The sequence below is a fragment of the Streptomyces sp. VRA16 Mangrove soil genome (assembly GCF_017377775.1).
Classification (GTDB): Bacteria; Actinomycetota; Actinomycetes; order Streptomycetales; family Streptomycetaceae; genus Streptomyces.
The window spans coordinates 1-55,731 of the sequence record NZ_JAFVLN010000011.1 but is presented as its reverse complement, the minus strand read 5'-3'; the positions used below and the strand labels follow the sequence as shown (position 1 = coordinate 55,731).

Annotated in this window: 53 protein-coding genes (1 of these 53 only partly in view); 16 read left to right on the top strand and 37 right to left on the bottom strand. The window is 70.7% G+C overall.

The window, feature by feature from the left end; all coding sequences use genetic code 11:
- Positions 1-347, top strand: the end of a protein-coding gene (rarD, locus tag J3486_RS27265) for an EamA family transporter RarD (RefSeq protein WP_229378707.1). It extends 568 nt beyond the left edge of the window; the window shows 347 of its 915 coding nt (coding positions 569-915); the start codon falls outside the window, past its left edge; the stop codon is at positions 345-347.
- Here the strand turns inward: rarD and J3486_RS27260 are convergent.
- Positions 326-1,399, bottom strand: a complete 1,074-nt coding sequence (locus tag J3486_RS27260) for a hypothetical protein (RefSeq protein ID WP_207824833.1) — start codon at positions 1,397-1,399, stop codon at positions 326-328. The genes rarD and J3486_RS27260 overlap by 22 nt on opposite strands.
- Before the next feature lie 160 nt (positions 1,400-1,559).
- Here J3486_RS27260 and J3486_RS27255 point away from each other — a divergent pair, with 160 nt between their 5' ends.
- Positions 1,560-2,009 (top strand): VOC family protein, encoded by a 450-nt coding sequence (locus tag J3486_RS27255; RefSeq protein WP_207824831.1) that lies wholly within the window; start codon positions 1,560-1,562, stop codon positions 2,007-2,009.
- Positions 2,010-2,033: 24 nt separating this feature from the next.
- Here J3486_RS27255 and J3486_RS27250 read toward each other — a convergent pair whose 3' ends face one another.
- Entirely contained in the window at positions 2,034-2,885 is an 852-nt protein-coding gene (locus tag J3486_RS27250; protein WP_207824829.1) for an oxidoreductase, read from the bottom strand.
- A gap of 132 nt (positions 2,886-3,017) precedes the next feature.
- Between J3486_RS27250 and J3486_RS27245 the strand changes: the two genes are divergently transcribed.
- Together J3486_RS27245 and J3486_RS27240 are read left to right on the top strand one after the other, a co-directional pair.
- The gene (locus J3486_RS27245; RefSeq protein WP_207824827.1) at positions 3,018-3,917 is read left to right on the top strand and encodes a LysR substrate-binding domain-containing protein; all 900 of its coding nucleotides are present in this window, start codon (positions 3,018-3,020) and stop codon (positions 3,915-3,917) included.
- Between the two features lie 109 nt (positions 3,918-4,026).
- The gene (locus J3486_RS27240; protein ID WP_207824825.1) at positions 4,027-4,614 is read left to right on the top strand and encodes a flavodoxin family protein; all 588 of its coding nucleotides are present in this window, start codon (positions 4,027-4,029) and stop codon (positions 4,612-4,614) included.
- A 60-nt stretch (positions 4,615-4,674) separates the two neighbouring features.
- Here J3486_RS27240 and J3486_RS27235 read toward each other — a convergent pair whose 3' ends face one another.
- From J3486_RS27235 to J3486_RS27225, 3 genes are all read right to left on the bottom strand, one after another.
- On the bottom strand, positions 4,675-5,556 hold the full coding sequence (locus tag J3486_RS27235; protein ID WP_207824823.1) for an ABC transporter permease: 882 nt from the start codon (positions 5,554-5,556) through the stop codon (positions 4,675-4,677).
- Entirely contained in the window at positions 5,543-6,505 is a 963-nt protein-coding gene (locus J3486_RS27230) for an ABC transporter ATP-binding protein (protein WP_207824821.1), read from the bottom strand. The genes J3486_RS27235 and J3486_RS27230 overlap by 14 nt, the downstream gene beginning before the upstream one ends.
- Positions 6,506-6,588: 83 nt before the next feature.
- Complete coding sequence (locus J3486_RS27225; protein WP_207824818.1) at positions 6,589-7,788, bottom strand: DUF2092 domain-containing protein; 1,200 nt, start codon at positions 7,786-7,788, stop codon at positions 6,589-6,591.
- Positions 7,789-8,041: 253 nt separating this feature from the next.
- Here J3486_RS27225 and J3486_RS27220 point away from each other — a divergent pair, with 253 nt between their 5' ends.
- The gene (locus J3486_RS27220; RefSeq protein WP_207824816.1) at positions 8,042-8,623 is read left to right on the top strand and encodes a hypothetical protein; all 582 of its coding nucleotides are present in this window, start codon (positions 8,042-8,044) and stop codon (positions 8,621-8,623) included.
- Positions 8,624-8,678: 55 nt separating this feature from the next.
- Here J3486_RS27220 and J3486_RS27215 read toward each other — a convergent pair whose 3' ends face one another.
- Entirely contained in the window at positions 8,679-9,689 is a 1,011-nt protein-coding gene (locus J3486_RS27215; RefSeq protein ID WP_207824814.1) for a polyprenyl synthetase family protein, read from the bottom strand.
- A 305-nt stretch (positions 9,690-9,994) separates the two neighbouring features.
- On the opposite strand from J3486_RS27215, the gene J3486_RS27210 reads away from it, so the two are divergent.
- Together J3486_RS27210 and J3486_RS27205 are read left to right on the top strand one after the other, a co-directional pair.
- The gene (locus tag J3486_RS27210) at positions 9,995-11,500 is read left to right on the top strand and encodes a peptide MFS transporter (protein WP_207824812.1); all 1,506 of its coding nucleotides are present in this window, start codon (positions 9,995-9,997) and stop codon (positions 11,498-11,500) included.
- A 9-nt stretch (positions 11,501-11,509) separates the two neighbouring features.
- Complete coding sequence (locus J3486_RS27205; RefSeq protein ID WP_207824810.1) at positions 11,510-13,519, top strand: CocE/NonD family hydrolase; 2,010 nt, start codon at positions 11,510-11,512, stop codon at positions 13,517-13,519.
- Positions 13,520-13,611: 92 nt separating this feature from the next.
- On the opposite strand, the gene J3486_RS27200 is transcribed toward J3486_RS27205, so the two are convergent.
- The 3 genes from J3486_RS27200 to J3486_RS27190 all read right to left on the bottom strand — a co-directional run bounded on the left by J3486_RS27200 (position 13,612) and on the right by J3486_RS27190 (position 17,172).
- Complete coding sequence (locus tag J3486_RS27200) at positions 13,612-14,415, bottom strand: HAD family hydrolase (RefSeq protein WP_207824808.1); 804 nt, start codon at positions 14,413-14,415, stop codon at positions 13,612-13,614.
- Between the two features lie 216 nt (positions 14,416-14,631).
- Positions 14,632-15,843: an FAD-dependent oxidoreductase gene (locus tag J3486_RS27195; RefSeq protein WP_207824806.1), complete on the bottom strand. Its 1,212-nt coding sequence runs from the start codon at positions 15,841-15,843 to the stop codon at positions 14,632-14,634.
- A gap of 75 nt (positions 15,844-15,918) precedes the next feature.
- Positions 15,919-17,172 (bottom strand): ATP-grasp domain-containing protein, encoded by a 1,254-nt coding sequence (locus J3486_RS27190; protein ID WP_207824804.1) that lies wholly within the window; start codon positions 17,170-17,172, stop codon positions 15,919-15,921.
- Between the two features lie 248 nt (positions 17,173-17,420).
- Here J3486_RS27190 and fahA point away from each other — a divergent pair, with 248 nt between their 5' ends.
- The gene (gene fahA, locus J3486_RS27185; protein ID WP_207824802.1) at positions 17,421-18,680 is read left to right on the top strand and encodes a fumarylacetoacetase; all 1,260 of its coding nucleotides are present in this window, start codon (positions 17,421-17,423) and stop codon (positions 18,678-18,680) included.
- Positions 18,681-18,737: 57 nt separating this feature from the next.
- Here fahA and J3486_RS27180 read toward each other — a convergent pair whose 3' ends face one another.
- The 16 genes from J3486_RS27180 to J3486_RS27105 all read right to left on the bottom strand — a co-directional run bounded on the left by J3486_RS27180 (position 18,738) and on the right by J3486_RS27105 (position 37,998).
- Positions 18,738-19,319: a TIGR03086 family metal-binding protein gene (locus J3486_RS27180; protein ID WP_207824800.1), complete on the bottom strand. Its 582-nt coding sequence runs from the start codon at positions 19,317-19,319 to the stop codon at positions 18,738-18,740.
- 420 nt (positions 19,320-19,739) lie between these two features.
- Entirely contained in the window at positions 19,740-21,689 is a 1,950-nt protein-coding gene (gene recQ, locus J3486_RS27175) for a DNA helicase RecQ (protein WP_207824799.1), read from the bottom strand.
- A gap of 207 nt (positions 21,690-21,896) precedes the next feature.
- Positions 21,897-23,546, bottom strand: coding sequence for an NADH-quinone oxidoreductase subunit NuoN (gene nuoN, locus J3486_RS27170; protein ID WP_207825242.1), 1,650 nt, complete (start codon positions 23,544-23,546; stop codon positions 21,897-21,899).
- 20 nt (positions 23,547-23,566) lie between these two features.
- A complete protein-coding gene (locus J3486_RS27165; RefSeq protein WP_207824798.1) occupies positions 23,567-25,141 on the bottom strand; it encodes an NADH-quinone oxidoreductase subunit M in 1,575 nt (524 codons plus the stop codon).
- Between the two features lie 5 nt (positions 25,142-25,146).
- Positions 25,147-27,042 (bottom strand): NADH-quinone oxidoreductase subunit L, encoded by a 1,896-nt coding sequence (nuoL, locus tag J3486_RS27160; protein WP_207824797.1) that lies wholly within the window; start codon positions 27,040-27,042, stop codon positions 25,147-25,149.
- A 15-nt stretch (positions 27,043-27,057) separates the two neighbouring features.
- Positions 27,058-27,357 carry an NADH-quinone oxidoreductase subunit NuoK gene (gene nuoK, locus J3486_RS27155; RefSeq protein WP_207824796.1) on the bottom strand — a complete coding sequence of 100 codons (300 nt, stop codon included), beginning with the start codon at positions 27,355-27,357 and terminating at the stop codon, positions 27,058-27,060.
- Entirely contained in the window at positions 27,354-28,205 is an 852-nt protein-coding gene (locus J3486_RS27150) for an NADH-quinone oxidoreductase subunit J (RefSeq protein WP_207824795.1), read from the bottom strand. Before J3486_RS27150 ends, nuoK begins: the two co-directional genes overlap by 4 nt.
- Positions 28,202-28,855 (bottom strand): NADH-quinone oxidoreductase subunit NuoI, encoded by a 654-nt coding sequence (gene nuoI / locus J3486_RS27145; protein WP_207824793.1) that lies wholly within the window; start codon positions 28,853-28,855, stop codon positions 28,202-28,204. The genes J3486_RS27150 and nuoI overlap by 4 nt, the downstream gene beginning before the upstream one ends.
- Positions 28,848-30,221, bottom strand: a complete 1,374-nt coding sequence (gene nuoH, locus J3486_RS27140) for an NADH-quinone oxidoreductase subunit NuoH (protein ID WP_207825241.1) — start codon at positions 30,219-30,221, stop codon at positions 28,848-28,850. The genes nuoI and nuoH overlap by 8 nt, the downstream gene beginning before the upstream one ends.
- Before the next feature lie 11 nt (positions 30,222-30,232).
- Positions 30,233-32,731 carry an NADH-quinone oxidoreductase subunit G gene (locus tag J3486_RS27135; RefSeq protein ID WP_207824791.1) on the bottom strand — a complete coding sequence of 833 codons (2,499 nt, stop codon included), beginning with the start codon at positions 32,729-32,731 and terminating at the stop codon, positions 30,233-30,235.
- Positions 32,728-34,095: an NADH-quinone oxidoreductase subunit NuoF gene (nuoF, locus tag J3486_RS27130; protein ID WP_207824789.1), complete on the bottom strand. Its 1,368-nt coding sequence runs from the start codon at positions 34,093-34,095 to the stop codon at positions 32,728-32,730. The genes J3486_RS27135 and nuoF overlap by 4 nt, the downstream gene beginning before the upstream one ends.
- The gene (gene nuoE, locus J3486_RS27125) at positions 34,095-34,916 is read right to left on the bottom strand and encodes an NADH-quinone oxidoreductase subunit NuoE (RefSeq protein ID WP_207824787.1); all 822 of its coding nucleotides are present in this window, start codon (positions 34,914-34,916) and stop codon (positions 34,095-34,097) included. Before nuoE ends, nuoF begins: the two co-directional genes overlap by 1 nt.
- 62 nt (positions 34,917-34,978) lie before the next feature.
- A complete protein-coding gene (locus J3486_RS27120) occupies positions 34,979-36,313 on the bottom strand; it encodes an NADH-quinone oxidoreductase subunit D (protein ID WP_207824785.1) in 1,335 nt (444 codons plus the stop codon).
- Positions 36,313-37,053 (bottom strand): NADH-quinone oxidoreductase subunit C, encoded by a 741-nt coding sequence (locus J3486_RS27115; protein ID WP_207824783.1) that lies wholly within the window; start codon positions 37,051-37,053, stop codon positions 36,313-36,315. Before J3486_RS27115 ends, J3486_RS27120 begins: the two co-directional genes overlap by 1 nt.
- The gene (locus tag J3486_RS27110; RefSeq protein WP_018528252.1) at positions 37,050-37,604 is read right to left on the bottom strand and encodes an NADH-quinone oxidoreductase subunit B family protein; all 555 of its coding nucleotides are present in this window, start codon (positions 37,602-37,604) and stop codon (positions 37,050-37,052) included. Before J3486_RS27110 ends, J3486_RS27115 begins: the two co-directional genes overlap by 4 nt.
- Positions 37,605-37,638: 34 nt before the next feature.
- The gene (locus J3486_RS27105; RefSeq protein WP_007383963.1) at positions 37,639-37,998 is read right to left on the bottom strand and encodes an NADH-quinone oxidoreductase subunit A; all 360 of its coding nucleotides are present in this window, start codon (positions 37,996-37,998) and stop codon (positions 37,639-37,641) included.
- Between the two features lie 684 nt (positions 37,999-38,682).
- On the opposite strand from J3486_RS27105, the gene J3486_RS27100 reads away from it, so the two are divergent.
- A complete protein-coding gene (locus J3486_RS27100) occupies positions 38,683-39,492 on the top strand; it encodes a C40 family peptidase (RefSeq protein ID WP_207824782.1) in 810 nt (269 codons plus the stop codon).
- 95 nt (positions 39,493-39,587) lie between these two features.
- Here J3486_RS27100 and J3486_RS27095 read toward each other — a convergent pair whose 3' ends face one another.
- Together J3486_RS27095 and J3486_RS27090 are read right to left on the bottom strand one after the other, a co-directional pair.
- A complete protein-coding gene (locus J3486_RS27095; protein ID WP_207824780.1) occupies positions 39,588-39,914 on the bottom strand; it encodes a putative quinol monooxygenase in 327 nt (108 codons plus the stop codon).
- A gap of 37 nt (positions 39,915-39,951) precedes the next feature.
- Positions 39,952-41,307, bottom strand: coding sequence for a geranylgeranyl reductase family protein (locus J3486_RS27090; protein ID WP_374194776.1), 1,356 nt, complete (start codon positions 41,305-41,307; stop codon positions 39,952-39,954).
- Positions 41,308-41,450: 143 nt separating this feature from the next.
- Between J3486_RS27090 and J3486_RS27085 the strand changes: the two genes are divergently transcribed.
- Both J3486_RS27085 and J3486_RS27080 read left to right on the top strand, forming a co-directional pair.
- A complete protein-coding gene (locus tag J3486_RS27085; RefSeq protein ID WP_207824779.1) occupies positions 41,451-41,960 on the top strand; it encodes a GNAT family N-acetyltransferase in 510 nt (169 codons plus the stop codon).
- A gap of 174 nt (positions 41,961-42,134) precedes the next feature.
- Positions 42,135-42,428 (top strand): serine/threonine kinase, encoded by a 294-nt coding sequence (locus J3486_RS27080; RefSeq protein WP_229378702.1) that lies wholly within the window; start codon positions 42,135-42,137, stop codon positions 42,426-42,428.
- Here J3486_RS27080 and J3486_RS44395 read toward each other — a convergent pair.
- Both J3486_RS44395 and J3486_RS27070 read right to left on the bottom strand, forming a co-directional pair.
- Positions 42,412-44,976: a zinc-ribbon domain-containing protein gene (locus J3486_RS44395; protein WP_267878240.1), complete on the bottom strand. Its 2,565-nt coding sequence runs from the start codon at positions 44,974-44,976 to the stop codon at positions 42,412-42,414. The genes J3486_RS27080 and J3486_RS44395 overlap by 17 nt on opposite strands.
- Before the next feature lie 204 nt (positions 44,977-45,180).
- Positions 45,181-45,870, bottom strand: coding sequence for a demethylmenaquinone methyltransferase (locus J3486_RS27070; protein ID WP_207824777.1), 690 nt, complete (start codon positions 45,868-45,870; stop codon positions 45,181-45,183).
- Positions 45,871-45,961: 91 nt separating this feature from the next.
- On the opposite strand from J3486_RS27070, the gene J3486_RS27065 reads away from it, so the two are divergent.
- Positions 45,962-46,402 (top strand): hypothetical protein, encoded by a 441-nt coding sequence (locus J3486_RS27065; RefSeq protein WP_207824774.1) that lies wholly within the window; start codon positions 45,962-45,964, stop codon positions 46,400-46,402.
- A 32-nt stretch (positions 46,403-46,434) separates the two neighbouring features.
- Here the strand turns inward: J3486_RS27065 and J3486_RS27060 are convergent, their stop codons facing one another.
- The 6 genes from J3486_RS27060 to J3486_RS27035 all read right to left on the bottom strand — a co-directional run bounded on the left by J3486_RS27060 (position 46,435) and on the right by J3486_RS27035 (position 51,928).
- Positions 46,435-47,031 carry a hypothetical protein gene (locus J3486_RS27060; RefSeq protein WP_207824772.1) on the bottom strand — a complete coding sequence of 199 codons (597 nt, stop codon included), beginning with the start codon at positions 47,029-47,031 and terminating at the stop codon, positions 46,435-46,437.
- A gap of 14 nt (positions 47,032-47,045) precedes the next feature.
- The gene (mqnC, locus tag J3486_RS27055) at positions 47,046-48,245 is read right to left on the bottom strand and encodes a cyclic dehypoxanthinyl futalosine synthase (RefSeq protein WP_207824770.1); all 1,200 of its coding nucleotides are present in this window, start codon (positions 48,243-48,245) and stop codon (positions 47,046-47,048) included.
- Between the two features lie 69 nt (positions 48,246-48,314).
- A complete protein-coding gene (locus J3486_RS27050) occupies positions 48,315-49,022 on the bottom strand; it encodes an A24 family peptidase (protein ID WP_207824768.1) in 708 nt (235 codons plus the stop codon).
- Between the two features lie 4 nt (positions 49,023-49,026).
- Positions 49,027-49,191, bottom strand: coding sequence for a hypothetical protein (locus tag J3486_RS27045; RefSeq protein ID WP_207824766.1), 165 nt, complete (start codon positions 49,189-49,191; stop codon positions 49,027-49,029).
- 65 nt (positions 49,192-49,256) lie between these two features.
- On the bottom strand, positions 49,257-50,930 hold the full coding sequence (locus J3486_RS27040; RefSeq protein ID WP_207824764.1) for a serine/threonine-protein kinase: 1,674 nt from the start codon (positions 50,928-50,930) through the stop codon (positions 49,257-49,259).
- A 203-nt stretch (positions 50,931-51,133) separates the two neighbouring features.
- Complete coding sequence (locus J3486_RS27035) at positions 51,134-51,928, bottom strand: menaquinone biosynthesis protein (RefSeq protein ID WP_229378698.1); 795 nt, start codon at positions 51,926-51,928, stop codon at positions 51,134-51,136.
- Between the two features lie 376 nt (positions 51,929-52,304).
- On the opposite strand from J3486_RS27035, the gene J3486_RS27030 reads away from it, so the two are divergent.
- Positions 52,305-52,508: a cold-shock protein gene (locus J3486_RS27030; RefSeq protein ID WP_006138897.1), complete on the top strand. Its 204-nt coding sequence runs from the start codon at positions 52,305-52,307 to the stop codon at positions 52,506-52,508.
- A 111-nt stretch (positions 52,509-52,619) separates the two neighbouring features.
- Here the strand turns inward: J3486_RS27030 and J3486_RS27025 are convergent, their stop codons facing one another.
- Positions 52,620-53,198, bottom strand: coding sequence for a helix-turn-helix domain-containing protein (locus J3486_RS27025; RefSeq protein WP_207824762.1), 579 nt, complete (start codon positions 53,196-53,198; stop codon positions 52,620-52,622).
- Positions 53,199-53,327: 129 nt separating this feature from the next.
- Between J3486_RS27025 and J3486_RS27020 the strand changes: the two genes are divergently transcribed.
- Positions 53,328-54,053 (top strand): AzlC family ABC transporter permease, encoded by a 726-nt coding sequence (locus J3486_RS27020; RefSeq protein WP_207824760.1) that lies wholly within the window; start codon positions 53,328-53,330, stop codon positions 54,051-54,053.
- Positions 54,050-54,364, top strand: a complete 315-nt coding sequence (locus J3486_RS27015; RefSeq protein WP_207824759.1) for an AzlD domain-containing protein — start codon at positions 54,050-54,052, stop codon at positions 54,362-54,364. Before J3486_RS27020 ends, J3486_RS27015 begins: the two co-directional genes overlap by 4 nt.
- 7 nt (positions 54,365-54,371) lie before the next feature.
- On the opposite strand, the gene J3486_RS27010 is transcribed toward J3486_RS27015, so the two are convergent.
- Entirely contained in the window at positions 54,372-54,815 is a 444-nt protein-coding gene (locus tag J3486_RS27010; protein WP_229378679.1) for a DUF2000 domain-containing protein, read from the bottom strand.
- A 49-nt stretch (positions 54,816-54,864) separates the two neighbouring features.
- On the opposite strand from J3486_RS27010, the gene J3486_RS27005 reads away from it, so the two are divergent.
- Complete coding sequence (locus J3486_RS27005; protein WP_229378678.1) at positions 54,865-55,713, top strand: AraC family transcriptional regulator; 849 nt, start codon at positions 54,865-54,867, stop codon at positions 55,711-55,713.
- The last annotated feature ends 18 nt before the right edge of the window (positions 55,714-55,731 follow it).

Here is a 55,731-nt window from a genome sequence, read left to right as displayed (position 1 = left end):
AAGGGTTCGGGCACGCGGCGCTGCTCGCCTCCACCGGGCTCGTCACCGCGATTCCGCTGGTGTGCTTCGGCGCCGCCGCGATCCGGGTGCCGCTGTCCACGCTCGGGCTGCTGCAGTATCTGGCGCCGGTGTTCCAGTTCATGCTCGGGATCTTCTACTTCCACGAGGAGATGCCCGGCGAGCGCTGGGCCGGGTTCGGGCTCGTGTGGCTGGCGCTGGTCGTGCTGACGTGGGACGCGCTGCGCACCGCACGGTCCGGGCGGATCCGGCTGGCCCGGGCCACCGCCGCCGCGGCCGCCGCCCCCGACCCGGCGGGCGCCGAGGTTCAGCGGGAGTCCGCCGTCTGAACCGCCGCCCGGGGCGTCGGCACCCGTAGCTCGGTGCGCTGCACGGCGACCGTGACGACGCCCAGCAGCACCAGGTTCAGGGCGAGCTCGGTGACCGCAGCGAACTGGTTCACCGTGAACTTGAAGACCTGGCCGCACAGCAGATCGGTCAGGAGTGCCCGGCGCAGCAGCCGGTAGGGCGTCGCCGGGTCCGCGCGCGGGCGCAGCAGCCTGACCGCCGCCGCGGCCCCGAACCCGCCCGCGACGACCGCGCTGGCCATCACCCCGACGCAGGCACCCCACTGCGGATCGCCGTCCAGGCGGCCGCCCAGCAGGGCCACGCTCATCCACACGGCGAACACGACGGCCTCGATCACCACCCACAGCACGGCGACGGTGACGGCGGGGCGGGTGCGGGCGATGCCGCGCAGGGTGCGTTCCAGGCGGTCCCGGGTCCTGCGCAGGCGCTCGGCGGGGCCCGGGGCCCGCTCGGGCAGAGCCGTCAGGAGCTGGACGAGCGCCCGGTCGGCCGGGTCCGGCGAGTCCACGACCAGGCTCAGCGCGTCCTGGCGCTCCGTCTCGGTCAGGCCCGACGCGATGCCGGACAGAGCGAGGTCGGCGGCGTTGGCCGTGCGCTGCGCGGCGGTGAGCGGGGCGCGGCGCGCGCGGCGGCGCAGCAGCCGGGCCAGGAGGACGAGCAGGACGAAGCTGAGGTAGATGATCCCGGCGGCCGGCCGGTAGAAGTAGCCGGGCTCGTCGGTGATCTGCTTGCCGACCTCGTCGATGAACAGGCCGAAGCCGACGCCGCCGACGAGACACGCGCCGAGCCGGGCCGTGCGCCCCAGGAAGACCACCGCGAGCAGCAGCGCGGCCGCCATCAGCAGCCCGCCCCACAGCATGTGCGCGATGTGCAGATGGCTGCCGCTCCCGCCGCCCAGCTTCGGGTATCCGGCCTGCGCGAGGGAGAAGCGCGTGACGAGGACGGTGCCGATGCCGGTGAGGGCGAAGGTGGTCAGACAGGTGACGGCGCCGACGCCGCGGACCAGTCCCGCTCCTGGACGACCGTGTCGCATGCTGTCCGCCTCCCTGCCGTTCCGCGTGCCCTCGTGCGCCGTGTGGACCTGCCGTGCCTGTCCAGCCTGCGGGAGCCGGGGCGGGCCGCGGATCCGGGACATCCCCGATGCGGCCCGCAACTCCCCCTGAGTTGTCAGTGGTTGGTTCTATAAAGGGGACATGACTCTGCACTGGAAACTCGTGGTGGACGCCGCCGACCCGCACGCCCAGGCCGCCTTCTGGGCCGAGACGCTCGGCTATGAGGTGGAGGACAACGCCGCGCTGATCGAGCGCCTGCTCGGCTTCGGCGCGCTGACGAAGGAGGACACGGTGGAGTTCCGGGGGCGCCTCGCCTTCCGGGACCTGATCGCCGTACGGCACCCGGACGACCCGGTGGACGAGGAGCGCGGGTCCGGGCTCGGGCGACGGATCCTGTTCCAGCGGGTGCCGGAGGCGAAGACGGTCAAGAACCGGCTGCACATCGACGTCCACGCGGCCCCCGGGCAGCGCGACGCCGAGACCGAGCGGCTCGTCGGTCTCGGCGCACGGGTCCTGGAGCAGGTGAAGGAGCAGGGCGGGCAGTGGACGCTGATGGCGGATCCGGAGGGGAACGAGTTCTGTGTGCAGTGAGCCCCGTCCCGGCCGCCGGGGCGGTCAGCTGTCGGCGTCCGTGCCGCGCGACACCTTCTCCCACGCGGCGAGGTCGGCCCGCTGTGCGTCGATGTGGGCGGTGATCCCGTCCACCGCGTCGCCGCCGAGCGGGAGGCGCAGCGGGGTCCGCTCGGCCTCCAGGGCGAGACGGATCGCCGCCGCGGCCTTGGCCGGGTCGCCGGGCTGAAGGCCGTCGGAGCCCTCGACCATCCGGCGGGTGGCCCCGGCGGTCTCGTCGTACGCGGGCAGGGGCTCGGAGAAGTAGGCGGCGCCCTTGCCGAAGAGGTTGGTGCGGAAGGCGCCGGGCTCCACGACGAGGACCTTGACGCCGTACGGCGCGACCTCGGCGGCCAGGCCCTCGGAGAGCTGCTCCAGGGCCGCCTTCGTCGCGCTGTACGCGGAGAACCCGCCGAAGGAGAGCTGACCGCCGACGCTGCTCATGTTGACGATCGCGCCGCCGCGCCGCTCGCGCATCTGCGGCAGCAGGGCCCGCGTGAGCCGGGCCGGGCCGAAGACGTGCAGCTCGAACAGGTCGCGCAGCTCGGTGTCGGTGGTCTCCTCGAAGGCGCCGACCTGGGTGCGGCCCGCGTTGTTGACCAGGACGTCGACGCGGCCGTACCGGGCCAGGACGTCGGCGGCCACGGCGTCCACGCGCGCCCCGTCCGTGATGTCGAGGGAGATCGCCTCGACCTGGTCGGGGTGGGCGGCGACCAGGTCGGCGAGGCCCTCGGCGCGCCGGGCGGTGCCGATCACCGTGTCTCCGGCGGCGACGGCGGCCTCGGCGATGGCCCGCCCGAAACCGCTGGTCGCGCCGGTGACGAGCCAGACCTTGGCGTTGCTGCTGGTGTCCGTCATCTCGGATCCCTCCCGGTGATCATCATCAAGCGTCGTGGTCAACTCGCTTTCGGGTGGCTCCCGTTGGCGATGTGACCATCCTCGGCCGCCGCACCCGGGGGCGTCCAAGACCCGCTGTGATAGCCATGGGGCATGGATGTCCACGGTCGTGATCTCCGGTACTTCGCCGCCGTCGCCGACGAGTTGAACTTCACGCGGGCCGCCGGGCGGCTGTACGTCTCCCAGCCCGCCCTGAGCAAGCAGATCCGGATGCTGGAGCGGCAGCTCGGGGCGGATCTCTTCGTGCGGGACCGCCGGACGGTGCGGCTCACCGCCGTGGGCGAGGCCCTGCTGCCGCACGCCCGCGCCGTGCTCGCGGCCTGGGAGACGGCCGAGGCCGCGGTGCGGGAGGCGCGGACCGCCGAGCGGCACTCCCTGGTCGTCGGGATGTCCACCAGTCCGGGGCGCGGACTGCTGCCCGCCCTGCGCTCCCGCCTCCTCGCCGGGCATCCGGCGGCGCGGCCCGCCCTGCGCCAGGTCAACTGGGCCGATCCGAGCGCCGGGCTCGCGGACGGGTCGAGCGACGTGGCCTTCGTCTGGCTGCCGCTGCCGGACGCGGAGCGGTACCGGTCGGTGGTCGTCGCCGAGGAGCCGCGGCTCGTGGCGCTGCCCTCCGGCCATCCGCTGGCGGCCCGTACCGAGGTGGACTTCGCCGAACTGCTCGACGAGCCGTTCCTCGCACTGCCGGCCGAGGCGGGCGCCCTGCGCGACTACTGGCTGGCCCTCGACGCGCGGGGCGGTCGCCCGCCGCGGATCGGGGCCGTCGTGGGCAGCGCCGAGGAGACCCACGAGGCGGTGGCCAACGGGCAGGGTGTGGTCCTGCTGGCCGTCGGCAACACGCCGCTGATCGTGCGCGACGAGGTGACGGCGGTGCCGGTCCGCGGCATCACCCCGTCCCAACTGGCCGTCGCCGCGCGGGCGGACGACGACCGGGTACTGGTACGGGCCTATCTGGAGGCGGCCGCGTCCGTCGCCCGCGCGGCGGGGGGCTGAGCACCGGGCCGGGCGGAACGCGGTCGTCGCGTCACCCCTGGCGCCGATTAAATGCGTATGCATATACTGCACGCGCATTCAATCGGCGTACGCATTCTCAGGGGGACCCATGCCCACCCGGAACTTCCTCTTCCTCCTCGGCAGCAGCCGCCCCGGCGGCAACACCGAGATCCTGGCCCGCAGGGCCGCCGAGCAACTGCCGTCGGACGTCGACCGGCGCTGGATCGACCTGGCCGCGCACCCGCTCCCCGACTTCGAGGACCTGCGCCACGACAGCGACCACGTCCGGCCCGAGGGCGACGACACCGCGCTGCTCCTGGACGCGACGCTCGCCGCGACCGACATCGTGATCGCCTCGCCGCTGTACTGGTACTCGGTCTCCTCGTCCACCAAGCGCTACCTGGACCACTGGTCGGGCTGGCTGCGCACCCCGGGCGTCGACTTCAAGGAGACCCTCGCCGGACGCACCCTGTGGGGCGTGACCGCGCTCGCCCACGAGGAGACCGAGGTCGCCGACCCGCTGGTCGGCACCCTCACCAACTCGGCCGCGTACATGGGCATGCGCTTCGGCGGCGTCCTGTTCGGCAACGGCAGCAGGCCCGGCGACGTACTCAAGGACGAGGAGGCGCTGAGGAACGCCAAGACGTTCTTCGCACGGGAGGCGCCGCTCGCGCGGTTCCCTTACGAGAAGCAGTAGTCCCTTACGAGAAGCAGTAGTCCCGTACGAGAAGCCGTAGTCCCGTACGAGAAGCCGTCGTCAGGCGGTGATGTCCTTCGCCGTGAACCGCGCCCACGCCGCCGAGCCGAACACCGCCGCGTACAGCGCCTGGATCTCCAGGTTCTTGATCAGGTCGTCCCAGTAGACCGGTTCGCGCATCAGGTCGGCGAAGGAGAGCCAGTGGTGCGAGAAGAAATACGGCTGGATGGCGTGCAGCTGGGGGATCTGGTCGAGGATCTGCACGGTGATCAGCAGTCCCACGGTCGTCGCCATCGCCGCGATGCCGCTGCTGGTGAGCGTCGAGACGAACAGACCGAGAGCGGCGATGCCGAGCAGTGAGGCGGCGACGACCAGGGCGATCAGGAACGCCCGCCACAGCCCTTCCGCGAAGCTGATCTGCGTGCCCGAGATGGTGACGAGATCGCCGAGCGGGAACAGGATCGCGCCGGTGATCAGCGCGGAGACCGCCACGATCAACGTCGCGACCAGGCAGAACGCCATCGTCGTCGCGTACTTGGTGAGCAGCAGACGGGTGCGGCCCGCCGGGGCGACCAGGAGATAACGCAGCGTCCCGGCGTTCGCCTCGCCCGCGATCGCGTCGCCCGCGACGACCCCGACCGCCATCGGCAGGAAGAACGGCAGCGTCGCGGCGAGCGCCGTGAAGACCAGGAACAGTCCGTTGTTCGTGATCTGCGCGATGAACGCCGGGCCGCCCCCGCCACCCGCCCCGCCCCCGCCGATCCCCGAACCGTCGCTCGTCTCGATCTTGACCGCCACGCCGATGAGGACCGGCACCCCGGCCAGGACCGCGAAGAGCGCGCGGGTGCGCCAGCGCCGGAAGGTCACGCCGAGTTCGCTGCGCAGCAGCCCGAGCGTCCACACGAGCCGTACCGGCGACGCCGTCGCCTCAGCCTGCGACATCGAAGCCCTCCCCCGTCAGGGCGACGAACGCGTCCTCCAGGGAGGCCCGTTCGACGCCGAAGCCGCGGACGCGGACGTCCGCCGCCACCAGTGCCGCGTTGAGATCCGCCAGGTCCGTTTCCGGGGGCGGCGGTTCGGCCGTCACCTCGTCGCCCGTGACGTCCAGGACCGTGATGCCGTGGTCCTTCAGGACGCGTACGGCGTCCGACGCGTCCGGCGTGGTGACGGTGAGCCTTCCCCGTACGCCCGCCGCCAGTTCGGCGACCGGGCCCTGCGTGATGAGCCGGCCCTGCGCCATCACGGCGGCGTGCGTGCAGACCTGTTCGATCTCGTCGAGGAGGTGCGAGGAGAGGAAGACGGTGGTGCCGTCCGAGGCCAGCTCCCGCACCAGGGTTCTGATCTCGCGCATGCCCTGCGGGTCGAGGCCGTTCGTCGGCTCGTCGAGGACGAGCAGGCGGCGCGGCTGCAGCAGCGCGGCGGCCAGACCGAGGCGCTGCTTCATGCCGAGCGAGTACGCCTTCGCCTTCTTGGCCGCGGCGGCCGTCAGGCCCACCCGGTCCAGGGCGGCGGTGACCCGCTGCTTACGGGTACGGGGATCGGCCGTCGGGTCCGCCGCGTCGTAACGGAGCAGATTGTCACGGCCGGACAGGAACCCGTACAGGGCCGGCCCCTCGATCAACGCGCCCACCTGTGGCAGGACGGCGCGCGTGGCGCGGGGCATGGGGCTGCCGAGCACCCGGGCGGTGCCGGAGGTCGGCTCGATCAGGCCCATCAGCATGCGGATGGTGGTGGTCTTGCCCGAGCCGTTCGGCCCGAGGAAGCCGAAGACGGCGCCCTCGGGGACGGTGAGGCTCAGCCGGTCGACCGCGAGCTGGCCGCCCCGGTACCGCTTCGTGAGCTCCCTGGTCTCGATGACCGCCGACGGATCCGGCTGTGCCGGCTGCTCCATGCCCCTCCCCGGTACGACGGTGAGGGGCGGTGCCCGCCGTCAGCGGCGCGCACCGGCCCCTCACCCCTTCAACTGCCGTGCGTTCAGCTCGCGTCGGCCGCCTTCACCAGCGCGTCCTTGGTGACCGCACCGGCGTAGACCGTGCCGTCCTGCGTGATGAGCACGTTCACCAGACGCGTCGAGTAGACCGTGCCCGAACCGAACTTCCCTGTCACCCGGTCGCCCAGGGAGTTCAGGAACTTCTGCGCGTCGGCCGGCATGTTGCCGCTCGTGGCGCCGGAGGCCAGGCCACCGGCCTCCTTGGGCATCTTCAGCTGGGCGATCGAGGTCCAGCCCTTGCCGATCGTGTTCAGACCACTCAGGCCGTCGAGGCCCTCGGCGCCCTTGAGGTCCTCGCGCGCCGCTCCGTGGTCCTGCGCCTTCAGGTCGCCGGCCTCGGTGACCTTCGTGCCCTTCGACGGCTTGAAGTCGAAGGTGGAGGCGGCCGGCTTGCCGAAGTCGACGCTGGTGAAGCCCGCGTCGACGACCGCGGCACCGCCACTGGCCGGGGTCAGCGTGAACTTCAGCGGCGTACCGGTCTTCGCGTCCACGGAGACCGTGATCGCGCCGACCGTCGAACCGGACTGCTTCGGCTTGATCTGCAGCCGGTACGCGTCCCGTCCCGCGATCTGCGCCGTGCCGTCGACGGAGAACGACGTGCTGTCGCCGGACGCCTTGAGGATCTGGTCCGTCAGCTCCTTGGGCGTGGCGGGCACCCCCTCGGGCGCCGCCTTCTTCCCGGCCTTCTGGTCCTTGCCCGTCGCGTGGTACGCCTCGTTCGACCTGCTGTCGTAGGCCCACACGTCGCTGCCGTTGTGGATCACGCTGTACTCGGCGGCGCTGTCCAGGATCGACAGCTTCTGCCGGTCCGCGCCGTCGGCGGCGACCCGCAGCGTGTGCGTGCCGCTGGCCAGCTCGGTCAGCTTCTCCTTCGGGTCGGCCGACGAGCCGCCCTTGCCCTGCCCGCCCACGCCTCCCAGCGAGGACGCGGCGCCGCCCAGCGAGGGCAGCCCCAGATCGGTGTGGATCTTGATGGTGCCGGACAGCTGTTCGGTGTCCGACTTGGCGATCTTCTCGATGAGTTCCTGGGCGGTGACCTTCGGCAGGCTCGGATCGCCCGAGTCGGCGAGCGCCGGGACGAGTCCGATCGTCGCCGCGGCCACCCCCACCACGGCCACCGGGACCGCGTACCGGACGGCCTTTCCGCGGCGTCCGGTGCTCTCTTCGGTTGCGTACGGTGCCATGTCTGTTGCCCTACCTCCGTGATCGGCGGCGGCGTCCACCCCAAGCCGCCATTCTCACCCGAATTGGTCAGGAGTGGTGTACTCAATCTGACCAAACCGGCCATGGGCAGGCGTCAGCCCGCGGGATCAACTCCGCGTACACCTACGGGATGACACGGAGGGGCCGAGCCCCTCCGTGTGACCTGTGTCACACTTGACCTGGGAGGGGCGATTCAAGCTCCCGGATCCGTATCCGAGGGTGGCAGCAGCAGGCATGAGCAAGGGGGTTGCCATGCTCTCCATCAGGTATCTCACCGGATTCACGGTCACCGGCGCCGCGGTCGCCGCACTCACGCTCGCCGGATGCAGCAGCGGCGGCGGTTCGTCCTCCGGCGCCGGCAGTCCGAGCAGCAGTCCGAGCGGCGGCAGCAGCACGAGCAGTCCGAGCGGCACGGGCGGCGGGGGCACGACCCTCACCGCGTCCAAGGCGGAGAAGGTCTCCGGGACCGTCGTCACCGATCAGCAGGGTTACGTCCTGTACCGGTTCGACGCGGACTCGGCCAAGCCGACCAAGGTGACCTGCTACGGCACGTGCGCCAAGCTCTGGCCGGCCGCCACCGCGAACGGCTCCATCACCGTCAAGGGGATCGACCGGAATCTGGTGTCGACCGTGAAGCGCTCGGACGGCACCACCCAGCTGACTCTCAACGGCTGGCCGCTGTACCGGTACTCCAAGGACGACGCTCCCCGCGAGGCGTACGGGCAGGGCGTCGACGGCACCTGGTTCGCCGCGACCCCGACCGGCGCCAAGGCCGCCGGCGAGGGCTCCGGCAGCACCGGGGGCTCGGGCTACTAGGGCGTGTTCGAAACACGCCCTAGGACCCGGCCCCCCGCGCCACGCTCCGGGCGGATCAGCCCGCCCGGTGCACCACCGCGTCGCAGAGCTCCAGCAGCGCCGCCTTCGCCTCGCACTCCGGGAGCGGGGCGAGGGCCGAGCGCGCGTCCTGCGCGTAGCGCACCGTGTCCCGGCGGGCGTGCTCCAGGGCCGGGTGGACGCGCAGCCGGGCGACGGCCTCGGCGAGCCGGTCGTCGTCCGTGAGGTCGGAGGCGAGCAGTTCCACGAGCGCCTGGTCCTCGGGCAGGCCGAGCCGCTCGGCCCGCTCGCGCAGCCTGAGCACCGGCAGCGTGGGGATGCCCTCGCGCAGGTCGGTGCCGGGCGTCTTGCCGGACTCGTGCGTGTCGGAGGCGATGTCGAGCACGTCGTCGGCCAGCTGGAAAGCGACGCCGAGCCGCTCCCCGTACTGGGTCAGAACGTCCACGACCGTCTCGTCCGCGCCCGACATCATGGCGCCGAAGCGGCAGGCCACGGCGATCAGCGAGCCGGTCTTGCCGCCGAGCACGTCGAGGTAGTGGTCGACCGGGTCGCGGCCGTCGGCCGGGCCCGCGGTCTCCAGGATCTGGCCGGTGACCAGGCGCTCGAACGCTTCCGCCTGGATGCGCACCGCGTCCGGGCCGAGGTCGGCGAGGATGTGCGAGGCGCGGGCGAAGAGGAAGTCACCGGTGAGCACGGCCACCGAGTTGCCCCAGCGGGTGTTGGCGCTGGGCACCCCGCGGCGCACGTCCGCCTCGTCCATCACGTCATCGTGGTAGAGCGTCGCGAGGTGCGTGAGCTCGACGACGACGGCGGAGGGCACGATGCCCGGCGCGTACGGGTCGCCAAACTGGGCGGCGAGCGTCACGAGCAGCGGCCGGAACCGCTTGCCCCCGGCCCGGACGAGGTGCTGGGCGGCCTCCGTGATGAAGGGAACCTCGCTCTTGGTGGCTTCGAGCAGTCCCTCCTCGACAGCCGCCAATCCGGCCTGGACATCGGCTTCGAGAGCCTGGTCCCGCACGCTAAGACCGAAAGTCCCGACGACGGTCACGAGTGGGTCTCCTGTCTGCTGACGATCACGACGATCACATGGCGAAACTCGGTCGATCTCGGCCGGCCCTGACGGTGCTGCCCACGTGGCTGTTGACCTCGCTCGCAACGTCGCTCCCGGCTTCGATCTCGATCGATCATTCGGTCGATGACACGGTTTGTCGATGTGTCGCTGCCATCACCCAAGTCAGCGTATCCGGTCGCGTTTCGATCACAGGGGGCACCTGCCCGTGCAACCCAGATCGGGCGGGCCCCAGACACCCCCGGTATGTTCTTGATCAGCCGATACGACCGGGAGTGTGCACTTTGTCCCGCACTGCCACCGACACCGACAGCGCCTCGGACCAGCCGCCTCCGGGTGACGACACCGCCTTCTTCGGGCAGCCGCGCGGGCTGCTCACCCTGTCGGGCCTGGAGGTCTGGGAACGCTTCTCGTTCCTCGGTATGCAGGCCATTCTCGTCCTGTACTTCGTGGACACCGTCGCACACGGCGGCATGGGGATGGACCCCGGCACGGCCGCGTCGGTCTCGGCCGCGTACGGAACCCTCGTCTACCTCGTCTCCGTCGCGGGCGGCTGGCTCGCCGACCGGATGCTGGGCTCGTACCGCGCGGTGCTGTGGGGCGGCATCCTCATCGCCTGCGGACACTACGCGATGGCGGTGCCGACGGCGACGATGACCTGGGTGGGCCTCGGCCTGATCAGCGCCGGCACCGGCCTGCTCAAGCCGAACGTGGCCACCATGGTCGGCAAGCTGTACCGCACCGAGGACCAGCGGCGCGACGCCGGCTTCGCGCTCTACTACATGGGCATCAACATCGGCGCGTTCCTCGGCCCGCTGATCACCGGCTGGCTCGGTGACCACAAGGGCTGGCACTGGGGCTTCTCGGCCGCCGCGATCGGCATGACCTTCGGCCTGATCCAGTACGTCCTCGGCCGGCGCCACCTGGCCGGGCGCAAGGCCACCGCCGAGTACAAGCTGCCGGACGACGCGATGCGCCGGGCGATCCGCTCCCTGGTGATCGGCGCGGTCGTCGTGGTGGTGCTCGCCGTGCTCCTGGCGGTGGCCGGCTGGCTGACCATGGACCGCTTCGTCGACCTGCTGACGATCATCTCGGTGATCGCGCCGATCGCGTACTTCGCCGTCATGTTCAAGAGCCCGCGCGTCACCTCGCAGGAGCGCGGCCGCCTCAAGCCCTATCTGGTGCTGTTCCTGGCGTCGGTGGCCTTCAACTTCATCCTGTTCCAGGCCTACTCGACGATGATGCTGCTGGCCTCGACGAACGCGAAGACCGAGATCCTCGGCTACCACTTCCCCGCCAGCTGGTACGCCTCCGCGCTCGGCGCCTTCGAGGTCGCCCTCGCGCCCGTCGTCGCCGCCGTGTGGGCCCGGATGGGCCCGCGCCAGCCGCACGCCTCCAACAAGATCGCCATCGGGGTGATCCTCGGCGGTCTCTCCTTCATCCTGATGGTGCTGCCCACGTCCGGGCACAGCAGCGACACCTACCTGATGTCCGCGTGGTGGATCGTGGGCTCGTACCTGCTGCTCGGCCTCGGCGACATCCTCCTGGAGACGTCGGGCATGTCGGCGACGACCAAGCTCGCCCCGAAGGCCTTCGCGAACCAGACGATGTCGCTCTGGTTCCTCTCCCTCGCCCTCGCCAACGGCATCCAGGCCCAGACCGTGAAGCTGTACGGCGAGGTCTCCAATCCCGCGTACTTCGGCGTCAACGGCGCCATCGCCGTCGCGGTCGGCATCGCCGTGATCGCCCTGGCGCCCTGGCTGCGCCGCACCATGCACCCCGTTCACTGAGGTACTCCCATGAGCCCTGCTTCCCCCCGCATCCGGACCGAGTTCCCGTACGGAACGACCCGCGAGGACATCCGCGTACCCCTCTCCGACGGGACGACGCTCTTCGCCCGCGTATGGCGCCCGGTGACGGACGAACCGGTCCCGGTGCTCCTGGAGTACCTCCCCTACCGCCTCTCCGACTGGACGGCGCCACGCGACTGGCAGCGCCACCCCTGGTACGCGGGCCACGGCTACGCCTCCGTACGCGTCGACGTGCGCGGCCACGGCAACAGCGAGGGCATGCCGGGCGACGAGTACTCCGCGACCGAGCTCGCCGACGGCGTCGAGGTGGTGAACTGGCTGGCCGAGCAGCCCTGGTCGTCCGGGAAGGTCGGCATGTTCGGCATCTCCTGGGGCGGCTTCAACTCCCTCCAGATCGCGGCCCTGGCGCCCGAGCCGCTGAAGGCGATCGTCACGGTCTGCTCCACCGACGACCGCTATGACAACGACGTGCACTACATGGGTGGTTCCGTCCTGGCCGTGGACATGCACGCGTGGGCGGCGACCATGCTGGCCTTCGTCTCCCGCCCGCCGGACCCGCAGTTCGTCGGCGACCGCTGGAAGGACATGTGGGTGCGGCGTCTGGAGGCCGTCGACCCGTTCATCCACACCTGGCTGCGCCACCAGACCCGCGACGACTACTGGCGGCACGGCAGCGTCTGCGAGGACTACTCCACGATCACGGCGGCCGTCCTCGCGGTGGGCGGCTGGCACGACCCGTACCGCGACACGGTGCTCCGGCTGGTGGAGAACCTTCCCGACGACCGGGTGCGGGGGATCATCGGCCCCTGGTCCCACCAGTACCCGGACCGCGGCCTACCGCCCGGCCCGGCGATCGGGTTCCTCCAGGAGACGCTGCGCTGGTGGGACCACTGGCTGAAGGACGCGGACACGAGGGTCATGGACGAGCCGAAGCTGCGCTCCTACATCAGCGACTCCCACCCGCCCGCGACGGTCTACGACGAGCTCCCGGGCCAGTGGGTCGGCGACCCGTCCTGGCCGTCCCCGAACGTCTCGACCGTCTCGTACGCCCTTCAGGGCTCCCCCGTCGTGGTCCGCTCCCCGCAGCACACGGGCCTGGGCGCGGGCCGCTTCTTCCCGTTCGGCAACGACGCGGATCTGCCGCCGGACCAGCGGGACGAGGACGCGAAGAGCGCCTGCTTCGAGTTCGAGGTGCCGCAGGCGGTACGGGTGCTGGGGCGCCCGCGCGTGACGCTCCGGCTCACCTCGCAGACGGCCCGCGGCCAGGTCGTGGCACGGCTGTGCGACATCGCGCCCGACGGCTCGTCGACCCTGGTGACCCGCGGCGTCCTCAACCTCTCCTCCCGGCACGGCCGTTCGGCGGCCGTGCCCTGGCTGCCGGGCTCCACCGAGGACGTCACCTTCGAACTCAACGGCATCGGCCACGCCTTCCCGCCCGGCCACCGCATCCGGCTCGCGATCTCGTCGGCGTACTGGCCGTGGATCTGGCCGCAGGCCAGCTCGGAGGCGGGCTTCACCCTGAACCCGGTGGGCAGCGCCCTCGAACTCCCGGTCAGGTCCGGCGACTTCGGCCCCGAGATCCGCTTCGAGGCCCCCGAGCAGTCGGCGCCGCTCGGCGTCGTCTTCCCGGCCTCCCTCGACGAGCAGCGCCCCGAACGGCTGGTGGTCCGGGACGTCGCCAAGGGCGAGTGGAAACTGGAGGTCGACCCGCGCTACGGCGGCACCCGCGTCTACCCCGACGGCCTCGAATTCACCGAGGACGCCCTGGAGACGTACGTGATCCAGGAGGACGACCCGCTGTCGGCCCGCACCCGCTCCGACTGGTCGATCCGCCTGCACCGCCCCGACATGGCGTGGGACGCGAAAGTGGAGACCCGCTCCGAAATCACCTGCACGGCAACGGAGTTCATCACGTCGAGCGAAGTGGTGTGCCGGGACGGCGGCGAGGTGGTGTTCCACCGGACGTGGGAGGAACGGATCCCGCGGACGGCGGGGTAGGAGCCCCCGCGGGGGGGGCGCGGGGAACGGCGCGACAAGCCGGGGGCGACTCGCACTCGCACAACCCCGGCCCCGACCCCGGCCCCGCCCCCTCACCCGCTGAACAACCGCTCGACCACCACGGCCACCCCGTCCTCCTCGTTGGACGCGGTCACCTCGTCGGCCACGGCCTTCAGCTCGGGGTGCGCATTGGCCATGGCCACCCCGAGCCCGGCCCACCCGAACATCGGCACGTCATTGGGCATGTCGCCGAACGCGACGGTGGCCCCGGCCGCGATCCCCAGCCGCTCGGCGGCGAGCCCGAGCCCGGTCGCCTTGGTGACTCCGCGCGGCTGAAGTTCGACAGTGCCGGGCCCCGACATGGTGACGGTGGCCAGTGGCCCGACCGCGGCGCGGGCCACCGCCGCCAACTCGTCGTCGGACAGCGCCGAATGGCGCAACAACACCTTGCTGATGGGCTCCGCCCACAACTCCGCCCGGTCGTGCACCCGCACCGCGGGCAGCGTCGGATGCGGCATCAGATACCCGGGCTCGATCAGCGTGAGCCCTTCCACCCCGTCCTGGTCCACGGCCGCGTACACCTGTCCGACCTCGGCCTCGATCTTCCCGAGCGCCTGCTCGGCCAGCTCCCGGTCCAGGGTGAGCGACCAGAGCAGCCGGTCACCGTCGGCGTCGTACAGCTGTGCACCCTGCGCACATACGGCGAGACCGCCCCCGAGATCGGCGAGCAGCGGCTGCACCCGGGGCGCGGGCCTGCCGGTGACGACGATGTGCCGGGCCCCCGCCGCGGCGGCCCCCACGAGGGCCTCCCGGGTGCGGTCCGAGACGGTGTCGTCGCCGCGCAGCAGCGTTCCGTCCAGGTCAGTGGCGATGAGTGCATATGCGGGTGCGGCCATGATCCGAAGAATACGGACCAACCACACCAGGGGCCCGACGTGTACCGGCCGTGTGGTGGGGGTGTGGTAGTAGCACTTCCGCGGAGCGCCGCACGCCCCCGGAGCAGGCGCGTGCCCCCCGAAGAAGGACACGCACCACGTTCACCCACGGGAGTGACGGCTCAACTTCCGGGCATCCGCTCCGAGTTCGGACCTCCCCTGGGCGGGAGGTGTCCGCTACCCGTGCGCCGCCGCGAGATGCCGGGCGAGCCGCGGCGACGCGAACTCCGTACCGCAGACGAACCGCATCACCGGGCCGTACGACGAGCCGCCGAGCATGCCCGTGAAGTACAGGCCGGGTATCGACGACACGTATCCGGGGCCGAGGCGCGGCGTGCCCCGGCTCACCGCGAGACGGGTCCGCAGGCCGTCGCCGAGGAACGGCATCGCGGCCAGGTCGACGCGGTACCCCGTCGCCGCGATCACATGGTCCGCGGTGAGCTCCTCACGGCGTCCGCCGTGGGTGCGCACCTGGACGGCCGGCGTCCCGTCCGTCACCGTCACCTGCTGCACCGAGGCGACGTCACGCACGGCCACCTTGCCCTCGAACCGCTCCTTGAGCCACCAGGCGCCGAGCGGGCCGAGCACCCGCTTCACCAGGTAGTGCCGGGCCGCGGGCGGCAGTTGGCGGTACTGGTGCGGGTAGTACGTCAACGCGTACAGCGACCACGCGTTACCGAACGGCGTCGCCGGGCGGAACTTCGGCTGGTCCCAGGGCGGCGCCCCGAACCGCACCCGGCTCTGTCCCGCGGCGCTCCGCGCGACCACCTTGACGCTCGCCCCCGCCTCGGCCGCCAGCGCCGCCGTCTCCAGGGCGGACTGGCCCGCGCCGACGACGATCAGCTCCTTGCCGGAGAACCGGGACAGGTCGTGGTGCTGGGCGCTGTGCGAGAGCGGGCCCGTGGGGGAGGGTCCTTCCGGCACCGCCATGGAGAACTCGCGCGGCAGATGCTCCAGACCGGACAGACCCGTGGCGACGACCACGGCGCGCGCGGTGAACTGCTCGCCCGAGTCCAGCTTCAGCTCGAAGCCCGCGGGTCCGCGCCGGTCGACGGAGACGACCCGCACCCGCTCCAGGTCGGGCACCAGCTTCTGCTGGAACCAGTCGCCGTACGCGACGAACGTCTCGGCCGTGATCAGGTCCTCGTCCGTCACCAGCCGGTCGATGCCGGCGGCGTCGCAGTAGTCCACGAGGTCGTGGCCGCGCTGCGGCGCGTCGATGTTCGACGCGGACGGGACCGACTTGAGGATCATGCCTTCGGGCATGTGGGAGCGCCAGCTCACCATGGGCTCCCCGAAGACCCTGACAGGAATGCCGCGCGCCCGCAGATGCGCGGCGGTCGACAGGCCGTACGGGCCCGCGCCGATGACAGCTACCGGTTGAATCACGAAGTCCCCTCCCCGGGACGGCAGTTGCAATGCCACTGCGTCGCTCACTCCGTGGCGCAGCGCACCGGCTGTGCCCTAACGGGTACCGGAGCCGGTCGCGCTGCCGCGGCGGTTGGTCCGCCACAGTTGGTAGAGATGCTTGGCGCCCGGTGTCACGAACCGGGCGAGCATCGTGAAGAACGGCCGCGGGTCGTCGGCCGCCCACCACGCCAGCTCCGTGCCGCTCGCGCGGGACGGGGCGTGCGGGGTCGTGTAGCCGCTGCGCCGGTAGGCGAGCAGGGCCGGCAGGTCGATGTTCTCGACGACGTACCGGTGGCCCGCCCGCTGTTCCCCCTCCGGGACGTCGCGGCCGGTGAGTTGAAGGTGCATGGCGCGGACGACGTCGATGCCCGCCTCGTTCTCGAAGAGGCGGAACTGGGCGCCCATCCGCGGGTTGAAGTCGAGGAGCTTGTACTGTCCGTCGCGCCGGTCGAAGCGCAGGTCGAGGTCGATGATGCCGGTGAAGCCGATCTGCTTGATGAAACGTGCGGCGATGTCCGCGAGTTCCGGGTTGTCCACCACGTACGCGTTCGCCGTCATGCCCGCGTGCGGGGGCCAGGAACGGACCTTGACCCCGGTGAACAGGGCGCGCGGCGTGGAGTCCTGGTCGAAGTACGCGTGCACGATCCAGTCCTCGGCGTCCTCCCTGGGCAGGTACTCCTGGAGGATCACGCCGGGCTTCTCGCCCCAGTCACGGGCGAGCTCCCGCAGGCCGTCGGGGGTCGCGATCCGCGTCGTCCCGTTCACCGCCGGCTGCGAGCGGCGGGTGAACGCCTCCCGGTTCTTCGCCACCACCGGGAACCGGGCCTTCGCCGCGAACTCCTCGATGTCGGCCCAGCTCTCGGGGAACGCCGCCGTCGGCGACGGGATCCCGTGCTCCACGCACAACTCGTGCAGCCCCTGCTTGCTGGCCAGCCGCCGCGGCAGCGCCGCCTCGACCGGCGGAAAGAGATAGCCCGCGTCCGCGAGCGGCCCCTGGTGCTCGGCGATGAGCACGGCCGCTTCCTCGTCGGTCGGGATCATCACCGTCGGCCGCCCGATGCGCTTGGCCACCCGCAGCAACCCGTCGACCAGGCGCTCCGGCTCCTCCGCCCCGGTGGTCCGCCAGGGAAAGGCCCGGTGCAGATAGCGCGAGGCCGCTGCCGGTGTGTATGGATCCTCGGTGATCGCGTACATCGGGACGCCGAGCCGCCCCAGACTGCGGATGGCGCCCACGCCTCCGTGGTGCAGCGGATAGTCGCCGAACTTCACGATGAGGCCCGGCACGTCCCGGTCCACGGCGAAAGGCACACTTCCCGCACCGCTCCGTGCGTTACCGGTACTTCTGGCCACGGGTCCCCCCACGTGTCCCGATCCCCCTTCGAACCCGGATCCACCCCGTCCGCGTCCGCCGGACATAGACGCTAAGCCGGAACCGACCAATCCATCAACGGGTCATTCGGACATTGCGAACTCTTTAGGCACTGCCCGAACGCCCGACTCCCACGTACCGTGTGGCCCACCCGTGTGGTCCACCTTGGAAAGTGAGGCACGTAGGCATGGCACCCGCAGCCGCGTCCGAGCACACCCCGCTCGACTCGCCCGACCCGCTCGACCTCCCCGAAGGCCACCCCTTCGGCCCGCACAACCTCCCTTACGGAGTCTTCTCCCGCCCCGGCGAGGACCCGCGCGTCGGCGTCCGCCTCGGCGACCACGTCCTGGACGCGGGCGCGGCCGCCACGGCGCTCGGCTCGCCCTACGCCGAGCTGCTGTCCCGCCCCACCCTCAACTCCTTCCTCGCCGCGGGCCGTACGACATGGTCGGACGTACGCCGCGCGCTGACCGGTTGGGTGACGGTGCCGGCCCACCGCGAGGCCGTGCGCCTGCATCTGCACCCGCTCTCCTCGGTCACTCTGCACCTCCCCTTCGACGTCGCGGACTACGTCGACTTCTACGCGTCCGAGAACCACGCCTCGAACCTGGGCCGTCTCTTCCGCCCGGACGAAGAGCCCCTGAAGCCCAACTGGAAGCATCTGCCGGTGGGTTACCACGGCCGCTCCGGAACGGTCGTGGTCTCCGGCACCGACGTCGTACGCCCGTCGGGCCAGCGCAAGGCGCCCACCGATCCGGCACCGGTCTTCGGCCCCTCCGTCCGCCTCGACATCGAGACGGAGGTCGGCTACGTCGTCGGCGTCCCCTCACCGCAGGGCACGGCGGTACCGCTGTCGGCCTACCGCGACCACGTCTTCGGCGTCTGCCTCCTCAACGACTGGTCGGCGCGCGACATCCAGAACTGGGAGACGGTGCCGCTCGGCCCGCACCTCGGCAAGTCCTTCGCGACGTCGATCTCCGCGTGGATCACGCCACTTGAGGCCCTGGACGCGGCCCGAGTGCCCTCCCCCGCCCGCACGGTCCCCCTCCTCCCCTATCTGGACGACTCCGACCCGGCCCTCGACCCGGCCGGCTACGACCTGCACATCACGGTCTCCCTCAACGGCCACCCCGTCTCCGAACCCCCCTTCTCCGGCATGTACTGGACGGGCGCCCAGATGCTGGCCCACATGACGGTCAACGGCGCCTCCCTGCGTACCGGCGACCTGTACGGCTCGGGCACCATCAGCGGCACCGAGGAGAACGAGCGCGGCTCGCTGATCGAGATGACCTGGAACGGTCAGCGGCCCCTCGAACTCCCCGACGGCAAGCGGGGTTTCCTGGAGGACGGCGACGTGGTGACGATGACGGCCTGGGCCCCGGGGCCCGACGGCGTGCGGGTCGGGCTCGGAGAGGTCACCGGCCGGATCGTCGCGGCCACCGGCTGACACACCCCGGCCTCCCCCGCCGGATCCCGGCCTCGGCCCGCGGCCGGGACTCGGCCGTCAGGCAGCGGCCGCGAGATCGCGGCCCAGGAAGGCCAGGAGCCCGCGGTGCGCAGGAGCGCCCGCGGGCGCCGGTATCTCCGGGCCGAACATGCCCGGCCGCCGGAACGTCCCGAAGTCCATGGCCCGCATCTCGGCCAGCAGCCGCGCGCAGGCCACCTCGTCGATCAGCCGCTCCGCGCCGACCGCCACCGCAAGGTCGACTCCGTGCACCATCAGCTCGGTGAGGTGGATCTGCGCGGCCATCGGTGCGGGCACCGTGCCGAACCCCAGGCGCACCTCCCCGTCCAGCGCGTCGGGGCGCCGCCAGGCGGCCCGGTCGAGCTCGGCGGCCCGGGCGAAGGCTCCCCGCGGGTCGTCGCCGAGCCAGTCCGCCTCGTGGGCGGCGCCGGCCTCACCGCCGGTCAGCTCGGCGGCGTAGATCCGGATACCGCCCACCACATGGTTCAGCTCCGCGCGCACGTCCCATCCGGGGCACGGGGTGGGACGGTGCCACTGGGTGTCCCCGATGGCCCCGACCACGGCCTCCGTGCCGTCGACGGCCTGCTGGATGCGGCTCACCATGTCCGATGTGCGCGTCATACGAGCTCCCCCTTCTCGTGCGACTTCTCGTGCGGCTTCTCGTGCCGCTCTCTCGTACGGCTTCTCGTGCGACTTCCCGTGCGGCTTCTCGTGCCGCTCTCTCGTACGGCTTCTCGTGCGACTTCTCGTACGGCTTCTCGTACGACTTCCCGTGCGGCTTCTCGTGCCGCTCTCTCGTACGGCTTCTCGTGCGACTTCCCGTGCGGCTTCTCGTGCCGCTCTCTCGTACGGCTTCCCGTACGGCTTCTCGTGCGACTTCCCGTACCGCTCTCACGTACGGCTTCTCGTGCGACTTCTCGTGCGAGGCCACCACGGTCCGCGTGATGGGAGCCGGCAGCCCACCGGCTCCTCACCAGTGAGCCACGACCCGCTTACCGTCCGCTGACCACTCGCTGACCGTCACTGACGCCCCGGCGTCTCTCACCAGTCGACGTCGTCGAACTCCGGATCCGGCTCGGGCTCCGGCCCCGCGTCGAACAGGTCCTCGTCCTGACCGGCCGCCGCCCCGGGCCCCGATCCGGTACCCGCCCCGTCGAGCCCCGTCAGAACCGCCAGCACCCCTTCCCCGTACGTGGCCAGCTTCTTCTCGCCGACGCCCCCGATCGTCCCCAACTGCGCGACGGACGTGGGCCGTTGCATCGCGATCTCCCGCAGCGTCGCGTCGTGGAAGATCACATACGCCGGCACCCCGTTCTCCTTCGCCTGCGCCCCCCGCCAGGCCCGCAGCGCCTCGAAGACCGGCTGCAGCTCCTCGGGCAGATCGGCGGCGACGGTCTTGGCCTTGCGCTCCCGTGACCCCGAACGGGACGCGGAGGCAGGCTTCGGCGCCTCCTTGCGCAGCCGCACCTCCCGCTGCCGCCCGAGCACGGCCCCGCTCTCCTCGGTGAGCACGAGCGTCCCATACTCACCCTCGACCGCGATGAGCGACTGCGCCAGCAACTGCCGCACCACGCCCCGCCATTCGGCCTCGCTCAGCTCCTCGCCGATGCCGAAGACGGAGAGCTGGTCGTGGTCGAACTGAATGACCTTGGCGGTGCGCTTGCCGAGCAGGATGTCGATGATCTGGCCCGCGCCGAACTTCTGCCGCCGCTCGCGGTCGAGCCGCACCACGGTCGACAGGATCTTCTGCGCGGCGACGGTCCCGTCCCAGGTCTCCGGCGGCGTGAGGCACGTGTCGCAGTTGCCGCACGACTCGGCCGCCTCCTGCCCGAAGTAGGTGAGCAGCTGGGCCCGCCGGCACTGCGCGGTCTCGCACAGCGCGAGCATCGAGTCGAGGTGGGAGGAGGCCCGGCGCCGGAACGCCTCGTCGCCCTCCCCCATGTTGATCAGCTTCCGCTGCTGGACGACGTCCTGCAGCCCGTACGCCATCCACGCCGTGGACGCGAGCCCGTCACGCCCGGCGCGCCCGGTCTCCTGGTAGTAGCCCTCGACGGACTTCGGCAGATCGAGGTGGGCCACGAACCGCACGTCCGGCTTGTCGATGCCCATGCCGAACGCGATGGTCGCGCAGACCACCAGCCCGTCCTCGCGCAGGAACCGCGCCTGGTGCCTCGCCCGCGTCCCCGCGTCGAGTCCCGCGTGGTACGGCACCGCCTCGATCCCGTTCTTGCACAGGAACTCGGCGGTCGCCTCCACGGACTTCCTGGACAGGCAGTAGACGATGCCCGCGTCGCCCTCGTGCTCCTGCCGCAGGAACGTCAGCAGTTGCTTCTTCGGGTCGGCCTTGGGCACGATCCGGTACTGGATGTTGGGCCGGTCGAAGCTGGCCACGAAGTGCCGGGCCTGCGGCATGCCGAGCCGCTGGGTGATCTCCTGGTGCGTGGCGTGCGTCGCCGTCGCCGTGAGCGCGATCCGCGGGACGTCCGGCCAGCGCTGCCCCAGCACCGACAGGGACAGGTAGTCGGGCCGGAAGTCGTGCCCCCACTGCGCGACACAGTGCGCCTCGTCGATGGCGAAGACGGAGATCTTGCCGCGGGAGAGCAGGTCGAGCGTGGAGTCCAGACGCAGCCGCTCCGGCGCCAGATAGATGACGTCCAGCTCGCCCGCGAGGAACTCGGCCTCGACGGTCCTGCGCTCGTCGAAGTCCTGCGTCGAGTTCATGAACCCGGCGCGCACGCCGAGCGCCCGCAGCGCGTCCACCTGGTCCTGCATCAGCGCGATCAGCGGCGAGACGACAACGCCCGTACCCGGTCTGACCAGGGCCGGAATCTGGTAGCACAGCGATTTGCCGCCACCGGTCGGCATCAGGACGACGGCGTCACCGCCCGCGACCACGTGCTCGATGATCGCTTCCTGATCACCGCGGAAGGCGTCGTACCCGAAGACGCGATGGAGCGTGGCAAGCGCCTCGCTCTCGGTCACCTCGCTCATAAACCCCAGTCCCGTCCTGCCGTACCCGACCGCTCTCGACTTCCCTCGCAACGATAGGGGTCCGGACCGACAGCCCAGGAGTTATCCACAGCATCCCCTGTGGATAACTTCCTCACAGTCGGAAGCGGGCCGACCGGTGCCCCGGAACGGCGGAAGCCCGGCCCCCAGGGGGACCGGGCTTCCGCACGTCCTGCAGAGCGCGCAGCGCTACCGCACGAACACACCCGCCTGGCTCGCCAGGTCCAGGAAGTACTGCGGCGCGAGGCCCAGCACGATCGTGACGGCGACGCCCACCGCGATGGTCGTCATGGTCAGCGGCGACGGCACGGCGACGGTCGGCCCGTCCGCCTTCGGCTCGCTGAAGAACATGAGGACGATCACGCGGATGTAGAAGAACGCGGCGATGGCCGACGACACGACACCGACCACGACCAGCGCGCCCGCCCCGCCCTCGGCCGCCGCCTTGAACACGGCGAACTTACCGGCAAAGCCTGAAGTGAGCGGGATACCGGCGAAGGCCAGCAGGAACACCGCGAACACGGCCGCCACCAGCGGGGACCTCCGCCCGAGCCCGGCCCACTTCGACAGGTGCGTCGCCTCGCCGCCCGCGTCCCGGACGAGCGTCACGACGGCGAAGGCGCCGATGGTGACGAACGAGTACGCGCCCAGGTAGAAGAGCACCGACGAGACACCCTCGGGCGTCGTCGCGATGACACCGGCCAGGATGAAGCCGGCGTGCGCGATCGACGAGTACGCGAGGAGCCGCTTGATGTCGGTCTGGGTGATCGCGACGATCGCACCGCCGAGCATCGTGACGATGGCGACGGCCCACATGACCGGCCGCCAGTCCCAGCGCAGCCCCGGCAGGACCACGTACAGCAGCCGCAGCAGCGCGCCGAAGGCGGCCACCTTGGTCGCCGCCGCCATGAAGCCGGTGACGGGCGTCGGGGCGCCCTGGTAGACGTCCGGCGTCCACATGTGGAACGGGACGGCGCCGACCTTGAACAGCAGGCCCATGGTGACCAGCGCGACGCCGATCAGCAGCAGCGCGTCGTTGCCCATGGTGTCGGCGAGCGCCGGGGTGACGTTCGTGACCGAGCCGTCGACGACGCTCGCGATGGTGGCGTACGAGACCGAGCCCGCGTAGCCGTAGAGCAGTGCGATGCCGAACAGGGTGAAGGCGGACGCGAACGCGCCGAGCAGGAAGTACTTGACCGCGGCCTCCTGCGACATGAGCCGGTTGCGGCGGGCCACGGCGCACAGGAGGTAGAGCGGCAGCGAGAAGACTTCCAGGGCGATGAAGAGCGTCAGCAGATCGTTCGCCGACGGGAAGACCAGCATGCCGCCGATCGCGAAGAGCGCGAGCGGGAACACCTCGGTGGTGGTGAACCCGGCCTTTATGGCGGCCTGTTCGCTCTCGCTGCCCGGCACGGACGCGGCCTGCGCGGCGAACGAGTCGACCCGCCTGCCGTGCGCCTCCGGGTCGAGCCGCCGCTCCGCGAAGGTGAAGATCGCGACGAGACCGGCCAGCAGGATGGTCCCCTGGAGGAAGAGCGCGGGCCCGTCGACGGCGATCGCGCCCATGGCCGCGATGTGCGCCTTGGTCGTCCCGTACCCGCCTGCCGCGAGGCCGACGACCGCCGCGAAGGCGGCCGCGAGTGCCACGACCGACAGGAACACCTGCACGTAGTAACGGGACTTACGCGGAACGAAGGCCTCGACCAGGATCCCCAGGACGGCGGCACCGATGACGATCAAGGTCGGGGACAATTGCCCGTATTCGATCTTCGGTGCGTCGATCTTGGAGATCGGATCGGCGGCGGTTGTCCACAGGCTGTGGACGACGGGAGCGCTCACCAGATCACTCATGTGTGAACTCACTTGTGGGCCGCCTCCACTTCCGGCTTCGGGTCCTTCTTCTGGACGTCGGACATGGTGTGCTTGACCGCCGGGTTCACCAGCTCGGTCAGCGGCTTCGGGTAGACACCCAGGAAGATCAGAACGGCGATCAGCGGAACCACGACGGTCAGTTCGCGCGCCTTGAGGTCGACGATGCCCTCGTTCGACGGCTTCACCGGGCCGGTCATGGTGCGCTGGTAGAGCACCAGCGTGTAGAGCGCGGCGAGCACGATGCCGAACGTGGCGATGATGCCGACGACCGGGTAGCGCGTGAACGTGCCGACCAGGACCAGGAATTCACTCACGAAGGGCGCGAGGCCCGGCAGCGAGAGCGTGGCCAGGCCGCCGATCAGGAACGTGCCGGCGAGCACCGGGGCGACCTTCTGCACACCGCCGTAGTCGGCGATGAGCCGCGACCCGCGCCGCGAGATCAGGAAACCGGCGACCAGCATCAACGCGGCCGTGGAAAGACCGTGGTTGACCATGTAGAGCGTCGCGCCGGACTGGCCCTGGCTGGTCATCGCGAAGATGCCCAGGATGATGAAGCCGAAGTGCGAGATCGACGCGTAGGCGACCAGGCGCTTGATGTCGCGCTGGCCGACGGCGAGCAGCGCGCCGTAGACGATGCTGATCAGCGCGAGCGCCAGGATCACCGGCGTCGCCCACTTGCTGGCCTCCGGGAAGAGCTGGAGGCAGAAGCGGAGCATCGCGAAGGTGCCGACCTTGTCGACCACCGCCGTGATCAGCACGGCGACCGGGGCCGTGGCCTCACCCATCGCGTTCGGCAGCCAGGTGTGCAGCGGCCACAGCGGGGCCTTCACCGCGAAGGCGAAGAAGAAGCCGAGGAAGAGCAGCCGCTCGGTGTTGGTCGCCATGTCGAGCGAGCCGTTGGCCCGCGCGGCGGCGATCTCCGAGAGCGAGAAGCTCCCCGCCACCACGTAGAGGCCGATGACCGCGGCCAGCATGATCAGGCCGCCGACCAGGTTGTAGAGGAGGAACTTGACGGCCGCGTACGAGCGTTGGGTCGCCGCCTCCTTCTCGCCGTGCGGGCCCGCTCGGTCCCCGAAGCCACCGATGAGGAAGTACATCGGGATGAGCATGGCCTCGAAGAAGATGTAGAAGAGGAAGACGTCGGTGGCCTCGAAGGAGATGATCACCATCGCCTCGACCAGCAGGATCAGGGCGAAGAAGCCCTGCGTCGGCCGCCACCTCGTGTTACCGGTCTCCAGCGGGTCCGCGTCGTTCCAGCCCGCGAGGATCACGAACGGGATCAGCAGCGCGGTCAGCGCGATGAGCGCCACCCCGATGCCGTCGACCCCCAGCTCGTAGCGGACCCCGAAGTCCTTGATCCACGAGTGGGACTCGGTCAGTTGATAGCGCGCGCCGCCCGGGTCGAAGCGGACCGCGACCACCGCCGCGATCACCAGGGTCGCGAGCGAGAACAGCAGCGCGAGCCACTTGGCCGCGGTGCGCTGCTTCGCCGGTACGGCGGCCGTGGCGATGGCGCCCACGGCCGGCAGTACCGCCGTCGCTGTCAGCAGAGGAAAGGACATCGGTATCAGACCGCCCTCATCAGCAGGGTCGCGGCGACGATGACCGCCGCACCGCCGAACATCGAGACGGCGTACGAGCGCACGTAGCCGTTCTGGAGCTTGCGCAGCCGGCCGGAGAGGCCGCCCACGGAAGCCGCCGTGCCGTTGACCACCCCGTCGACCAGGGTGTGGTCGACGTAGACCAGGGAGCGCGTGAGGTGCTCGCCGCCGCGGACGAGGACGACGTGGTTGAAGTCGTCCTGGAGCAGGTCGCGGCGGGCCGCGCGGGTGAGGAGCGAGCCGCGCGGGGCGACGACCGGGACCTCGCGGCGCCCGTACACGGCCCAGGCGAGACCCACGCCGATCACGAGACAGACCATGGTGGCGCCGGTGACCACGCCCGCGCTGATCGGCGCGTGCCCGTGGTCGTGCCCGGTGACCGGCTCCAGCCAGTTCAGGAAGCGGTCTCCGATGGAGAAGAAGCCACCGGCGAAGACCGAACCGACCGCGAGCACGATCATCGGGATCGTCATCGACGAGGGCGACTCGTGCGGGTGCGGCTCGTGGCCCTCCGCATCCGGCTGCCAGCGCTTCTCGCCGAAGAAGGTCATGATCATCACGCGGGTCATGTAGAACGCGGTGACGGCCGCGCCCAGCAGGGCCACGGAACCGAGGATCCAGCCCTCGGTGCCGCCCTTGGCGAACGCCGCCTCGATGATCTTGTCCTTGGAGAAGAAGCCGGACAGGCCCGGGAAGCCGATGATGGCGAGGTACCCGAGACCGAAGGTCACGAAGGTGACCGGCATGTACTTCCTGAGGGCCCCGTACTTCCTCATGTCCACCTCGTCGTTCATGCCGTGCATGACCGATCCGGCGCCGAGGAAGAGCCCCGCCTTGAAGAAGCCGTGCGTCACCAGGTGCATGATCGCGAAGACGTAGCCGATCGGGCCGAGGCCCGCGGCCAGCACCATGTAGCCGATCTGCGACATCGTCGAGCCGGCCAGCGCCTTCTTGATGTCGTCCTTCGCGCAACCGACGATCGCACCGAACATCAGCGTGACGGCGCCGACGATGGTGACGACGAGCTGGGCGTCCGGGGCGCCGTTGAAGATGGCCCCGGAGCGGACGATCAGGTAGACACCCGCGGTCACCATGGTCGCGGCGTGGATCAGGGCCGAGACCGGGGTCGGGCCCTCCATCGCGTCCCCGAGCCAGGACTGCAGCGGCACCTGGGCCGACTTGCCGCACGCGGCGAGCAGCAGCATCAGGCCGATGGCGGTGAGCTTGCCCTCGCTGGTGTCGCCGACGCTGTCGAGCACCGGCTTGAAGGCGAACGTGCCGAAGGTCGTGAACATCAGCATGATCGCGATGGACAGACCCATGTCACCGACACGGTTGACGAGGAACGCCTTCTTGGCGGCGGTGGCCGCGCTCGGCTTGTGCTGCCAGAAACCGATCAGCAGGTACGAGGCGAGGCCCACGCCCTCCCAGCCGACATACAGGAGGAGGTAGTTGTCGGCGATGACCAGGAGGAGCATCGCCGCGACGAACAGGTTCAGGTAGCCGAAGAAGCGGCGGCGCCGCTCGTCGTGCTCCATGTAGCCGATCGAGTAGATGTGGATCAACGTGCCCACACCGGAGATCAGCAGCACGAACGTCATCGACAGCTGGTCCAGCTGGAAGCCGACGTCGGCCTGGAAGCCCTCGACGGGGATCCAGCTGAACAGGTGCTGGGTGAGCGTGCGCTCCTCCGGCCCCTTGCCGAGCATGTCGGAGAAGAGCACGACGGCGACCACGAAGGAGGCCGCCGCGAGCACGGTGCCGAGCAGATGACCCACCCGGTCCAACGCCCGCCCGCCGCACAGCAGTACGGCCGCTCCGAGCAGTGGCGCTGCGACGAGCAGCGCGATCAAGTTCTCCACGTTATCTCCGACCCCTTACAGCTTCATCAGGCTGGCGTCGTCGACCGAGGCCGAGTGGCGGGACCGGAACAGCGACACGATGATCGCGAGTCCGACCACGACCTCCGCGGCGGCGACGACCATCGTGAAGAAGGCGATGATCTGGCCGTCGAGATTGCCGTGCATCCGGGAGAAGGCGACGAACGCGAGGTTGCACGCGTTCAGCATCAGCTCGATGCACATGAACACGACGATCGCGTTCCGCCTGATGAGCACGCCGACCGCGCCGATCGTGAACAACAGGCAGGCGAGATACAGGTAGTTGACCGGATTCACTTCGACGCCTCCTCGGTCCGCGAGGCCTTCGCGACCTTCGCAGCCTTGTCGAGGTCCGTGCGCTCCAGACGCTCGGCCGAACGCTGCTCGATGGCGCGCAGGTCGTTCATCGCCTCACCGGAGACGTCGCGGATCTGGCCGCGGTCGCGCAGCGTCTTCATGACCGTGAGCTCCGACGGGGTGCCGTCGGGCAGCAGGCCGGCGACGTCCACCGCGTTGTGCCGGGCGTAGACACCCGGGGCGGGCAGCGGCGGGAGGTGCTTGCCCTCGCGCACCCGCTCCTCGGCCAGCTCCCGCTGGGTCTTGGCCCGCTCGGTGCGCTCGCGGTGCGTGAGCACCATGGCGCCGACGGCTGCGGTGATCAGCAGGGCGCCGGTGATCTCGAAGGCGAAGACGTACTTGGTGAAGATGAGGGCGGCGAGGCCCTGCACGTTCCCGTTCGCGTTCGCCGCACCGAGGCCGGTGAACTGCTTCAGTGACGCGTTCGCGATCCCCGCGATCAGCAGGACGCCGAAACCGACACCGCACAGGGCGGCGAGCCAGCGCTGCCCCTTGATGGTCTCCTTCAGGGAGTCCGCCGCGGTGACACCGACGAGCATGACCACGAAGAGGAACAGCATCATGATCGCGCCGGTGTAGACGACGATCTGCACGATGCCCAGGAAGTACGCGCCGTTGGCCAGGTAGAAGACGGCCAGGATGATCATGGTCCCGGCCAGGCACAGGGCGCTGTGCACGGCCTTCTTCATCAGGATCGTGCACAGCGCGCCGATGACGGCTACGGTGCCGAGGACCCAGAACTGGAAGGCCTCACCGGTGGAGGTCGAGTAGGCGGCGAGGGCGCTCATGCGTCGGCCCCCTCTTCCACCGCTGCCGCGGCCTCCCCGGCTGCCGCGGCCTCTGTGGACTTCTCACCCTTGGAGACGGCCACTTGGCGCTCCGTACCGGGCGCGGCCTCGGTCACGAGCCCCCGGTAGTAGTCCTGCTCGTCCATGCCCGGGTAGATGGCGTGCGGGCTGTCGACCATGTTGTCGTCGAGCCCGGCGAGCAGCTGTTCCTTGGTGTAGATCAGGTTCGCCCTGCTGCTGTCCGCGAGCTCGAACTCGTTCGTCATCGTCAACGCGCGTGTGGGGCACGCCTCGATGCACAGGCCGCACAGGATGCAGCGGGCGTAGTTGATCTGGTAGACGCGGCCGTAGCGCTCGCCCGGCGAGTAGCGCTCCTCGTCGGTGTTGTCCGCGCCCTCCACGTAGATGGCGTCCGCCGGGCAGGCCCAGGCGCACAGCTCACAGCCGACGCACTTCTCCAGGCCGTCCGGATGGCGGTTGAGCTGGTGCCTGCCGTGGAAGCGGGGAGCAGTGGTCTTCTGCTGCTCCGGGTACTGCTCGGTGAGCCGCTTCTTGAACATGGCCTTGAAGGTCACGCCGAAGCCGGCGACGGGGTTCATGAACCCCGGCTTGGTGTCCTTCTCGCTGTTCCCGTTCGTCTCGTCAGCCATCGGACGCCTCCTTTCCGTCACGAGAACCGCCAAGTGATTCGTCACTCGCAGTATCGGGGCCACCACTGACAATCAACTCCCGCTCGTGGCGCGGGCGTCGGCGCGGGACGGCCGGCAGGGCCTGTCCGGGCAGCGGTGGCACGGGGAATCCACCGGCCATCGGGTCGAAGGCCGCGGGCCGTTCGGCCGGTTCGGCCTCCTTGCCGCCCCGGTCGCGGAAGATGTCGACGACGAACGACAGCAGCAGGAGCACGAGGATGCCACCGCCGACGTACAGGGCGATGTCGGCGAAGTCGTAGTTCTCGTTGCGCAGCGTGCGCACGGTCGCCACGAGCATCAGCCAGACCACGGAGACCGGGATGAGGACCTTCCAGCCGAGCTTCATCAACTGGTCGTAGCGGACACGGGGAAGCGTGCCGCGCAGCCAGATGAAGAAGAACAGCAGCAGCTGGACCTTGACGACGAACCAGAGCATCGGCCACCAGCCGTGGTTCGCGCCCTCCCAGAACGTGGAGACCGGCCACGGAGCGCGCCACCCGCCGAGGAACAGCGTCACGGACACGGCGGAGACCGTCACCATGTTCACGTACTCGGCGAGCATGAACATCGCGAACTTGATGGAGGAGTACTCGGTGTTGAAGCCGCCGACGAGGTCGCCCTCGGACTCCGGCATGTCGAACGGGGCGCGGTTCGTCTCGCCGACCATCGTCACGATGTAGATCAGGAACGAGACCGGCAGCAGCACGATGTACCAGCGGTCGTGCTGCTGGGCGACGATCTCCGAGGTGGACATCGAGCCCGAGTACAGGAACACCGAGGCGAAGGCGGCGCCCATCGCGATCTCGTACGAGATCATCTGCGCGCAGGACCGCAGGCCGCCGAGGAGCGGGTACGTCGATCCGGACGACCAGCCCGCGAGGACGATGCCGTAGATGCCGACGGAGGCGACCGCGAGGATGTAGAGCATCGCGATCGGCAGGTCGGTGAGCTGCATCGCCGTACGGTGGCCGAAGATCGAGATCTCGTTGCCGGACGGGCCGAACGGGATGACGGCGATCGCCATGAAGGCGGGGATCGCGGCGACGATCGGCGCAAGGATGTAGACCACCTTGTCCGCGCGCTTGACGATCAGGTCTTCCTTGAGCATCAGCTTGATGCCGTCGGCGAGCGACTGGAGCATGCCCCAGGGGCCGTGCCGGTTGGGGCCGATGCGCAACTGCATCCAGGCGACGACCTTGCGCTCCCACACGATGGAGAACAGGACCGTCACCATCAGGAAGGCGAAGCAGAAGACCGCCTTGATGACGACGAGCCACCACGGGTCCGTGCCGAACATCGACAGGTCTTCGGCCGCCACTGGGCTCAGTGCCATGGGGCTCATGACTGCACCTCCGGGGCCTCGGCAACGGCCGGGCCGATCTTCACCAGGTCGCCGGGGACGGCACCGGTGTCCGAAGCGACGCCGCCGCCGTGGGAGTTGAGCGGCAGCCACACGACCCGGTCGGGCATCTCCGTGATCCGCAGCGGGAACCGCACGCTTCCGGCGGGCCCGTCGACCGCCAGCACGTCGCCGTCCTTCACGCCCGCCTCGGCGGCCGTGGCGGCGGACACGCGCGCGTGGGCGGCGTGCCGCGTCCCGGCCAGTGCCTCGTCGCCGTCCTGGAGGCGGCCCTGGTCGAGCAGCAGCCGGTGTCCGGCGAGCACCGCTTCCCCGGAAGCGGGCCGCGGCAGGACGACCCCGGTCTCCAGCGGTTCGGTGGCGTGCGGTCCGTCCCAGTTGCCGAGCCGGTCCAACTCACCGCGTACGGTGCGCAGATCCGGCAGCCCCAGGTGTACGTCCATGGCGTCGGCCAGCATCTGCAGCACGCGCGCGTCCGTCGGGGCGACGCGGCGCGTCATCTGGTCGGGCTTGAGCGCGGCCTCGAACATCCGGGCCCGGCCCTCCCAGTTGAGGAACGTGCCCGCCTTCTCGGCGACCGCGGCCACCGGGAGGACGACGTCGGCGTGCTCGGTGATCTCGCTCGGCCGCTGCTCCAGGGAGACCAGGAACCGGATCTCGTGAAGAGCTTCACGCGCGCGGGCCGGGCTGGGCAGGTCGGCGACCTCGACGCCCGCCACGAGCAGCGCCTGGAGCTCGCCCCGGGCGGCGGCCTCGACCATCTCGCCGGTGTCGCGCCCGTAGCGGTGCGGCAGTTCGGCCACACCCCAGGTGGCGGCGACCTCCTCACGCGCGCGCGGGTCGGTCGCCGGACGGCCGCCCGGCAGCAGCGACGGCAGCGCGCCCGCCTCGACGGCGCCGCGCTCACCGGCCCGGCGCGGGATCCATACCAGCTCGGCGCCGGTCGCGGAGGCCGCCCGGACCGCGGCGGTGAGTCCGCCCGCGACGGCCGCGAGCCGCTCGCCGACGACGATCACGGCGCCTTCGGTGCGCAGCGCCTCCGCGGCCGCGGATCCCCCGGTCTCCAGGCCGACGCCGGACGACAGCGCGTCCAGCCACTCGGTCTCGGTGCCGGGCGCGGCGGGCAGCAGCGTGCCGCCGGCCTTCTCCAGGCCGCGCGTCGCGTGCGTGGCCAGCGAGAACACCTTCTGGCCGTGCTTGCGCCAGGCCTTGCGGAGCTTGAGGAAGACGCCGGGCGCCTCCTCCTCCGACTCGAAGCCGACCAGGAGCACGGCCGGGGCCTGCTCCAGCTTCGTGTACGTGACGCCGCTGCCGTCCAGGTCACGGCCGCGGCCTGCGACACGAGCCGCCAGGAAGTCGGCCTCCTCGCTGCTGTGCACGCGCGCGCGGAAGTCGATGTCGTTCGTGTCGAGGGCCACGCGCGCGAACTTGCTGTACGCGTAGGAGTCCTCGACGGTCAACCGGCCACCGGTGAGAACCCCGGTCCGGCCGCGCGCGGCGAGCAGCCCACGGGCGGCAGCCTCCAGCGCCTCCGGCCAGGATGCGGCCCGCAGTTCACCGGTCTCGGCGTCGCGCACCAAGGGGTTCGTCAACCGATCGGGCTTCTGCGCGTACCGGAAGCCGAAGCGGCCCTTGTCGCAGATCCACTCCTCATTGACCTCGGGGTCGTTGGCCGCGAGGCGGCGCATGACCTTGCCGCGCCGGTGGTCGGTGCGGGTCGCGCAGCCGCCGGCGCAGTGCTCGCACACGCTCGGCGACGACACGAGGTCGAAGGGCCGCGAGCGGAAGCGATACGCCGCCGAGGTCAGCGCGCCCACCGGGCAGATCTGGATGGTGTTTCCGGAGAAGTACGACTCGAACGGGTCGCCCTCGCCGGTGCCGACCTGCTGAAGGGCGCCCCGCTCGATGAGCTCGATCATCGGGTCGCCCGCGACCTGGTTGGAGAACCGGGTGCAGCGGGCGCACAGCACGCATCGCTCGCGGTCGAGCAGCACCTGCGTGGAGATCGGGACCGGCTTCTCGTACGTCCGCTTCCTGCCCTCGAAGCGGGAGTCGGCCTGGCCGTGCGACATGGCCTGGTTCTGCAACGGGCACTCGCCGCCCTTGTCGCAGACCGGGCAGTCGAGGGGGTGGTTGATGAGCAGCAGCTCCATGACCCCCTTCTGCGCCTTCTCGGCGACCGGGGAGGAGAGCTGGCTCTTGACGACCATGCCGTCGGTGCAGGTGATGGTGCAGGACGCCATCGGCTTGCGCTGGCCCTCCACCTCCACGATGCACTGGCGGCAGGCACCGGCCGGGTCGAGCAGCGGGTGGTCGCAGAAGCGCGGGATCTCGATGCCGAGCATCTCGGCGGCGCGGATGACCAGGGTTCCCTTGGGGACGCTGATCTCGATGCCGTCGATGGTGAGCGACACGAGGTCTTCCGGCGGAACCGCCGCCTCGCCGCCCCCGGAGGGAGCGCTGGTGGTCACAGTCATGCGTTCACCTCCGTGCGGTGCTGGTCGGTCCGGTCGGCCCAGAGAGTCGAGCGGGCCGGGTCGAAGGGGCAGCCCTTGCCCGTGATGTGCTGCTCGTACTCGTCGCGGAAGTACTTGAGCGAGGAGAAGATCGGCGAGGCGGCGCCGTCACCGAGGGCGCAGAACGACTTGCCGTTGATGTTGTCGGCGATGTCGTTGAGCTTGTCGAGGTCGTCCATCGAGCCCTTGCCGGCCTCGATGTCACGGAGCAACTGCACGAGCCAGTACGTGCCTTCGCGGCACGGCGTGCACTTGCCGCAGGACTCGTGGGCGTAGAACTCGGTCCACCGCGTGACGGCGCGTACGACGCAGGTGGTCTCGTCGAAGCACTGCAGGGCCTTGGTGCCGAGCATCGAGCCGGCGGCGCCGACGCCCTCGTAGTCCAGCGGGACGTCGAGGTGCTCGTCGGTGAACATCGGCGTCGAACTGCCGCCCGGCGTCCAGAACTTGAGGCGGTGGCCCGGCCGCATCCCGCCGCTCATGTCGAGGAGCTGGCGCAGGGTGATGCCGAGCGGGGCCTCGTACTGGCCCGGCGAGGCGACGTGGCCGCTGAGCGAGTACAGCGTGAAGCCCGGGGACTTCTCGCTGCCCATCGACTTGAACCATTCCTTCCCGCGATTCACGATCGCGGGAACCGACGCGATGGACTCGACGTTGTTCACCACAGTGGGGCACGCGTAGAGGCCGGCGACGGCAGGGAAAGGGGGACGGAGTCGCGGCTGACCACGGCGGCCTTCGAGCGAGTCCAGGAGCGCGGTCTCCTCACCACAGATGTACGCGCCTGCGCCGGCGTGCACGGTGAGTTCAAGGTTGAGACCGGAGCCCAGGATGTTCTGCCCGAGATACCCCGCGGCGTAGGCCTCGCGCACGGCCTCGTGCAACCGCCGCAGTACGGGGACCACTTCACCGCGCAGATAGATGAACGCATGCTCCGAACGGATCGCGTAACACGCGATCACAATGCCCTCGATGAGGCTATGCGGATTGGCGAACAGGAGCGGGATGTCCTTGCAGGTCCCCGGCTCCGACTCGTCGGCGTTGACAACAAGATAGTGAGGCTTGCCGTCTCCCTGCGGGATGAACTGCCACTTCATCCCGGTGGGGAATCCGGCGCCACCACGCCCGCGGAGGCCCGAGTCCTTCACATAGGCGATGAGATCGTCCGGCGACATGGCGAGGGCCTTGCGCAGTCCCTCGTACCCCTCGTGCCGGCGGTACACATCCAAAGACCAGGACTTGTCCTCGTCCCAGAAGGCTGACAGGACCGGAGCGAGCAGCTTCTCCGGGCTGGTGTCGTTGTCGCTGACTTCGGCGGCCAAGGTCATCACTCCCCCTCCTCGGCGGTCGGACCCGCTGGGTGCTCGGGGTCGGAGGCCGATGTGTCCTGCGGCGCGTCGTGAGAACTCAAGTGCTCGGTGGGTGACGGGTCGTGCGGCGCCTCGCCGTCGCGGACCGCGGCCCGCGGGTGGACCACGCGCGCGGGCGGCGTCTCGCCCTTGGCCAGGCGGAGCCCGATCAGGGAGGCCGGTCCCGCTCCCCCGCTCGCCTCGACGGCGCCCTCGCGCTCGTCGGGGAAGCCCGCCAGGATGCGCGCTGTCTCCTTGAAGGTGCACAGCGGGGCGCCACGCGTGGGTGACACCTGCGCTCCCGCGCGCAGGTCGTCGACGAGACGCTTGGCCGATTCGGGCGTCTGGTTGTCGAAGAACTCCCAGTTGACCATCACTACGGGAGCGAAATCACAAGCGGCGTTGCACTCGATGTGCTCCAGCGTGATCTTGCCGTCGTCGGTCGTCCCGTTGTTGCCGACGCCGAGGTGCTCCTGGAGCGACTCGAAGATGGCGTCGCCGCCCATCACCGCGCACAGCGTGTTCGTGCAGACGCCGACCTGGTAGTCACCGCTGGGCCTGCGGCGGTACATCGTGTAGAAGGTCGCGACGGCCGTGACCTCCGCCGTGGTCAGGCCCAGCACGTCCGCGCAGAACTGCATGCCGGTCCGCGTGACGTGCCCCTCCTCCGACTGCACGAGGTGAAGCAGCGGCAGAAGTGCCGAACGGGATTCGGGATAGCGGGAGATGACCTCCCGCGCGTCCGCCTCCAGGCGGGCTCGGACGTCGTCCGGGTAGCCGGGGGCGGGCAGCTCGGGCATGCCCAGGCTGACGCCCTGCCCCGAAGGCTGTGTGGAGCTAGAAGCACCTGTGGAACTGGTGGTCACCGGTCGACGCCTCCCATCACGGGGTCGATGGATGCGACGGCGACGATGACGTCGGCGACCTGGCCGCCCTCGCACATCGCGGCCATCGCCTGCAGGTTGGTGAAGGACGGGTCGCGGAAGTGGACCCGGAACGGGCGGGTGCCGCCGTCGGACACGGCGTGCACACCCAGCTCGCCCTTGGGCGACTCCACGGCGGCGTACGCCTGTCCCGGCGGGACGCGGAAGCCCTCGGTCACCAGTTTGAAGTGGTGGATGAGGGCCTCCATGGAGGTGCCCATGATGTTCTTGATGTGGTCGAGCGAGTTGCCGAGTCCGTCCGGGCCCAGGGCCAGTTGGGCGGGCCAGGCGATCTTCTTGTCGCCGACCATGACGGGGCCCGGGGCGAGCCGGTCCAGGCACTGCTCGACGATGTGCAGCGACTGGCGCATCTCTTCCAGGCGGATCAGGAAGCGCCCGTAGGAGTCGCAGGTGTCGGCGGTCGGGATCTCGAAGTCGTACGTCTCGTAGCCGCAGTACGGCTGCGTCTTGCGCAGGTCGTGCGGCAGGCCGGCGGAGCGCAGGATCGGGCCGGTGGCGCCGAGGGCCATGCAGCCGGCCAGGTCGAGGTAACCGACGTCCTGCATACGGGCCTTGAAGATGGGGTTCCCCGTGGCGAGCTTGTCGTACTCGGGGAGGTTCTTCTTCATCTTCTTCACGAACTCGCGCAGCTGGTCCACCGCGCCGGGCGGCAGGTCCTGGGCGAGGCCGCCGGGCCGGATGTACGCGTGGTTCATCCGCAGGCCGGTGATCAACTCGTAGATGTCGAGAATGAGTTCACGATCACGAAAGCCGTAGATCATGATCGTGGTCGCGCCGAGCTCCATGCCGCCGGTGGCGATGGCGACCAGGTGCGAGGACATCCGGTTCAGTTCCATGAGGAGCACGCGGATGATGCTCGCGCGGTCCGGGATGTCGTTCTCGATGCCGAGGAGCTTCTCGACGGCGAGGCAGTAGGCCGTCTCGTTGTAGAACGGCGTCAGATAGTCCATGCGCGTCACGAACGTGGTGCCCTGTGTCCACGTGCGGTATTCGAGGTTCTTCTCGATGCCGGTGTGGAGGTAGCCGATGCCGCAGCGGGCCTCGGTGACCGTCTCGCCGTCGATCTCCAGGATCAGGCGCAGCACGCCGTGTGTGGACGGGTGCTGGGGGCCCATGTTGACGATGATGCGCTCGTCGTCGGACTTGGCCGCGGACTGGACGATCTCGTCCCAGTCGCCACCGGTGACCGTGTAGACGGTTCCCTCGGTGGTCTCGCGCGGCGAAGCGGAGGGAGCAGAAGAAGGAGTGGACATCAGCTGTACGACCTCCGCTGGTCCGGAGCCGGGATCTGGGCGCCCTTGTACTCGACGGGGATGCCGCCGAGGGGGTAGTCCTTGCGCTGCGGGAAGCCCTGCCAGTCGTCCGGCATCATGATCCGCGTCAGCGCGGGGTGGCCGTCGAAGACGATGCCGAAGAAGTCGTAGGTCTCGCGCTCGTGCCAGTCGTTCGTGGGATACACGGGGACCAGGGACGGGACGTGCGGGTCCGACTCGGGCAGGGAGACCTCGAGGCGGATCAGGCGATTGTGGGTGATCGACCGCAGGTGGTAGACGGCATGGAGCTCGCGGCCCTTGTCGCCGGGGTAGTGGACCCCCGAGACGCCCGTGCACAGTTCGAAGCGCAGGGCCGGGTCGTCGCGCAGGGTCTGCGCCACGCGTACCAGGTGCTCGCGCTCGATGTGGAAGGTGAGCTCGCCGCGGTCGACGACCGTCTTGTCGATGGCGTTCTCCGGGACGAGTCCCTGTTCCTCCAGGGCGCCCTCCAGCTCGTCGGCGACCTCGTCGAACCAGCCGCCGTAGGGGCGGGTGGCCTCGCCGGGCAGCCGGACGGAGCGGACCAGGCCGCCGTAGCCGGAGGTGTCGCCGCCGTTGTTCGCGCCGAACATGCCGCGCTGGACGCGGATCTCCTCGCCGGCGTCGCCTCGCTGCCCGGGCAGGTTGGAGGAACTGAGGTCCTTCTCGGGGTTCACCCCGTTGCTGTGCGCGTCACTCACCGCAGCAGCCCCTTCATCTCGATCGTCGGGAGCGCCTTGAGCGCCGCTTCCTCCGCCTCACGGGCCGCCTCCTCGGCGTTCACGCCGAGCTTGGAGGACTGGATCTTCTGATGGAGCTTGAGAATCGCGTCCATCAGCATCTCGGGCCGGGGCGGGCAGCCGGGCAGATAGATGTCGACCGGGACGATGTGGTCGACGCCCTGCACGATCGCGTAGTTGTTGAACATCCCGCCGGACGAGGCGCAGACGCCCATGGAGATGACCCACTTGGGGTTGGGCATCTGGTCGTAGACCTGGCGCAGGACGGGCGCCATCTTCTGGCTCACCCGCCCGGCCACGATCATCAGGTCCGCCTGGCGGGGCGATCCGCGGAAGACCTCCATGCCGAACCGCGCCAGGTCGTAGCGCCCCGCGCCCGTCGTCATCATCTCGATGGCGCAGCACGCGAGCCCGAACGTGGCAGGAAAGACGGACGACTTGCGCACCCAGCCCGCGGCCTGCTCGACGGTGGTCAGAAGGAATCCGCTCGGCAGCTTTTCTTCGAGTCCCATTGGTCTGTGGCTCCTGGTCTCCCCTATACGGGGTTCAGTCCCATTCCAGGCCGCCGCGCCGCCATACGTACGCGTACGCGACGAAGACGGTGAGCACGAAGAGCAGCATCTCTACGAGCCCGAATACCCCGAGGGCGTCGAAGGTGACGGCCCAGGGGTAGAGGAAGACGATCTCGATGTCGAAGACGATGAAGAGCATCGCCGTCAGGTAGTACTTGATGGGGAAGCGCCCGCCGCCGGCCGGCGTGGGGGTGGGCTCGATGCCGCACTCGTACGCTTCGAGCTTGGCCCGGTTGTACCGCTTTGGACCGATAAGCGTGGCCATGACCACGGAGAAGATCGCAAAGCCTGCCCCGAGGGCTCCCAGTACGAGGATGGGCGCATACGCGTTCACCGCTCCTCGCTCCTCTCAGTCGGCGCTGACTGCTGGCGGTTGCAAGGGCTCGCGCTCCCACCCCTCCTGCAAACGGTCGAAGATCGCTTACATGTGAAGCAGGTCACAAGCCCAACTTGCCCCGCATCCTATGCCCGCCACTCTGTGATCTGCGACACGGGGTGCGCCAACTACTTTGTGATCTCCACCACCTGACGAAGGATCATGAAGTCGGATGAGCGGTGATCTTCACACTCGAAGCACCTGAGTGATCACCAGAGGTGACAACTTGCCCGGTTACCGCTGGTCAGAGAGGTGGGCTCTGTATCAAGACGTGGGCGCGGCAGGCAAATTGGCGCTGGACACCGGTGGCTGATAGTGGACGCCGTTCACACATCAGGGGGAGAGGTGTGGACGGAAGTGGACGTCGGGGTCCCCCTTAGGGGTTCGGTGTGACCTGCGTCACGTGTCATGTAACGTCCCGGAAACCGGGCTTGGCCAACGGCCTCAACGAGTGGTAGGCCCGGGGCAATTCGGGCGTTTTACCGAAACCCCATGATCACAGCCTTGATCAGGGCTGTCCGTATTGCCCGTTACGGCGTCAATAAGGGCTGCCCGGTGCGGGATTCGCGTCCCGTCTTCACAACTGTGGCGCACCACACGTTTCTTGATGGGAACCGTGAAGCCCTGATAGCGGTTGTACTCATGTCCCACACCGCTCACATACCCAGCCACCGGAAGCCCCGTCGCAGCGCCTCGAAGATGGCCCTGCGCGCCGGAGTTACCGGTGGCGTCCTCAGCACCCTGGCAGTGGCTGGTGCGTCCGGTGCGGCGAACGCTGCCGAGCCCGTGACGCAGACGATCGAACTGCCCACGCTCACCGCCGATCTGTCCACGCAGGTCGCCCAGTCCGCTGACGCCACCCAGCAGGCCGCGGCCAACTACCAGCTCCAGGCGGAGCGTGACGAGGCCTTCGCCAAGGCCGCGGACCAGGCCAAGAAGGACCAGGCCGAGGCGGAGAAGAAGGCTGAGGCCAAGAAGAAGGCCGAGGCCGCCGCCAAGGCCAAGGCCGAGCGTGAGGCCGCCGAGAAGGCCGCCTCCCGCTCCAGCGAGCGCACCACCCTCTCCGCCACCACGCAGACCGCCAGCGCCCCCGCCAGCGGCTCTGTCGCCTCTGTCATCAGCTTCCTGAAGGCTCAGGTCGGCGACGCGTACGTGATGGGCGGCACGGGCCCCAACTCGTGGGACTGCTCCGGTCTCGTCCAGGCCGCGTTCAAGCAGGCCGGTGTCGACCTCCCGCGCACCTCGCAGGAGCAGTCGACCCAGGGCACCGCGGTCTCGCTCTCCAACATCCAGGTCGGCGACATCCTGTACTGGGGCGGTGCGGGCTCGGCGTACCACGTCGGCGTCTACATCGGTAACGGCCAGTACCTGGACGCCGCCAACCCCTCCAAGGGCGTTGTCATCCAGGACCTGTCCGGCTACCCGGCCAGCGGCGCGGTCCGCGTCCTCTGAGTCCTGCACGACCGAGAGCTCTGCACGACATGGCGAAGGCCGCCTTTCCCCCAGCGGGGTGAGGCGGCCTTCGTCGTACCCGGGTGGCCGGCGGCTCAGCTCTGCGGCGCGAGTTCGCCCATCGGGCCCCAGTCCTCGTTCGGGATGTCGGCGTTGATGATCTCGGGGGTGGCGGCGATGAGCGGCGCCATGGCGGCGAGGCCCGCCTTGAAGTGGTCGGAGCCGACGTGCGCGGCGCCCGCGTCACCGTCCCGGAACCCTTCCAGGAGGACGAACTGGTTCGGGTCCTCGACGCTGCGCGACCAGTCGAAGAAGAGATTGCCCTCCTCGGCGCGGGTCGCGGCGGTGAACGCGGCGGTCTTCTCCAGCCAGGAGTCGGTGTGCTCGGGGCGGACGGTGAACTTCACGGCGATGAAAATCATGCCTCCAGCCTGCCCCGAGCCCCCTGGCCCGGCAAAGTCAGGCCTTCGGCGCGACCTTGCTCAGACCGTTGATGATGCGGTCCATGGCGTCGCCGCCCGACGGGTCCGTCAGGTTGGCGAGCATCTTCAGGGTGAACTTCATCAGCATCGGGTGGGTCAGACCGCGCTGCGTCGCGATCTTCATGACCTTCGGGTTGCCGATGAGCTTCACGAAGGCACGGCCCAGCGTGTAGTAGCCGCCGTAGGTGTCCTTGAGGATCTGCGGGTAGCGCTGGAGGGCGAGTTCGCGGCTCGTGTGGGTCGGGCGGGCGTGCGCCTGCACGATGACGTCGGCGGCGAGCTGCCCGGACTCCATGGCGTACGCGATGCCTTCGCCGTTGAACGGGTTGACGAGGCCGCCCGCGTCGCCGACCAGGAGCAGGCCCTTGGTGTAGTGCGGCTGGCGGTTGAAGGCCATGGGGAGGGCGGCGCCGCGGATCGGCATCGTCATGTTCTCCGGGGTGTAGCCCCAGTCCTCCGGCATCGACGCGCACCACGCCTTGAGGACCTCGCGCCAGTCCAACTCGCGGAATGCCTTGGAGGAGTTGAGGATGCCGAGGCCGACGTTGGACGTGCCGTCGCCCATGCCGAAGATCCAGCCGTAGCCGGGAAGGAGCCGGTCCTCGCCGGGGCCGCGGCGGTCCCACAGCTCCAGCCAGGACTCCAGGTAGTCGTCGTCGTGGCGCGGCGACTCGAAGTACGTGCGCACCGCGACACCCATCGGGCGGTCCTCCCGGCGGTGCAGGCCCATCGCCAGGGAGAGCCGGGTGGAGTTGCCGTCGGCCGCGACGACGAGCGGCGCGTGGAAGGTGACGTCACGCTTCTCGCCGGCGTCACCGAGCTTGGCGTGCACGCCCGTGATGCGGCCGGTGCGGTCGTCGACGATCGGGGCGCCGACGTTGCACTGCTCGTACAGCCGCGCGCCCGCCTTCTGCGCCTGCCGGGCGAGCTGCTCGTCGAAGTCGTCACGCTTGCGGACCAGTCCGTAGTCCGGGTAGGAGGCGAGGTCCGGCCAGTCCAGCTGGAGGCGGACGCCGCCGCCGATGATGCGCAGGCCCTTGTTGCGCAGCCAGCCCGCTTCCTCGGAGATGTCGATGCCCATGGAGACGAGCTGCTTGGTGGCGCGCGGGGTCAGACCGTCACCGCACACCTTCTCTCGCGGGAACGCCGTCTTCTCCAGGAGCAGGACGTCCAGGCCCGCCTTCGCCAGGTAGTAGGCGGTCGTCGAACCGGCGGGGCCGGCACCGACGACGATGACGTCAGCCGTGTTCTCCGTGATGTCGGTGGGCGCGGCGCCCTTGGTGTTCTCGGTGTTCTCGGTGCTCTCGGAGAGGGGTTTGGGCTGCTCGGTCACGGCGGGGTCTCCCCAGGCTCGAAAACGGTGGGCTCGTACAACGGTGGACTCGTACAACGGTGGACTCGAAAACGGTGTGCCTGCGGGCACGGACATGGGCAGTCTATTCAGCGATATCGATCTCCCAGCCGAAGGGCCAGCCCATGACCCGAACTCTCCCCGCCGTGGATCTGCGTGTTCCCACCCATGAGGACGCCTTCGCCTGGCACCGGGTCTTCGACGACCCGGAGGTCATGGAGTTCCTCGGTGGCCGCAGCGCGGCGTCCGAGCTGTCCGTGCACCACGAGGCGACGGCGCGGCAGCGGATGCACGACGCGGAGCTCGGCTACTGCCTGTGGTCCCTCCTCAACGAGGAGGGGGAGGTCATGGGGTTCACCGGCGCGCAGCCCTGGCGGCACGCGTGGGGTCCGGTCGGCGAGGTCGAGATCGGCTGGCGGCTCGGCCGGTCCTACTGGGGCAAGGGCTATGCGACGGCCGCCGCCCTGGCCACCCTCGACCGGGTGCGGGCCGCGGGGCTCGGCAGCGTCGTCGCCATGGTCGACGCCAGGAACGCCCGCTCGATCGCGGTGACGCGGCGCCTCGGCATGGAGCTGGAGGAGACGTTCGTGACGCCGACCGGTCGGCAGGGGCACTGTTTCCGGCTGGTTCTGTAGGCACCGGCGGCACCGCGTGGACCGGGAAGGGCGCCCGCTGCGGGCCCTTTCCGGTCGCCGCGCGCGGAGTTACCCTTCCGGTACCGCCAGGGGGTGACATCTGTGCCGAAGACGCCCAAGACACCCAGGACTCCCGACACACCCGAAGTCCATGTGCCGAAGTTCGTCGGGCTCATGGCGCTCGACGCCGGGGCCACGGCGGCGGCGCACGGCCTGCGGCTGACCGCCGCGGACCGTCCCTCGCTCGACGAGGCTGCCGTGGACTACGTGGTGCGGCAGTACCCGTTGCCCGGCGTGGAGATCCCTCTGGACGCGGTCGTGACGGTCTGGTTCGACTTCGGGGAGGGCGAGGGCGGCGGTGGCGCGGGCGTGCGCGAGCCCCGCGAGCCGGGCCCGCGGGGCGGCGGCATGCGCCGGGAGCTCGATGAACCCCCGGAGCCCGTCGTGCCGTTCACTCCGTGTCCGTGAGCCGCCACGAGTCGAGGCCGATCCGGTAGGTCTCCTGGAGATCGGACCAGACGTCGTCCTTGCCGGTCAGCAAGATGGCGTACTCGGTGCCGTCCGCGGCGATGTACGACTGGTCGATGCCGTGCACGGTCTGTCCGGCCCCGTCCTCGTACGTGTACTCCCACAGGGCGCCCGGACGCCCCTGGAAGGTGTTCTTCTCCAGGCGGACGCGCTGGTAGTTCGCCTTCTTCTTGTCCTTCTTCGCGTGCGCCTCCAGGTTCAGGAGGTTGTCGTACGAGGTGTAGTCGGCGTTCGGGATCACACCGATGAGGTACTCCTCCATGCCGGTGCTGCCCGCGTACGTGACCTGCGTGCCGCTCGCGTCGACGCCCTCGCGGTCCCAGACGTCGGGGACGACGAAGGAGAAGCCCTTCGCGTCGACGACCTGGTGGTAGCCCTCGGGGACCTCGGGCGTCTCCGAGGGGCCCGCGGCGTCCGGGCTCGCCGAGGCGGACGCGCCGTCGGCCCCGTCTTCGGACACGTCACCGGACGCGTCGTCGGACGGCTGCGGTGTCGCCTCGGTGCGGGCCGCGGCCGGCTTGTTGTCCTTGGCGTCGTCCTGGCCGCCGTTGCCGTCGTCCTGGAGCAGCAGTACACCGGCCGCCGCGCCGCCGCCGATGACGAAGGCGCCGAGCAGGGTGGCGACCCAGACGCCCACGCGCCGCTTGGGTCCCTGGGCCGTGGCGGGCGGCGGCGGGGCGAGATGGACGGTGTGCGGGTCGTACGCGTCAGCCCCAGGGTCCGGGACCGGGGCCGGGGCCGGGGCCGGGACCGGGGCCGGGGCCGCTGCCGGGGCCGGGCCCGGGGTGGGAGCCGGGCCCGGGACGGGGGCCCGCGAACCCCCCGTCTCCGTAGGGAGGTTGGGGATGTCCGGGGAGGGTGGGGCCGTAGGGCTGCCCGCCGGGGGCAGAGCCTGCGGCCCCGTACCGAAATCCGGGGCTCCCGCGGCGGCCGGGTACGCCGCGCCCTTCAGCAGCCCGTTGTCGAAGCCGGCGAGGCGCAGCAGGTACGGCGCGAGGAAGACGCCGCCGCCCACCCACAGCAGCCCGAACAGCAGCAGGTCGGGCATGCTCAGCCCGCCCTCGCTGGTGCCCGCGAAGGAGACGTCGTCGGCGAGACCGCCCGAGCCCGTCATGGAGAACCCGGACAGGGCGCCCAGGACGAGGACGAGCGCGTAGAAGAAGCCGCCGCCCAGGAAGAGTTCGCGGCGGTCCCGTGAGCGGCGGGCGATGAGGACGCCGACCAGCAGCGCGAGCACGAGGCCGAACGCCAGCACACCGATGACGGCGCCGCTGTTGACGTCGTCGCCGAGCTGTTCGAGGCCGTAGGAATCGTGCGTGTACCCGGAGCCGCTGAAGCCCGATCCGCGCGCGTCCACGTCGACCGGCGCGCCCCACACGAAGCCCAGGCCGGTCAGGGCCAGGTTGGGCAGGTAGAGCAGGAGCAGCACGATGCCCGCGGCGAGGTCGCCGCCGGTGGCGTCCTCCACGTCGCTGTTGCCGCTGCCGTCGTCGGTGATGATGCCGACCACGAAGGCCGCCACGAGGATCAGCGGCAGCACCCAGGCCAGCGCCCGCACCGCGGAGCCGAAGGCGCGGCTCGCGGCGGCGACGCCGGGGCGCACCGCGAGCCACTGCGCGATGTCGGACCGCTGGAACACCGCGACGGTGACGGCCATGCCGAGCGCCAGCGTGCACAGGGCCACCAGGAACGGGTTGGAGTGGAACTCGACCTGCTGGATCGTCGGCTGCCCGAACAGCGCGAGCACGACCGTGCCCGCCATCGCGAGCAGGCCGACCCGGACCGCGGCCTCCAGGCCGAGGGTGCGGGCCGGCGGCGGCCCCCACTGCCCTTGTACCTGCGGCGAGTTGAGCATGCGCGTGCGCAGCATCCGTACGCCGATCAGCAGGGCCACGCACCAGAGCACGGCCACCATCAGGGGCGGCATGGAGAGTTCGACGGAACCGCTCTGCGTGCCGCCGGAGGAGTCGCCGAACACGGCGGAGCCGCTGCCGGCCGACGTCACCTCGAAGCTGCCGCCGAGCCCGTGCATGAGTGCGGTCAGGGCGACCCGCAGCCGGTCGCCGAAGCCGACGAAGTCCCCGGAGCCCGCGTCCTGGCCGTAGCCGGGTATCGCGAGGGCGACGGCGCCGACGAGGAGCAGTCCGACGGGCCACAGCGCGGCCTGGGCGGCGCCCGCCCAGTCCCCGCGGAAGGCCCTGCCGAAGAAGGCGCCGACGGGCGACGGCTGAGCGGGGCCGACGGGCTGGGGCGCGTATCCGGGCGGGGGCGGCTGGTGGGCCGACTGTGGCGGGAAGGCGGGCGGCCGGTCGGCGGCCGGTGGCGGGAATTCAGGCGGCGGCGGGGCGCCCGGTGGCCCGGTGGGGACGGGCGGCACGGGCGCGGCCCCGGACCCGCCCGCCGGGCCGGGGCGCTCCCGCCCGCATCTCATGCAGAAACGGGCCTCTTCTGGAGCCTCGGCTCCACAGTGCGGGCAGAACGGCGTCATCAGGGTGCTCCGCGATGATCTGGGGACGTGATCCGGGGACGCATGGCTGCCGCCCCGTCACGAGGCGTCACCACGCACTCAACGGACACATCTTCCCGCCGCTCCGGTTCCCTCCAACGCCCTTGATGCGCAGAGAAGTTGAACCGTTACACGTACGTGGGTACGGGCCTGAGCACCCGTACCCAGGCCCTACCGGCGGGTCACCTACTTGATGCCGCGGTGCAGGGCGACGATGCCGCCCGTGAGGTTGCGCCAGGCGACCTTGGACCAGCCCGCGCCCTGGAGGCGGGCGGCGAGCTCCGGCTGGGTGGGCCAGGCGCGGATCGACTCGGCGAGGTACACGTACGCGTCCGGGTTCGAGGAGACGGCGCGCGCGACGGGCGGCAGGGCGCGCATCAGGTACTCGGTGTAGACGGTGCGCAGCGGCGCGAGCGTGGGGTGGCTGAACTCGCAGATCACGACCCGGCCGCCCGGCTTCGTCACCCGGTACAGCTCGCGCAGCGCCTGGTCGGTGTCCTGGATGTTGCGCAGGCCGAAGGAGATGGTGACGGCGTCGAAGGTGTCGTTCTTGAACGGCAGCTTGGTGCCGTCACCGGCCGTGAACGGCATCCAGGGGTGGCGCTGCTTGCCGACCCGCAGCATGCCGAGGGAGAAGTCGCAGGGCACGACGTAGGCGCCGGCCTGCGCGAAGGGCTGCGAGGAGGTGGCGGTGCCGGCGGCGAGGTCCAGGATCTTCTGCGCGGGCCGGGCGTCGACGGCCTTGGCCACTTCCTTCCGCCACAGCCGCGCCTGCCCCAGGGACAGCACGTCGTTGGTGAGGTCGTACTTCTCCGCGACGTCGTCGAACATCGAGGCGACTTCGTGGGGCTGCTTGTCCAGGGATGCACGGGTCACCGGGTCATTGTGTCAGCCCGCCCCCTTCGACCGGCCGACCGGTACCTCCTAGGATGCGGGCGCGAGCGAACCGATCATGGGGGTGGACGAGTTGGCGACGCGACGACGGGTCCGGGCCGGCGTGGCCGGGATCTGGCTGGTGCTGGCCGTGGGCGGCTGGGCGGCGACGCAGGCACTGGGCGGCGGGGTCGAGCCGACGGACGGGGCGCCTCCGCGGCCGGGGACGTCGTCACCGGCGGCGGGCGGCCTGCCGGAGGGCTGCACGACACCGAGCCCACTGCCGAGCCCGGGGCCCGACGGCAAGGTCGTCATCGGCTGTTCCCGGATCGACGCGTATCCGGGCGTGGAGTGCCCGAATCCGAAGGACGGCACCCCCGACTCCTACGACTCCGGCGACTTCTACGACTCCGACGGCTGCTTCCGCGACGGGGCGGGCGTCGGCACCCCGCCCGCCGTCCCCACGTCCGCCGGGACCTGCGCCTCCCGGCCCGGCGAGGCAGTCGACTGTCTGCTCGTCGTGCGTCGGCGCTGACCGACACCGTGACCGGTCGCGGCCGAACCCGCTCAGCGCCCGCGGTACACCAGTCGCCCGCCGATCACGGTCGCCACACACGTGCCCGCCCCGCGCCGCACCAGGTCCTCCCGGTCGGCCACGTCGAAGACGGCGAACCGCGCGGGCCCGCCCACGGTGAGAGCCGGCAGCAGGACCAGCGGCTTCGGCGAGAGGGAGACCGGTCCCGGCAGGGCCTGCGGGCGGGCCGCGAACGCGAGGCCCGAGCGCTGGGCGGCCTCCAGGACCGGCTTGGCGCGCAGCTCGCCCGCGACGGCGACCGTGCCGTGCGCGAAGAGCCGCTGCACCCCGCGCCGGGCGCTCGGACCGAGCAGCGACGGGTTCGCGCGGAACATCTCGCGGGCCCGCTCACCGCCGATCGGCACGGTGCCGAGCGTGTCGGCCTCGCGCGGATCGGGGTGGTAGGTGTGCTCCAGGATCTCCGGGCCGTACGGGTTGAGCAGCCCCGGCGTGAGGATGCCGGGCCAGCGCCGCACCCGTACGGACGGGTGGGCGGCGGCCAGCTCCTCGTACGGTCCGAGGGCCGTGACGCGCTCGCCGTCGACCAGGACGGCCGAGCCGTCGGCCTCGGTGACGTGAAGGGTCGGCACAGGAACGGGCGCGCTCAGTTGCTGGAGACGAGCTTGAGCTCGGGGTGCGCCGTGCCGCCCTCGATCGCGGTCGAGGAGATGTGGGAGACGACGCGGTCGTCGACCGGGTCGTTCGCCGGGTCGTCGTGCACCACGAGGTGCTCGTACGTGGTCGCGCGCTGCGCGGGGACGCGGCCCGCCTTGCGGATCAGCTCGATGATCTCCATGCGGTTGGAGCGGTGCTTGGCACCGGCCGAGGAGACGACGTTCTCCTCCAGCATGATCGAGCCGAGGTCGTCGGCGCCGTAGTGCAGCGACAGCTGGCCGACCTCCTTGCCCGTGGTCAGCCAGGAACCCTGGATGTGCTGGACGTTGTCCAGGAAGATCCGGGCGATCGCGATCATGCGCAGATACTCGAAGAGCGTGGCCTGCGTGCGGCCCTTGAGGTGGTTGTTCTCCGGCTGGTACGTGTACGGGATGAAGGCGCGGAAGCCGCCCGTCCGGTCCTGGGTGTCGCGGATCATGCGCAGGTGCTCGATGCGCTCGGCGTTCGTCTCGCCGGTGCCCATCAGCATGGTCGAGGTGGACTCGACGCCGAGGCGGTGCGCCGTCTCCATGATCTCCAGCCAGCGCTCGCCGGACTCCTTCAGCGGGGCGATGGCCTTGCGCGGCCGCTCGGGCAGCAGCTCGGCGCCGGCGCCCGCGAAGGAGTCGAGTCCTGCGGCGTGGATGCGCTGGATCGCCTCCTCGACCGAGACCTTGGAGATGCGGGCCATGTGCTCGACCTCCGAAGCGCCCAGGCTGTGGATGACGAGCTGCGGGAACGCCTTCTTGATCGCCGAGAAGTGGTGCTCGTAGTACTCGACGCCGTAGTCCGGGTGGTGGCCGCCCTGGAACATGATCTGGGTGCCGCCCAGCTCCACGGTCTCCGCGCAGCGGCGCAGGATGTCGTCGAGGTCGCGGGTCCAGCCCTTCTTGGTGTCCTTCGGGGCCGCGTAGAAGGCGCAGAACTTGCACGCCGTGACGCACACGTTCGTGTAGTTGATGTTCCGCTCGATGATGTACGTGGCGATGTGCTCGATGCCCGCGTACTTGCGGCGCCGGATCGCGTCGGCGGCGGCGCCCAGCGCGTGCAGCGGGGCGTCGCGGTAGAGGTCCACCGCCTCTTCGGGGGTGATGCGCCCGCCGGCGGCGGCGCGGTCGAGGACGGACTGCAGCGCGGCCTTGTCGGTCACCGGGCGGGCCCCTTTCGGAGGATCGAATACGACTCTGCGTACGAGTCTGAGCTGAATTCTCAGCGTACGTCAGGCGGCCAGGGCCCCCAGCAGAACCCCCGCGTACGCCCCGAGGAGCATGAACGGGCCGAACGGGATCTCGGTCTTGCGCCCGGCGCGCCGGGCGACGACGAGGACGAGGGCGAACAGGCCGTTGAGGAGCACGCCCGCGAAGACGCCGATGAACAGCACGCCGAGCCCGTACCAGCCGAGCGCCGCGCCCAGACCGAGGGCCAGTTTCACGTCGCCGAAGCCCATGGCGCGGCTGTTGGCGAGGTGCAGGACGAGATAGAAGGCGCCCATGCCGAGCGCGCCGAGCCCCGCCGAGCGCCAGGACCCGCCCGGCTCGGGCAGCAGCGCTGCCACCCCCAGCGCGCCCGCGCACAGGACCGCGAACGGCAGGGTCAGCACATCGGGCAGCCGGTGCACGGCGAAGTCGACGGTGGCCAGGAGCACCCCGAGCGGCGCGAGCAGCAGCCAGGCGCCGAGTTCGGGCCGGGTGCCGGTGGCGGCGGCGAGCAGGGCGCACACCAGCGCGGTCACGGCGGCGAGCAGCGGGGCGGGCGGCCCCGGCCGCACCCCGGCCCAGCCGGGTCCCGGCCGCCAGGGTTCGTCCGGTTCGACGGAGAGGCGGTACGCGGGGCGCGGCAGGAGGGCGCCGGTGACGGCGCCCCAGAGGGTGGCGACGGCGATCAGCGCGCCGGTGGACAGCGTCGCGGGGGACCCGATGAGTGGCATCACGTCAGGCGGCCGCGACGGCCGAACTCCCGCCGGGCACCGGCGTGCTGCCGCCCCGGCGCCGGACCCCGCCGACGAGGGTCGCGGCGACGCCGAGCGCCGCGAGGGCGGCGAACGCCCCGACGTAGAGCATTCCGTACGGGTACTGGCACGGGAATCCGGCGGTCACCGCCGCAACGGGTATCAGAACGGCCCACTTGAGACTGTTGCGCCGTGCGTGGTTCTGCTTCAGGGCTACTGCTCCGCTCGCTTCAGGTCCGCCGTCGGATTGCCCGCGTCAGGGTACTCAGAGGTGTACTTGAGGCCCGATCCGTCACGGGTGAGGTGCACGGTGCTGGCGCCGCTCGCGCACTTCAGGTCGTCGCCGGAGACCTTCTTGCCGGTGGCCACCACTTCCTTCGCGGTGGCGGACTTCAGGGTCAGTTCGTCGACGCAGCGGTTGCCGGTGATGTCGGTCGAGGTCACCGTGCCGAGCCGCTTGCCGACGGCCGTCTGCTTCAACTCGACGCGGTAGGTGTCGAACTGGACGCCCAGCTCCGTGGTCGTGGCCTTGCCCTCCCACACGCCGAGGTAGAACTCCGCTACGACACCGGCCGGTTGCGCCGTCTCCGGAGCGGACGCCGAAGCGGTGGCCGAGACCGAGGCCGACGACTGCGGCGCCGGTCCCCCGTCGGCGCTCCCGCCCTGGTCGCCGGAGCCCCCCGGCAGCATGTTCACCACCAGGATCCCGCCCACCGTGACCGCCGCGAGCGCGCCCGCCACGGCCAGCGCCACCGAGCAGCTCACCCTGCGGCCTCGCCCGTTCTCCGCCGCCGGGGTCGACGCCGCCGTCACGGAGAGCTTCAGACGGCCGGGCCCGGCGTCCTCGACAGGGGCGTCCGCCGGTGGCTCGGTGCGTGGCTGCGGGACCGCCGCGTAGGCCGGGTCCGGCGGGCCGAAGACGCCCGCGGGGCCGGCGGGGGTGACCGTGACGGCGGGGCTGCTGAAGCCCACCGGGCCCGTCGCCGGATCGGTGCCCTCCAGGTCCAGGAGCCGTACGGCGTTGCGCGAGACCTGCTCGACCAGTCGCCCCGGCAGCCAGCCCGCCGCGACGAGTGGGCCCGCTCCTTCGGGTGCCAGGCGGCGCGCCACCTCCTCCGGTGCGGGCCGGGCGGACGCCTCCTTCGCCAGACACCCGGCGATCACGTCCCGCACCTCGCCGTCCAGGGCGCCCAGTTCGGGTTCCTCGTGGACGACCTTGTAGAGGAGCGCCGCCGACGAGTCCCCGGGGAAGGGGGACTCCCCCGTCGCCGCGTACGCGAGCACCGCGCCCAGCGAGAAGACGTCGGAGGCACCGGTGACACCCTTGCCGAGGATCTGCTCGGGGGCCATGTAGCCGGGCGAGCCGATGGAGACGCCGGTGGAGGTGAGGGAGGCCGTGCCGTCGGTGGCGCGGGCGATGCCGAAGTCGATCAGGCGCGGACCGTCGACGGTCAGCAGGACATTGCTGGGCTTCACGTCCCGGTGGACGAGGCCCAGGGCGTGCACCGCCGCCAGCGCCTCCGCGAGGCCCGCGCCCAGGACCCGTACGGAGTGCTCGGGCAGCACCCGGCCGGGACCGGCCGCCTGGGAGAGCGCGGGGCCCGCGACGTACCCGGTCGCCACCCACGGCACCGGCGCCTCGGGGTCCGCGTCGAGCACCGGCGCGGTCCACGCCCCGCCGACCCGCCGCGCCGCCTCCACCTCGCGCCGGAAGCGCGCCCGGAACTCGTCGTCGAGCGCGAAGTGCGGATGGACGATCTTCACGGCGACGGTGCGCCCGCCCGCGCTGCGGCCGAGGTAGACCCGGCCCATGCCGCCGTGTCCGAGGCGGCCCAGGAGGCGGTAGGGGCCGACCGTCGTCGGTTCGTCGGCCTGCAGCGGCTGCATGCTGTCAACCTCCCCCGGGTCCCGAGACGGCACGCACCCCAGCAGCCTAGGCCCTGTGCATCGCGGCTCATATGGCCTTGGCCGTACCGCGATATCACCTGCGCATCAGAGAAATCGGCAACGGTGTTCACCGGAATTCCATGGAGCGGACACAGCGGTACGTAAGTACCGGGCCGGAATTCCGGTGAACACCCCGCCGGCACTCAGCGGCCGAGCAGTTCGACCTTCACGTCCGAGGGAAATCCGGTGGTCGCGCCGACCCGTCGCGCGAACTCCGTGACGCCTTCCAGCTGCGACGCCCCGAAGCGGAAGTCGAGGGTCGTGAAGTACTCCTCCAGGATCCGCTCGTCGAACACCTCCCAGCGCGCCGCCTGCTCGGCGACCTTCCCGACCTCTTCGAGGGAGAGGTCGCGGGAGGACAGGAACGCCTCGTGCACCTGGCGGGTGATCGCCGGCTCGCGCGCGGCGTAGTCCTTGCGCGCGGCCCACACGGCGAAGACGAACGGGAGGCCCGTCCACTCCTTCCACATGGCGCCCAGATCGTGCACCTGGAGCCCGAGCCGCGGCGCGTCGTGCAGGTTGGCGCGCAGCGCCGCGTCCCCGATCAGCACGGCCGCCTCCGCGTCCTGCATCATCAGGCCGAGGTCGGGCGGGCACGTGTAGTAGTCCGGCTGTACGCCGACGCGCTCGGCCAGCAGCAGCTGGGCGAGACGTACCGACGTACGCGACGTCGAGCCGAGGGCGACGCGGCGCCCGTCGAGCTGGTCGAGGGGCAGCTGCGAGACGATCACGCAGGACATGACGGGCCCGTCGCAGCCGACGGCCAGGTCGGGGAAGGCCACCAGCTGGTCGGCGGCCTTCAGGAATTCGACGAGGGTGATCGGACCGATGTCCAGATGACCCTGCACGAGCTGCTCGCTGAGCTTCTCCGGGGTGTCCTTCGTGAGCTCGAAGTCGAGCAGCGAACCGGTCCTGGCAAGTCCCCAGTACAGGGGCATGCAGTTCAGGAACTGGATGTGGCCCACGCGCGGACGGGTGCGCCGCGCGGCCGTCTCTGCCTCAGGGATGATCTCGGGAGAATTGTCCACATCGCGAGGCTAGACCCCATGAGATACGGTGCAGGCTCCGGGTCCAAGAGCTCCCGTGTCAACCCGGATCCGAGACTCGTCAAACCTCCGGGTGACGTGATCTTGCCCTCTATTGCTTTCGGCTGCCTGCGTGCTAGGCTCGCCGCAAGTTGCAGTTTGGTTTCCCTTGCAGTACAGAGCCTGCGGAGCATGTGACCGCGGGCTCTCGTCGTTTTCAGACTTTTGCAGTTGTTCGCGCATTTGCAGGTTCTGGAGCAGGGCGACCCTTTGGCCCATAGGAGGGCTTATGGCTACCGGAACCGTGAAGTGGTTCAACGCTGAAAAGGGCTTCGGCTTCATCGCCCAGGAGGGCGGCGGCCCGGACGTCTTCGTCCACTACTCGGCGATCAACGCGAACGGCTTCCGCTCCCTCGAGGAGAACCAGGCCGTCAGCTTCGACGTCACGCAGGGCCCGAAGGGCCCGCAGGCGGAGAACGTCACCCCCATGTGATCTTCCTCCTGATCGCTTGATCCGGAACCGAGTGCAGTACCCAAGGAGCCCCGCGCCGCAAGGCAGCGGGGCTCCTGCCTTTTGCCCCGGCCGCCTTTGGTCCGGGCGCGGTCAGGTGTGCTGCATGACCAGGACGCAGGTGGTGCCCGGCTCCAGGGCGCGGCAGGTGTGCGGGAGGTCGCCGGGGTACGAGAGGTAGTCGCCGGGGCCGAGTTCGACGGGGTCGTCCTGCGGGCCGGCGAGGACGCGGCCCGCGCCGACGACGAGGTGTTCGGTGGTGCCGGGGTGGTGCGGGTCGGAGTCGCGCGGGCTGCCCGGCTCCACCTGGAGGAAGTAGAGGTCGCGGCGGGCGCCGGGCGGGCTCGCGGAGAGCAGGGTCGCGGTGTAGTCGGCCACCTCGGAGGGGACGGCCGGGCCCTGGCCCGCCCGGACGACCCGCACGACGGGGCGCGGCGGATCGAGGAGCGTGCTCGGCGGCACGTCGAGGGCGACGCTCAGCGCCCACATCGTCTCCAGGCCGGGCTTGCCGTTCGCCGCCTCCAGCTGGGAGAGCGTGGACTTCGCGATGCCGGCGCGCTTGGCCAGCTCGGAGAGGGAGAACCCGGCGCGGGTGCGTTCGCGGCGCAGGGCGGCGGCGATGCGGTCGAGAGGCAGGCCGTTGCTGCGGGGACTGTCCGGCTGGGCGGTCATGGCTGCGGCTCCTCCATCGGCGACCCCGGCGCACGGGCCTCGGGCCTCGGGCCTCGGGCACATCGTTCGGTACGTCGATACTAGCGTTCGGCTTGACGAACGTACGGCGGTGCGCGCATGCTCGCCCTTATGCGTTCGCTACACCGAACGATCGACCCCCTGGAGCGAACGTCGCGCAGGCCGCGGCCGCCCCGGGCACGGGTGCTCGATCGACCGCTGATCCGTGATGTCGCCCTGGTCTGTCTCGCCGACGGTGTCGTGGGGCTCTCGTTCGGCGCGATCGCCGTCGCGGGCGGGCTTCCGGTGTGGCTGCCGGTGCTGATGTCGCTGCTGGTGTTCGCGGGGTCCGCCCAGTTCAGCGCGGTGGGGGTGCTGGCCGCCGGGGGCGGGCCCGTGGCCGCGGCGGCGACCGGGCTGCTGCTCAACACCCGTACCGCCGCCTTCAGTCTGGCCGTCGCCGACACGCTCGGGCGGTCCTGGCCGGCGCGGCTTGTGGGCGCGCATCTGGTGACCGACGAGACGGCCGCGTTCGTGCTCGCCCAGAGCGATCCGGGCAAGCGGCGCACCGCCTTCTGGCTCTCGGGCATCTCGCTGTTCGTCGCCTGGAACGTGAGCGTGGCGGCGGGCGCCCTCGCCGGCGGCGCGCTCGGCGACACGGACCGGTTCGGGCTCGACGCCGCCTTCCCCGCCGTGCTCCTCGCGCTCGTGCTGCCCGCGCTGCGCGACGGCTCCGGCGTGCGCAGGGCCGCGGCGGCCGGGGCCGTGATCGCGGTCGCCGCGACACCGTTCCTGCCGACCGGGGTGCCGGTGCTGCTCGCACTGGCGGGCCTGGCGCTCGTCCGGAGGCCGGTGTGAACGCGCAGCTGGCCGCCGTCCTGGTGCTCGCCGCCGGGACCTACGCCTTCCGGCTCGCCGGACCGCTGCTGCACGGCCGCGTCCGACTCCCGGACCGGGTGCAGGAGTTGCTGACGAGCGGCGCCACCGTGCTGCTCGTCGCGCTGCTCGCCACCGGGGCGCTGATGGCGGGGCACGAGTTCGCCGGGTGGGCGCGGCCCGCCGGGGTGCTCGTGGGCGGGGTGCTCGCGTGGCGGCGGGCGCCGTTCGCCCTGGTGGTCGTGGGGGCGGCGGCGGTCACCGGGCTGCTGCGCCTCGCCGGGGTTCCGTAGCGGTCGCCTACGGATGCATACGGGCGCCCTTGAGGATCTTGTCGACGGCGTTCTTCGGGCCGTGCACGGCGATGCCGACCAGGTCCAGGTCGCCGGAGCCGACGGCCTTCACCGCGGCGCGGTTGTCGCGGTCGTTGCCGGTGGCGAAGAGGTCGGCGGTGAACACGGCGCGGGGCAGCGCCCGTTGCAGGGCCTTCGTGTGGGCGGCGGTCAGGGTCTCCTTGCCGCCTTCGAAGACCAGTACCGGCTGGCGGAACATCGGCAGGTACGGGGTGCCGTCGGCGTCCTCGTACGGTGCGCCGATCACTTCGGGGACCTGGGTGCCGAGGCCGCTGACGAGGAACGCGGTGACGTTCAGGCGCTGCCAGGTCTCCAGGTCGTCCCGGAGCAGGACGGCGATCTTGGTGTCGAAGCGGACGGGCTGCTGGTCGGCAGGGGGCTCGGTGTTCATGGTCCGAGACTCCCGCGCGGGCCGGGTCCTCGTCTTGTACGTTCTTTGCATGGCGGCCCGCAGCGCTCCCTCCGAGGAGATCACCGCGTGGCGCCCGCAGGTCAAGGGCGTCACGGAGGTCTTCCACGCCCGCTTCACGCAGCACGCGTACCCCATGCACGTCCACGACACCTGGACGCTGCTGATCGTCGACGAGGGCGCGGTCCGCTACGACCTGGAGCGGCACGAGCACGGCACCCCGCTCGGCACCGTCTCGCTGCTGCCGCCCGGTGTCCCGCACAACGGCGAGGCGGCGACGGCCGCCGGGTTCCGCAAGCGCGTCCTGTATCTGGAGGCGTCGGAGTCCGGGCTTCTCGACACGTCGTACGTCGGGGCCGCCGCCGACTCCCCCGACCTGGTCGATCCGTTGCTGCGGCACCGGATCGGGCAGCTGCACACGGTACTGGCCCGCCCCGGCGACGAACTGGAGGCGGCGGCGCGGCTCGCGCTCGTGGGCGAGCGGCTGCGGGAGCGGTTGCGACCGGGACTCGTCGAGGCGGGGCGGTCCGCTGCCGACCGCCGACTGGCCGACCGGCTGCGGCAGTTGCTCGACGCGCGAGTGGTCGAGGGGGTCGAGCTGGAGGAGGCGGCGGGGGCCCTGGGTGCTCATCCGGCGCATCTGGTGCGGTCGTTCAGCGCGGCGTACGGGATCGCTCCGCATCAGTACCTGATGGCGCGGCGGGTGGACCGGGCGCGGCGGCTCTTGCTGGCCGGGCAGTCGGCCGGGGCCGTGGCGGTGGACGTCGGGTTCTACGACCAGTCGCATCTGACGCGGCACTTCAAGCGGGTGGTGGGGGTGCCGCCGGGGCGGTATGCGCGGGGCCGGGGGCCTTCACCTTCCCGTCTGCCCGGTGGGTGATGCGGGGGCGGGGGCGGG

What these genes read in the sequence shown, in the direction of transcription:
- recQ (WP_207824799.1), bottom strand. Translation starts at nt 21,689, where the DNA reads ATGAGCGAGGTGACCGAGAGCGAGGCGCTTGCCACGCTCCATCGCGTC.
- J3486_RS27250 (WP_207824829.1), bottom strand. Translation starts at nt 2,885, where the DNA reads ATGACGGACACCAGCAGCAACGCCAAGGTCTGGCTCGTCACCGGCGCG.
- J3486_RS44395 (WP_267878240.1), bottom strand. Translation starts at nt 44,976, where the DNA reads ATGACGCCGTTCTGCCCGCACTGTGGAGCCGAGGCTCCAGAAGAGGCC.
- J3486_RS27080 (WP_229378702.1), top strand. Translation starts at nt 42,135, where the DNA reads ATGGCGCTCGACGCCGGGGCCACGGCGGCGGCGCACGGCCTGCGGCTG.
- J3486_RS27260 (WP_207824833.1), bottom strand. Translation starts at nt 1,399, where the DNA reads ATGCGACACGGTCGTCCAGGAGCGGGACTGGTCCGCGGCGTCGGCGCC.
- J3486_RS27255 (WP_207824831.1), top strand. Translation starts at nt 1,560, where the DNA reads ATGACTCTGCACTGGAAACTCGTGGTGGACGCCGCCGACCCGCACGCC.
- J3486_RS27225 (WP_207824818.1), bottom strand. Translation starts at nt 7,788, where the DNA reads ATGGCACCGTACGCAACCGAAGAGAGCACCGGACGCCGCGGAAAGGCC.
- J3486_RS27220 (WP_207824816.1), top strand. Translation starts at nt 8,042, where the DNA reads ATGAGCAAGGGGGTTGCCATGCTCTCCATCAGGTATCTCACCGGATTC.
- J3486_RS27110 (WP_018528252.1), bottom strand. Translation starts at nt 37,604, where the DNA reads ATGGGACTCGAAGAAAAGCTGCCGAGCGGATTCCTTCTGACCACCGTC.
- J3486_RS27005 (WP_229378678.1), top strand. Translation starts at nt 54,865, where the DNA reads ATGGCGGCCCGCAGCGCTCCCTCCGAGGAGATCACCGCGTGGCGCCCG.
- J3486_RS27030 (WP_006138897.1), top strand. Translation starts at nt 52,305, where the DNA reads ATGGCTACCGGAACCGTGAAGTGGTTCAACGCTGAAAAGGGCTTCGGC.
- J3486_RS27240 (WP_207824825.1), top strand. Translation starts at nt 4,027, where the DNA reads ATGCCCACCCGGAACTTCCTCTTCCTCCTCGGCAGCAGCCGCCCCGGC.
- J3486_RS27135 (WP_207824791.1), bottom strand. Translation starts at nt 32,731, where the DNA reads ATGACTGTGACCACCAGCGCTCCCTCCGGGGGCGGCGAGGCGGCGGTT.
- J3486_RS27025 (WP_207824762.1), bottom strand. Translation starts at nt 53,198, where the DNA reads ATGACCGCCCAGCCGGACAGTCCCCGCAGCAACGGCCTGCCTCTCGAC.
- J3486_RS27165 (WP_207824798.1), bottom strand. Translation starts at nt 25,141, where the DNA reads ATGTCCTTTCCTCTGCTGACAGCGACGGCGGTACTGCCGGCCGTGGGC.
- J3486_RS27200 (WP_207824808.1), bottom strand. Translation starts at nt 14,415, where the DNA reads ATGGCCGCACCCGCATATGCACTCATCGCCACTGACCTGGACGGAACG.
- fahA (WP_207824802.1), top strand. Translation starts at nt 17,421, where the DNA reads ATGGCACCCGCAGCCGCGTCCGAGCACACCCCGCTCGACTCGCCCGAC.
- nuoE (WP_207824787.1), bottom strand. Translation starts at nt 34,916, where the DNA reads ATGCCCGAGCTGCCCGCCCCCGGCTACCCGGACGACGTCCGAGCCCGC.
- J3486_RS27235 (WP_207824823.1), bottom strand. Translation starts at nt 5,556, where the DNA reads ATGTCGCAGGCTGAGGCGACGGCGTCGCCGGTACGGCTCGTGTGGACG.
- J3486_RS27050 (WP_207824768.1), bottom strand. Translation starts at nt 49,022, where the DNA reads ATGCCACTCATCGGGTCCCCCGCGACGCTGTCCACCGGCGCGCTGATC.
- J3486_RS27010 (WP_229378679.1), bottom strand. Translation starts at nt 54,815, where the DNA reads ATGAACACCGAGCCCCCTGCCGACCAGCAGCCCGTCCGCTTCGACACC.
- J3486_RS27245 (WP_207824827.1), top strand. Translation starts at nt 3,018, where the DNA reads ATGGATGTCCACGGTCGTGATCTCCGGTACTTCGCCGCCGTCGCCGAC.
- J3486_RS27150 (WP_207824795.1), bottom strand. Translation starts at nt 28,205, where the DNA reads ATGAGCGCCCTCGCCGCCTACTCGACCTCCACCGGTGAGGCCTTCCAG.
- J3486_RS27095 (WP_207824780.1), bottom strand. Translation starts at nt 39,914, where the DNA reads ATGATTTTCATCGCCGTGAAGTTCACCGTCCGCCCCGAGCACACCGAC.
- J3486_RS27020 (WP_207824760.1), top strand. Translation starts at nt 53,328, where the DNA reads ATGCGTTCGCTACACCGAACGATCGACCCCCTGGAGCGAACGTCGCGC.
- J3486_RS27180 (WP_207824800.1), bottom strand. Translation starts at nt 19,319, where the DNA reads ATGACGCGCACATCGGACATGGTGAGCCGCATCCAGCAGGCCGTCGAC.
- J3486_RS27230 (WP_207824821.1), bottom strand. Translation starts at nt 6,505, where the DNA reads ATGGAGCAGCCGGCACAGCCGGATCCGTCGGCGGTCATCGAGACCAGG.
- nuoF (WP_207824789.1), bottom strand. Translation starts at nt 34,095, where the DNA reads ATGACCTTGGCCGCCGAAGTCAGCGACAACGACACCAGCCCGGAGAAG.
- J3486_RS27120 (WP_207824785.1), bottom strand. Translation starts at nt 36,313, where the DNA reads ATGTCCACTCCTTCTTCTGCTCCCTCCGCTTCGCCGCGCGAGACCACC.
- J3486_RS27085 (WP_207824779.1), top strand. Translation starts at nt 41,451, where the DNA reads ATGACCCGAACTCTCCCCGCCGTGGATCTGCGTGTTCCCACCCATGAG.
- J3486_RS27100 (WP_207824782.1), top strand. Translation starts at nt 38,683, where the DNA reads ATGTCCCACACCGCTCACATACCCAGCCACCGGAAGCCCCGTCGCAGC.
- J3486_RS27040 (WP_207824764.1), bottom strand. Translation starts at nt 50,930, where the DNA reads ATGCAGCCGCTGCAGGCCGACGAACCGACGACGGTCGGCCCCTACCGC.
- J3486_RS27205 (WP_207824810.1), top strand. Translation starts at nt 11,510, where the DNA reads ATGAGCCCTGCTTCCCCCCGCATCCGGACCGAGTTCCCGTACGGAACG.
- J3486_RS27035 (WP_229378698.1), bottom strand. Translation starts at nt 51,928, where the DNA reads ATGCCCCTGTACTGGGGACTTGCCAGGACCGGTTCGCTGCTCGACTTC.
- nuoI (WP_207824793.1), bottom strand. Translation starts at nt 28,855, where the DNA reads ATGGCTGACGAGACGAACGGGAACAGCGAGAAGGACACCAAGCCGGGG.